This window comes from Metabacillus sp. GQ13 (assembly GCF_059758525.1).
Genome location: NZ_JCAXET010000009.1, coordinates 173014 through 230684, shown reverse-complemented (window position 1 = coordinate 230684; position 57671 = coordinate 173014). Strand labels below are relative to the sequence as shown.

51 protein-coding genes and 1 riboswitch (2 of these 52 only partly in view) are annotated in these 57671 nt (G+C 35.3%); of the genes, 8 read left to right on the top strand and 43 right to left on the bottom strand.

Going from position 1 to position 57671, the window contains the following annotated elements:
• Together AC6CHR_RS13465 and AC6CHR_RS13460 are read right to left on the bottom strand one after the other, a co-directional pair.
• On the bottom strand, positions 1 to 847 hold the 5' portion of the coding sequence (locus AC6CHR_RS13465) for a GmrSD restriction endonuclease domain-containing protein (protein WP_498249431.1). 935 nt of this gene lie to the left of the window's left edge; 847 of the gene's 1782 nt are visible here — the first part of the coding sequence; its start codon is at positions 845 to 847; its stop codon lies beyond the left edge, outside the window.
• 654 nt (positions 848 to 1501) lie between these two features.
• Positions 1502 to 2371, bottom strand: a complete 870-nt coding sequence (locus AC6CHR_RS13460) for a LysR family transcriptional regulator (protein WP_498249430.1) — start codon at positions 2369 to 2371, stop codon at positions 1502 to 1504.
• A gap of 134 nt (positions 2372 to 2505) precedes the next feature.
• Here AC6CHR_RS13460 and AC6CHR_RS13455 point away from each other — a divergent pair, with 134 nt between their 5' ends.
• The 3 genes from AC6CHR_RS13455 (at position 2506) to AC6CHR_RS13445 (ending at position 4101) form a co-directional block, all read left to right on the top strand.
• A complete protein-coding gene (locus AC6CHR_RS13455) occupies positions 2506 to 2655 on the top strand; it encodes a hypothetical protein (RefSeq protein WP_498249428.1) in 150 nt (49 codons plus the stop codon).
• A 9-nt stretch (positions 2656 to 2664) separates the two neighbouring features.
• Positions 2665 to 3036: a YbaK/EbsC family protein gene (locus tag AC6CHR_RS13450; protein ID WP_498249440.1), complete on the top strand. Its 372-nt coding sequence runs from the start codon at positions 2665 to 2667 to the stop codon at positions 3034 to 3036.
• A gap of 126 nt (positions 3037 to 3162) precedes the next feature.
• Positions 3163 to 4101, top strand: a complete 939-nt coding sequence (locus tag AC6CHR_RS13445; RefSeq protein ID WP_498249427.1) for a DMT family transporter — start codon at positions 3163 to 3165, stop codon at positions 4099 to 4101.
• Positions 4102 to 4402: 301 nt separating this feature from the next.
• Here AC6CHR_RS13445 and AC6CHR_RS13440 read toward each other — a convergent pair whose 3' ends face one another.
• A complete protein-coding gene (locus AC6CHR_RS13440; RefSeq protein ID WP_498249426.1) occupies positions 4403 to 5233 on the bottom strand; it encodes a hypothetical protein in 831 nt (276 codons plus the stop codon).
• 1225 nt (positions 5234 to 6458) lie between these two features.
• Between AC6CHR_RS13440 and AC6CHR_RS13435 the strand changes: the two genes are divergently transcribed.
• Positions 6459 to 6692 carry a hypothetical protein gene (locus tag AC6CHR_RS13435; RefSeq protein WP_498249425.1) on the top strand — a complete coding sequence of 78 codons (234 nt, stop codon included), beginning with the start codon at positions 6459 to 6461 and terminating at the stop codon, positions 6690 to 6692.
• 575 nt (positions 6693 to 7267) lie between these two features.
• Here AC6CHR_RS13435 and AC6CHR_RS13430 read toward each other — a convergent pair.
• From AC6CHR_RS13430 to AC6CHR_RS13400, 7 genes are all read right to left on the bottom strand, one after another.
• Entirely contained in the window at positions 7268 to 7399 is a 132-nt protein-coding gene (locus AC6CHR_RS13430) for a DUF6254 family protein (protein WP_498249424.1), read from the bottom strand.
• Between the two features lie 123 nt (positions 7400 to 7522).
• A complete protein-coding gene (locus AC6CHR_RS13425) occupies positions 7523 to 7705 on the bottom strand; it encodes a hypothetical protein (protein WP_498249423.1) in 183 nt (60 codons plus the stop codon).
• A 339-nt stretch (positions 7706 to 8044) separates the two neighbouring features.
• Positions 8045 to 8896: a LysM peptidoglycan-binding domain-containing protein gene (locus tag AC6CHR_RS13420; RefSeq protein ID WP_498249422.1), complete on the bottom strand. Its 852-nt coding sequence runs from the start codon at positions 8894 to 8896 to the stop codon at positions 8045 to 8047.
• 355 nt (positions 8897 to 9251) lie between these two features.
• Positions 9252 to 9857 (bottom strand): cell wall hydrolase, encoded by a 606-nt coding sequence (locus tag AC6CHR_RS13415; protein ID WP_498249420.1) that lies wholly within the window; start codon positions 9855 to 9857, stop codon positions 9252 to 9254.
• Positions 9858 to 10052: 195 nt separating this feature from the next.
• Positions 10053 to 11252 (bottom strand): phosphoglycerate dehydrogenase, encoded by a 1200-nt coding sequence (locus AC6CHR_RS13410; protein WP_498249419.1) that lies wholly within the window; start codon positions 11250 to 11252, stop codon positions 10053 to 10055.
• Between the two features lie 121 nt (positions 11253 to 11373).
• Positions 11374 to 11452, bottom strand: a riboswitch (ZMP/ZTP riboswitch).
• A gap of 370 nt (positions 11453 to 11822) precedes the next feature.
• Positions 11823 to 12839 carry a hypothetical protein gene (locus tag AC6CHR_RS13405; RefSeq protein WP_498249418.1) on the bottom strand — a complete coding sequence of 339 codons (1017 nt, stop codon included), beginning with the start codon at positions 12837 to 12839 and terminating at the stop codon, positions 11823 to 11825.
• Positions 12840 to 12891: 52 nt separating this feature from the next.
• A complete protein-coding gene (locus tag AC6CHR_RS13400; RefSeq protein ID WP_498249417.1) occupies positions 12892 to 13917 on the bottom strand; it encodes a hypothetical protein in 1026 nt (341 codons plus the stop codon).
• Positions 13918 to 14203: 286 nt separating this feature from the next.
• On the opposite strand from AC6CHR_RS13400, the gene AC6CHR_RS13395 reads away from it, so the two are divergent.
• The gene (locus tag AC6CHR_RS13395) at positions 14204 to 14767 is read left to right on the top strand and encodes a hypothetical protein (RefSeq protein WP_498249416.1); all 564 of its coding nucleotides are present in this window, start codon (positions 14204 to 14206) and stop codon (positions 14765 to 14767) included.
• Between the two features lie 588 nt (positions 14768 to 15355).
• On the opposite strand, the gene AC6CHR_RS13390 is transcribed toward AC6CHR_RS13395, so the two are convergent.
• The 7 genes from AC6CHR_RS13390 to AC6CHR_RS13360 all read right to left on the bottom strand — a co-directional run bounded on the left by AC6CHR_RS13390 (position 15356) and on the right by AC6CHR_RS13360 (position 24719).
• On the bottom strand, positions 15356 to 16432 hold the full coding sequence (locus tag AC6CHR_RS13390; protein WP_498249414.1) for an alanine/ornithine racemase family PLP-dependent enzyme: 1077 nt from the start codon (positions 16430 to 16432) through the stop codon (positions 15356 to 15358).
• The gene (locus AC6CHR_RS13385; RefSeq protein WP_498249413.1) at positions 16429 to 17517 is read right to left on the bottom strand and encodes an N-acetyltransferase DgcN family protein; all 1089 of its coding nucleotides are present in this window, start codon (positions 17515 to 17517) and stop codon (positions 16429 to 16431) included. The genes AC6CHR_RS13390 and AC6CHR_RS13385 overlap by 4 nt, the downstream gene beginning before the upstream one ends.
• Positions 17518 to 17959: 442 nt before the next feature.
• Positions 17960 to 18097 carry a hypothetical protein gene (locus tag AC6CHR_RS13380; protein ID WP_498249412.1) on the bottom strand — a complete coding sequence of 46 codons (138 nt, stop codon included), beginning with the start codon at positions 18095 to 18097 and terminating at the stop codon, positions 17960 to 17962.
• A gap of 177 nt (positions 18098 to 18274) precedes the next feature.
• Positions 18275 to 19993, bottom strand: coding sequence for an assimilatory sulfite reductase (NADPH) hemoprotein subunit (gene cysI / locus AC6CHR_RS13375; protein WP_498249411.1), 1719 nt, complete (start codon positions 19991 to 19993; stop codon positions 18275 to 18277).
• A gap of 28 nt (positions 19994 to 20021) precedes the next feature.
• On the bottom strand, positions 20022 to 21848 hold the full coding sequence (locus tag AC6CHR_RS13370) for an assimilatory sulfite reductase (NADPH) flavoprotein subunit (protein ID WP_498249410.1): 1827 nt from the start codon (positions 21846 to 21848) through the stop codon (positions 20022 to 20024).
• 495 nt (positions 21849 to 22343) lie between these two features.
• Positions 22344 to 23321 carry a ring-cleaving dioxygenase gene (locus tag AC6CHR_RS13365; protein WP_498249409.1) on the bottom strand — a complete coding sequence of 326 codons (978 nt, stop codon included), beginning with the start codon at positions 23319 to 23321 and terminating at the stop codon, positions 22344 to 22346.
• A 333-nt stretch (positions 23322 to 23654) separates the two neighbouring features.
• Complete coding sequence (locus AC6CHR_RS13360) at positions 23655 to 24719, bottom strand: permease (protein ID WP_498249407.1); 1065 nt, start codon at positions 24717 to 24719, stop codon at positions 23655 to 23657.
• Positions 24720 to 24919: 200 nt separating this feature from the next.
• On the opposite strand from AC6CHR_RS13360, the gene selD reads away from it, so the two are divergent.
• Positions 24920 to 25969, top strand: coding sequence for a selenide, water dikinase SelD (selD, locus tag AC6CHR_RS13355; RefSeq protein WP_498249406.1), 1050 nt, complete (start codon positions 24920 to 24922; stop codon positions 25967 to 25969).
• Positions 25970 to 26101: 132 nt separating this feature from the next.
• Positions 26102 to 27139 carry a tRNA 2-selenouridine(34) synthase MnmH gene (gene mnmH / locus AC6CHR_RS13350; RefSeq protein ID WP_498249405.1) on the top strand — a complete coding sequence of 346 codons (1038 nt, stop codon included), beginning with the start codon at positions 26102 to 26104 and terminating at the stop codon, positions 27137 to 27139.
• 264 nt (positions 27140 to 27403) lie between these two features.
• Here the strand turns inward: mnmH and AC6CHR_RS13345 are convergent, their stop codons facing one another.
• On the bottom strand, positions 27404 to 27868 hold the full coding sequence (locus AC6CHR_RS13345; protein ID WP_498249404.1) for a DinB family protein: 465 nt from the start codon (positions 27866 to 27868) through the stop codon (positions 27404 to 27406).
• A gap of 24 nt (positions 27869 to 27892) precedes the next feature.
• On the bottom strand, positions 27893 to 28447 hold the full coding sequence (locus tag AC6CHR_RS13340) for an HPP family protein (protein ID WP_498249403.1): 555 nt from the start codon (positions 28445 to 28447) through the stop codon (positions 27893 to 27895).
• A gap of 695 nt (positions 28448 to 29142) precedes the next feature.
• Between AC6CHR_RS13340 and AC6CHR_RS13335 the strand changes: the two genes are divergently transcribed.
• Positions 29143 to 29886, top strand: a complete 744-nt coding sequence (locus AC6CHR_RS13335; protein WP_498249402.1) for an SDR family NAD(P)-dependent oxidoreductase — start codon at positions 29143 to 29145, stop codon at positions 29884 to 29886.
• A gap of 511 nt (positions 29887 to 30397) precedes the next feature.
• Here AC6CHR_RS13335 and AC6CHR_RS13330 read toward each other — a convergent pair.
• The 24 genes from AC6CHR_RS13330 to AC6CHR_RS13215 form a co-directional block, all read right to left on the bottom strand.
• Positions 30398 to 30982 carry a CGNR zinc finger domain-containing protein gene (locus tag AC6CHR_RS13330; protein ID WP_498249401.1) on the bottom strand — a complete coding sequence of 195 codons (585 nt, stop codon included), beginning with the start codon at positions 30980 to 30982 and terminating at the stop codon, positions 30398 to 30400.
• Between the two features lie 365 nt (positions 30983 to 31347).
• Positions 31348 to 32004 carry a ThuA domain-containing protein gene (locus AC6CHR_RS13325; RefSeq protein WP_498249400.1) on the bottom strand — a complete coding sequence of 219 codons (657 nt, stop codon included), beginning with the start codon at positions 32002 to 32004 and terminating at the stop codon, positions 31348 to 31350.
• An 11-nt stretch (positions 32005 to 32015) separates the two neighbouring features.
• Positions 32016 to 32720, bottom strand: coding sequence for an SDR family oxidoreductase (locus AC6CHR_RS13320; RefSeq protein ID WP_498249399.1), 705 nt, complete (start codon positions 32718 to 32720; stop codon positions 32016 to 32018).
• A gap of 14 nt (positions 32721 to 32734) precedes the next feature.
• Entirely contained in the window at positions 32735 to 33190 is a 456-nt protein-coding gene (locus tag AC6CHR_RS13315) for a VOC family protein (protein ID WP_498249397.1), read from the bottom strand.
• Between the two features lie 97 nt (positions 33191 to 33287).
• Positions 33288 to 34166 carry a carbohydrate ABC transporter permease gene (locus tag AC6CHR_RS13310; RefSeq protein WP_498249395.1) on the bottom strand — a complete coding sequence of 293 codons (879 nt, stop codon included), beginning with the start codon at positions 34164 to 34166 and terminating at the stop codon, positions 33288 to 33290.
• Between the two features lie 12 nt (positions 34167 to 34178).
• Entirely contained in the window at positions 34179 to 35069 is an 891-nt protein-coding gene (locus tag AC6CHR_RS13305; RefSeq protein ID WP_498249393.1) for a carbohydrate ABC transporter permease, read from the bottom strand.
• A 100-nt stretch (positions 35070 to 35169) separates the two neighbouring features.
• Positions 35170 to 36498, bottom strand: a complete 1329-nt coding sequence (locus tag AC6CHR_RS13300) for an ABC transporter substrate-binding protein (RefSeq protein WP_498249392.1) — start codon at positions 36496 to 36498, stop codon at positions 35170 to 35172.
• Positions 36499 to 36595: 97 nt separating this feature from the next.
• Positions 36596 to 37636: a LacI family DNA-binding transcriptional regulator gene (locus tag AC6CHR_RS13295; RefSeq protein ID WP_498249390.1), complete on the bottom strand. Its 1041-nt coding sequence runs from the start codon at positions 37634 to 37636 to the stop codon at positions 36596 to 36598.
• A gap of 394 nt (positions 37637 to 38030) precedes the next feature.
• Positions 38031 to 38432, bottom strand: a complete 402-nt coding sequence (locus AC6CHR_RS13290; protein ID WP_498249389.1) for a VOC family protein — start codon at positions 38430 to 38432, stop codon at positions 38031 to 38033.
• A 39-nt stretch (positions 38433 to 38471) separates the two neighbouring features.
• Positions 38472 to 38909 (bottom strand): VOC family protein, encoded by a 438-nt coding sequence (locus AC6CHR_RS13285; RefSeq protein ID WP_498249387.1) that lies wholly within the window; start codon positions 38907 to 38909, stop codon positions 38472 to 38474.
• Between the two features lie 396 nt (positions 38910 to 39305).
• Positions 39306 to 39470: a hypothetical protein gene (locus AC6CHR_RS13280; protein WP_498249386.1), complete on the bottom strand. Its 165-nt coding sequence runs from the start codon at positions 39468 to 39470 to the stop codon at positions 39306 to 39308.
• A gap of 201 nt (positions 39471 to 39671) precedes the next feature.
• Positions 39672 to 41552, bottom strand: coding sequence for a molecular chaperone HtpG (htpG, locus tag AC6CHR_RS13275; protein WP_498249384.1), 1881 nt, complete (start codon positions 41550 to 41552; stop codon positions 39672 to 39674).
• Positions 41553 to 42004: 452 nt separating this feature from the next.
• The gene (locus AC6CHR_RS13270; RefSeq protein WP_498249382.1) at positions 42005 to 42973 is read right to left on the bottom strand and encodes a S8 family peptidase; all 969 of its coding nucleotides are present in this window, start codon (positions 42971 to 42973) and stop codon (positions 42005 to 42007) included.
• A gap of 711 nt (positions 42974 to 43684) precedes the next feature.
• Entirely contained in the window at positions 43685 to 44083 is a 399-nt protein-coding gene (locus AC6CHR_RS13265; RefSeq protein ID WP_498249380.1) for a hypothetical protein, read from the bottom strand.
• Positions 44084 to 44418: 335 nt separating this feature from the next.
• Entirely contained in the window at positions 44419 to 46113 is a 1695-nt protein-coding gene (locus tag AC6CHR_RS13260; RefSeq protein WP_498249378.1) for a glycoside hydrolase family 2 protein, read from the bottom strand.
• Between the two features lie 213 nt (positions 46114 to 46326).
• Complete coding sequence (locus AC6CHR_RS13255) at positions 46327 to 47217, bottom strand: carbohydrate ABC transporter permease (RefSeq protein WP_498249376.1); 891 nt, start codon at positions 47215 to 47217, stop codon at positions 46327 to 46329.
• Between the two features lie 17 nt (positions 47218 to 47234).
• Positions 47235 to 48125 carry an ABC transporter permease gene (locus AC6CHR_RS13250; protein ID WP_498249375.1) on the bottom strand — a complete coding sequence of 297 codons (891 nt, stop codon included), beginning with the start codon at positions 48123 to 48125 and terminating at the stop codon, positions 47235 to 47237.
• A 266-nt stretch (positions 48126 to 48391) separates the two neighbouring features.
• Complete coding sequence (locus AC6CHR_RS13245; RefSeq protein WP_498249374.1) at positions 48392 to 50080, bottom strand: extracellular solute-binding protein; 1689 nt, start codon at positions 50078 to 50080, stop codon at positions 48392 to 48394.
• 186 nt (positions 50081 to 50266) lie between these two features.
• A complete protein-coding gene (locus AC6CHR_RS13240) occupies positions 50267 to 51667 on the bottom strand; it encodes a response regulator transcription factor (protein WP_498249372.1) in 1401 nt (466 codons plus the stop codon).
• Positions 51645 to 53405 carry a sensor histidine kinase gene (locus AC6CHR_RS13235; RefSeq protein WP_498249370.1) on the bottom strand — a complete coding sequence of 587 codons (1761 nt, stop codon included), beginning with the start codon at positions 53403 to 53405 and terminating at the stop codon, positions 51645 to 51647. The genes AC6CHR_RS13240 and AC6CHR_RS13235 overlap by 23 nt, the downstream gene beginning before the upstream one ends.
• A 437-nt stretch (positions 53406 to 53842) precedes the next feature.
• Positions 53843 to 54910, bottom strand: a complete 1068-nt coding sequence (locus AC6CHR_RS13230) for a Gfo/Idh/MocA family protein (RefSeq protein ID WP_498249369.1) — start codon at positions 54908 to 54910, stop codon at positions 53843 to 53845.
• 144 nt (positions 54911 to 55054) lie between these two features.
• Positions 55055 to 55882 (bottom strand): carbohydrate ABC transporter permease, encoded by an 828-nt coding sequence (locus AC6CHR_RS13225; protein ID WP_498249368.1) that lies wholly within the window; start codon positions 55880 to 55882, stop codon positions 55055 to 55057.
• 11 nt (positions 55883 to 55893) lie between these two features.
• Entirely contained in the window at positions 55894 to 56832 is a 939-nt protein-coding gene (locus tag AC6CHR_RS13220) for a carbohydrate ABC transporter permease (protein ID WP_498249366.1), read from the bottom strand.
• Positions 56833 to 56939: 107 nt separating this feature from the next.
• Positions 56940 to 57671, bottom strand: the 3' portion of a protein-coding gene (locus tag AC6CHR_RS13215; protein ID WP_498249365.1) for an ABC transporter substrate-binding protein. It continues 528 nt past the right edge of the window; 732 of the gene's 1260 nt are visible here — the last part of the coding sequence; its start codon lies beyond the right edge, outside the window; its stop codon occupies positions 56940 to 56942.

The following is a 57671-nucleotide window of genomic DNA, read 5'->3' as shown; positions in this document are numbered from 1 at the left end:
AATTGGAGATTTTTTCATACAATTCACTATTTTCATCATATAGTTTATCAAAATTCTCTAAACTCTTAGCGAAAGGCTCCTTAAGTAAAATAGATGCAGCAATATCTGCAATCATTTCTTCATCTTCACTATCTTTGATTTCATTTTTACCTAAGACCCCTGTTTTACACCAAAAGATATCATCTGCCTTAATACTATAATTCATATTATTTCTATGATTATCTATACTTATTTCAGGCATCTCATATAATTTAAGTAAATTTTTAGATACATCTCCGCGAATCTCAAATGCTATTTTACGAACTAATTCACTAAGATTGTTTATTACCCCAGCTTGTCTTCTTTCTTGATTACTTAGCTGTCGTCCTTGCGAATTTATTCTCCCGAAAACATCTATCATTTCTTCTTCTTCCATAGCAGGATAAATAGTAATTGCCAGCTGATAGTCTAAAAACTTGGCACATTGATCTGGGGTCAAAAATTCGTTATCATCTCTAGAAACAACATTAAAAAGATTTGAAGATGCCACTGCTTTTGCTCTTGTAAACTCATCTACATCAAAATATTTACCCTCTATTTGAACACGATTTTCTATAAAATCAAATAACGCTGTCAATCTTTGAACGCCATCTAGTATTTCAAAACTATCGAACCCATGTAATTCCGGTCTTGAAGCAAATAAAATTAATGGAATGGGATAGCTGCACATTATACTATCTATTAGCTTCTCCTTTTCCAATTGAGTCCAGACAAGTTTTCTTTGATACTTTCGGTTAACGATTAAATTACCTTCACGAAATAACCTATATGCTTCTTGAATACTCATTCCTTTAGGTGTAATACTCATACACAAATTCCCCTTCAAACTAAATTTTCCTATCTACTTTTTGATTCATATTTTAAGACTAAATCAATTTCGTTATTAATAATTGTACTTTAATCTGTTAAAATTTTATATGGATTTCATCTAAAAACAGGTAAATTTGTATATTTTTTTATTTATCATTGGTATCAAAAAAGGAATCAATCAAATATAAGATGGTTAGATTGAGCAAACTCTTACCAATAGAAGGAATCCATATTACAGTTGAATAACAATGAAGTTTCAAACCTTATTCAACTAAAATGCACTATGTTCTTTCGCTAAGAAACTTGCTACACAGTAAATGAATATGATTTTGTTCTTAAACTAACCTGCCCGTTAGTTTAAGTGAAAACCTTCACAATACCAGAAATCTTCATACTAAAATCATACCAGAGAATAACAGATTACGGTTCTAATTCCCCCTATTCCAAGGGTTGTTGCGCACAGTATACGTCAAATACGAAAAGACGATCACTTAAATGTAACCGTCTCGTTTGAAAGGAAACTTTTCAACAGTCTCCTTGTACTACGTAGCAAATAGATCTGTTGTTTTTTCGGCTTGATTATTCAACATTTGCTTCTATTGCTGAATAGTTGAAAATGCGAAAAAACATCATTTTGATCCATCATACTTATTCACTCAATGTTCCTATATGATAAATATTCTAAAAATTCCTTGGACGCAAGGGAAAGTGATTTTTGTTCCCTTGTAGCTATACCAATATTTCTAAACGCAGGAATTTCAAGCTCTTTCGCTATAATCTTGTGAGGAATACGCTTCAAGATCAATTCTGGTAATATACTGATTCCTAGTCCGTTTTCCACCATAGACATAATGGCATAATCATCCCATGTTGTAAAATTAACTTGGGGTGAAATTTGGTGCATCTCAAAAATTTCAGAGATTTCTGCTTTTGCTCCCTTTTCCAGTAGCATAAACGGACTATTCAATAAGTCTATGATTGGAAACTTTTCACAATTAGCAAGAGGATGATTTAACGGCATCACGACCAGCAAACGGTCTTGCTCCACAAAGATAGTATCTAAATCTGGTTTTGATGGAAGTCGCACAAATCCAAAATCAACACGTCCATTTAGAATCCAACTTTCAATTTCTGTATAATCACCCAGCAGAAGTTCAAAATTGATTCTTGGGTAATCCTTCTTAAAAATTCTAATCATATTAGGGAGCCAATGAGTTGCTACGCTAGAAAATGTCCCAATACGAATCATCCCAGTCTTTATATCGTGTAAGTCTTCGATCTGAGTCATTAAGATTTTATGCTCATTACATATTCTCTTTAATTGGGGCAGTAACTTTAAGCCATCAGAGGTTAAATTAATACCGGCACGTCCTCTTTCAAAAAGAGAAACCCCCCATTCCGTTTCTAAATCGTTAATCATACGGCTGATCCCCGACTGTGTATAGTCCAAGCTTTGAGCAGCTTTAGTAAAGCTACCCAATTCTACTACTTTTACAAACGCCACATATTTTTGGATATTCATACTCGTTTCCCTTTCCATCTGTTTTTGTCATGCGTATCATGACCAAAATTCGTTTTTGTAATACATGTGAACATGATATGTTATTACTATCAAAAATTCAAATTAGGAAAGGCTAGGATATAAAGATGTTTTTTGTGAGTGATATTATGGAAAAAGCACCAGATAGCTATAAGTCTCCGCTACAAGAAATGGTCTACGAATCATTGACAAAGTTACCGATTTCATTTAAACGAGTGATTACAGATGAAGCCATATCAATGGAGGACTGTATAGAGATCAATTAAAAATTGGATATGAAAATGGTAAAAATGCTGTTGCTCTGCAATAGTAAAAAGACAAAGTTTTATTTATTTATAACCACCGCTGATAAGCCATTCAAATCAAAAGATTTTAGCAATGCACTCGACATTTCACGCGTATCCTTTGCTCCGGCGGAACTAATGGAAAGTATTCTTGGCGTAAAAATTGGTGCTGCTACTGTATTTGGTGTTTTAATGGACAAGGAAAATCTTGTGCAGGTTGTTTTTGATAGGGATGTGCTTTTGGAAGAGTGGTATGGATGTAGCGATGGAACGACAACCGGATATATGAAGGTCAAAACAAAGCTGATCGTCTATAACTTCCTAACCTATGCAAAGCACATTCCGACAGTAATCGGAATCTAAATTCGGAAAAAGAATGGCGATTCATTACTTTATTTTAATAACAGGTTAATTCTATGCGGAATATAAGCAGTTTCGAGATTATTAGGAGTAGAGGATGAAAACTAAAAGGTTCAAAGGAGGGAAGTTGTGGATCAAAAGCGATTATTACTAATCTATGGTTTAGTATTTTTTGTCACAGCTATTTGGGGACTTAATATGGTTTTAATTAAAGTATTGGTGGAACATTTACCTCCACAAACCATGACGGCATTTCGAATTATGATGGCTGGGATTACGGCATTGATCATAATTGTTTTTGGAAAATCATTTCGTCGTTTATCGAAAAGAGAATGGATTTATACACTACTCGGGTGTGTTTTTGGTGTCATTCTACATCACTCGCTTATAGCAATAGGCTTAACAATGATTGATGCTTCGAATGCTTCTTTAATTCTATCATTAGTACCACTTACAACAGCAATACTTGCCGTCCTCTTTTTAGGTGAACAATTAACAAAACTGCGAATCATAGGATTTATCCTCGCCTTAACTGGTGTCTTTTTTATTCAAGGTGGTTCATTCAGTAATATGCAATTGTCCCAAGGAGAATTGATTTTATTTATTGCTATGTTCGTCCAAGCCATTAGTTTTATTTTTGTTAAAAAGGCAACAGCAACTCTCGATTCCAAACAGGTAACAACAATAATGTATTTATTAGGTTCAATAGGTTTGTTGATTATTAGTTTTATAACTGAACCTAAAGGATTCAACGAAATGACTTCAGCCACTTTCTTTATTTACTTTTTATTTATTGTGTCAGGGGTAGTGGCAACAGGTGTGGGGTATATAGTTTTTTATGCAGCGATCCAGCAGATAGGAGCAGGAAAAACAGCCATATTTAATAACTTTGTTCCTTTTTTTGGTCTTGTATTCTCCGCACTTTTCTTAAATGAAACCATTACAGCTTCACAATTAATTGGATTTGTGTTTATTGTAGCTGGAGTTCTATTTGGAACAGGTTATATTGAAAAACTATGGGCGAAAAAGCATAATCGGATTAATAATACACAAAATAGTATAGAATAATATCCATTTTTTTCGGTATTAACAATTGGAGGTTCTTATCTCTTACCTTACGCAGATCAACTATCACTATAAGTAAAAGACGCAGCACTTCAAGCACATTCTTTTTAATAAAGAAAACTTTTGCGGAGCAGTAATTGTTAAAGAGACGATTACTTAATATAAATGATCGTCCCTTTTCATTTTTTCACAGTATATTTGTACTATGTAGCAAAATATTCACTTAAATCATCCTATTTCATTAACCTGCTCCATTAGTGAAAATTCTTGTTCCAAAATTTAATTTTATCTTTTAATATTCAATTTAATAACTGCTATAATTTTGCAGTTCAGGTTTGTTTATAGGAGTGAAGCTATAATTGAGGCTACCTTTATGATGTATAGTAAAGAACTGCTCATAGCTTCGCCCTTCAATATCTTCAAAAGATACGATGAATTTATAATCCCCTTCGGGCCAATCCTTATCAAAGAATATCGGTAGTTTGACACTCTCCATAGCAGCTAATAGAAATGGAGGATTAAGGTATATTCTTTTTTCCACTTGCTCTACAAACAAACAAACAGATAGCTGAATGTTTCTTGCAAGCGAAGGTGCTTTTTGCGTCATAATTAACCGTATAAAATTGTAATTTGCACGACGTAACGTAGTAACTCCATTACCAATTTCCTCCTCGACCCATCCCGCTTCAATAATTTGGTGATACTTACGGGGGAAATCAGAACTAAATCTTTTGGCATCATTGTTGTTTGTTAAGATTATAAAACCATTAGGAGGATGAAGTTTTGTTTTATGCAAACTCATATCTTCATCAAGAGATACCATTACTTCGATATAAGGCATAAGAGCTATCCTTGAGCGCTCTTCTTGAAAGGTTAAATTTACTTGATTCTGATTAACAATCTTTTCATTTTGTTTAATAACCTTCATATTTTGGCTTAATGTTAAGCACACTGCGATTAAGGTTGCTGCCCCTCCAAGATAGCTCCCCCAAAACGCCAACCATTCGACATTCCCTAAATCCTTACCCGTATTTAAATCACCATATATATAAAAGATATTTAGACCCACAGGGATTAATAAAATCAATGTTAAAATAGGAATAATCCACTTATTATCTTTGTAAAATTGTCTCATCTATTCTCCTCTTTAAAGTTTCATGACTTATTAATTATAGTCTTCAAGGTATATAATACCAAATAATAGTCCTTTTGTTTTCGAGTAAACAACATTCCACTAATTTATTTCCTACTACTTCAATATTCAAAGTAAAATGCTCCTTGTCAGGACTAACCTTATTCAAAGATCCGCTCCTTACTTTCAGTGAATATCTTCAAAAAGTCCTTAAAAACTGGAGTTGTTTATTACTCAGTAATAGTCTACTACGCAGTAAATAATGACTGTTTTTCTTATTAAAGATTACTGACCTTTAGTTCGACATCAATTTATCTATGTTTTCTTCCAATTTATTCACTAGAATCTCCTTATTTCCATTTATAATCCTTGTTTGACTTTTCCTGGTTGTTATTTCCATTAATACCCACCCCTTATGACTGTTTTTTTTATAACAAATTAGTTGGCATACTGTTACATCTCAAAATCCTACTTATTTTTGCATTAAATCAAGCGTATCTTCGACCAGATTATTGGTCACATCGTGGTCACACACTACTGAAAACTTTCGGAAACTAGAGTTCATTTGAATATTGAAAAACTCCTTAAAAGTGCAATATAAAGACAGTTTGGGCAACTCTCGTAAACTACCGGATATTCCATCCCCTACGCTGGCAGCGTAGAGGTCAGCGGTTCGATCCCGCTATGCTCCATCTAGATTGATATAACAACGTTTTGTAGCTTTTTAAGACCTATTTTGTGTAGTAGTCTTAAGCGCTATCTAAATCCAACTTTGCTAACCACTACTCTAAATTCTAATGAGGAGTGGTTTTTTATGTTAGTTAGATTATTAATGAAAGTGTTTTTTGCTGAGAAGGGGTCAGCAGCTTGTTTGTTCCACCCCTTGTTCATTCAAAATCCATTGAGATAGCTACCAAAAAGGAAAAAACCATTAAACAAAGCCCAGATAATACCTGTTCCCATGTAAAAACTAAATCCAGGTCCGTAACGTTTCCATACTGTTTAGGTAAAACAATTCTTTATTTATCTGCCGAATAATCTTTAAATATTGTGATCTTTAGTCAAATCCCCCCAGTTTAATTTACTCTAATCTTTATGTTTCTCTAAAGAGGTTTTTTAGTTTATTCACCTAAAATCAGGCTCGTTTTCTGGGTATAAGTCCATGTAATTTCATTATTTAAACATATAGTGTTGATGTATAGTGAACTTATAAAAAGGAGAGATTTTATTGAATTACCATAACCAATCCCAAATGAATCCTAACGAACTACAACAATTGTATTACCTTGATTCTTTAAATGGACAACAGCGTTTTGGGGAACCTACTGGACAGTCATATGGACAACCGCCTTATTCCCCTTACCCACCTCGACCACCACGCTGTCGTTGGGTTCGTGAATGTAGATGGGTACGTCGTTGTAGAGATGACTACTCTCCCTATGATTATAATTACGACTACTAATCTGAAATGACCTTTAATTAAAGGGTTGGAGATTTTCCCTCTAACTCTTTAATACTTTTAAATGTTTATTGTACCTGATTTACATCATCATAAACCTTATAACCTTACATTTAAATAAAGGGTAGCCTATCCATCCAGAATCAATCATGCGATTTCTTAAAACTTAATATGATAATGAAACCAATTATTGAACACGTAACAATGACAATTACCATTGACCAACCAAACTTAAACCCTATTCCGTTTATTTTTTTAAAAAAATAATATCAAATCCATTCTATTAATAATCAGAAAAGTAATTGGTTTTCTTTTAGAACTAAATTAACTTTGTTACTTGAATAATAAAGAGCAACACATTTTTTACTAGTTCCACTATAATGCCAACGAAGAATATAAAGCACATAAACGTCTAAAAGAGACCCATTTAGTATTGATTTTCAGATATATGTAAACCTAAAAGGTCATAATTATCACTCTCGATAATTATGACCTTTTTTAGGTAACGACAAAGGGAGTGAACTCACTATTATGTGGGCTCTGACACTTTGGGAATAGCCTCTCATTCTTAAGCAGGTTTACTTAGTTTCAGATTTATTTTCGCCCATATCTTCAGCTAATTGTTCAAATGATTTGACTTTACCATGTGGATTCTGCGATTGTTTACGTTCTTTCCATTGGCGTTCTTGTTGTTGCTTAGATTGAGTCATCTAAATAAGCTCCTTCACAATAAAGTTAAGTAGATCGTTTGAATCATGATAAGCGCCTCCATTCCACCCTTTGTACTCGGTGTAGGCATCACTTATCATGAGTTCGAGTCTGGCAAGTATTCATTAATGCATGCCTTTCCACTCACCTTGATTTTTAGATGCCTTTTCTTTTTTTGCTTTATTTTTATGTGCTTGATTAGCGTTAGCACTGCCAAATTCATGAGAGAATTCTGAATCGGTTTTGCTTGAATCAAATCCTTGTTTGTTCTTTTGATCTGCATCATTTTTCTTTGTTCGTTTTGCCATGGATAACCCCTCCTTCTTATTTTTAGTATGAGATCAGAAAGAAGAAATATACCCTGAATTAAAACCGATAGTAACATGAAGCTGTCATGTCATTTAGGTGAAAAACAAAGTAATAATAAGTTGCTGTTCGACTATTTTATCATTTATATACCTACAATGTTGCCGTTTTTATATGCGTTTCGAAGTCGGCTTCATTCATCAAGTCGGGCATTCATTGAACACCGCCTGGCAAAACTTTCAATTTACTTTCGATTCTTCCCAATCGTTTAAATATTCATTACTTCGCAAGTAGAGAGAAGACTCTCTCCCTACTAATTACCAATGCATAGTTAGTTCTTACTATTTTATTTCTCTTATTTTTCGCTCCACTAGTGGATAAAAATGCTTAATTGCACTGTTTGTAGAATTACCTCCGAAAAATCCAGTACCTGGACAGGTTTTTACATCATAGTTTGCAGCATTATCTAACACTCTTTCTCCTGTTTTCAAATTCCACCAATGATGATAGGTGATACTGTCTATAGAAGGAGTTAACCCAAATTTTATACACAACACCGCAGTTATATAAACAATCGATTCTTTTTGTTCCTCAGTCATTACATCCTTACCTATATCGAAGTTACCAACATTCTCAATGGCAATTCCAACCGAATTCGCCTTTGTTCCAATTGTTCCTTCTGGAGCTATGTTAAACGGCCTAGAAACTGCGATTTTCCCGTCAGGAAATGTCGTTATATTTTGAGCGATATTCTTCCAATGCATATTTTTAACATGATAATTCTCCATACCTTTCAACATGGTAAAATGATTGGAACCATTAAATTGCTTATATGAAGGTAACCATGTGTGATGTTGTTGGATGATGCTTATTTTTCTATTGATTTTTTTATTAAATAACCAATTCTTAAATTCTTCCTTTGTCATAAGTAAATACTGTCCTTGCATGGCATAACTTTTTGGAGGAATCTTTAATTTTTGTCCTATGTAAATTAAATCAGATGAAAGTCCGTTTGTAACTTTTAGGTCTTTTACAGAAATACCATATTCATTTGCAATTCTCCCTAAATAATCTCCAGATTTGACCACATGAATGTTGCTAAATGTATTTCCAGTTGCATGAGCAGGGGAGATATTCACTATCAATAACATAAACAATAACAAACTAACTCCAATCACAATTTTTTTGTTCATTTTTCAATCCTTTCATTGTGTTATCACGGAAACTGAAAATACCGGTAACACACGTATTCATTTTATTTGTTCTATAATAATAGTGTGGAAAACAGCCGTGTAATTATCCTGGTTATTTATTGTTAAATTAGTGTAGAGTGGTTTCTGCTTTACTTTTCATAGTGTTAGTTGGTGTTAATTCCTCAAGCTTGTTTTCTGTACAAAGCAATGTACACGTTTTTTAAGTAGATTTTCTTGCTCTTTTCACTAAGCAACAAACCTTTAGAAAAGAGCCTTCCTCAAACACAAAAAAGCACCTCCAATTGTGAAATGTGTCCAACAATTGCGGTGCAGTTTCTAAGCTATATACGCATTTTTAAATAGCGAATGAGTGATTACCGATTGTCTTAATCACTTCACGAGTAAAAATCCAATCACTTGTTGCCGTTTCAGGGTTATAGAAGTAGAGTAATTCATTATCTTTTTCTTGATTTGTCAGAGCTTCTTGAACAGCTTTAACGGCTTCCTTATTTGCCGAATCGTCAATTGAACCATTTTGCACGGGTTCAAAAGCATTCTCTTCGTAAATCACTTCCTTGACGGTATCAGGAAATTCTTTGTGTTCTACACGATTCAACACAACCGTTGCCACTGCTACTTTACCAACATATGGCTCACCTTTTGCTTCTGCGTGGACAAGACGAGCAATCAAATTCTCTTCTTTGTTTGAGATTGTTAGAGAATTATCTTTTTTTTCAATCATAGTCATTGGTGAATGTTCTATTTTTTCTTTATTAAAAAAACGACCATCTATAATTTCAGTTTCATTCTGGTTTAACTGATATTTTTCAAATAATATTTGTAAAGTGTCACCTGTTTGTATAGTGTCTTCTGCTTCAGCACTTATTTTAGATATAGGAAAAATACTAAATGAACCAATTACTAAGGTGATCGTAGTAAATAAGATTACTATCTTTTTCATTTTGTAAACCTCCTGTTTATTTTATTAGAATAAATTCAGGGCCATTTACAAGACTAACAGGTTTACAAGGGTAACACATTAGTGAATTAATGGAAGTTTTTCCATTTGTGTGAAATCACAAATGTGAAAAAAGTCTCAACTCCATAAAGGAATTGAGACTTAAATAACTATTATTCATTTGTTCCATTAACAGGTTTAAATAATCCTGGTTGTAACGACACCTTCAAAATGTTGAATTTTCCCTTCTAGAGCAGGAATGATATCAGCAGTCACTTCATTGTCAATGTCAATCATCGTATATGCATATTCTCCACGACTTCTGTTTACCATGTCAGCGATGTTCAAATTATAACCTGATACAGCTAGTGTGATTTGCCCAACCATGTTCGGAACGTTTTCATGGAAAGCAACCAAACGTCGTTTCCCCGTATAAGGTAGGGAAGCGTTTGGGAAATTCACTGAGTTTTTAATGTTTCCTGTTTCTAAAAATTCCTTTACTTGACGAGCAGCCATGATCGCACAGTTTTCCTCTGATTCTTGAGTAGAGGCACCAAGATGTGGAATTGGAACTGTGTTTTTCATTTTCAAGACATTTTCATTCGGGAAGTCTGTAATATACTTACCAACTTTTCCGCTTTCAAGTGCAGCTTCCATATCCGTTTCATTCACAAGTTCTCCTCGTGAAAAGTTAAAAATATGAACGCCTGGCTTCATGATATCAAAAGTTTCTTGGTTAAACATTCCTTTTGTTTCTTCAGTAAATGGAACATGTACAGTAATATAATCTGAATTAGCAAACAATTGCTCAATCGTCATAGCACGCTGTACGTTGCGTGATAAGTTCCAAGCTGTATTAACAGAAATGAACGGGTCAAAACCAATTACATCCATGTCCAAATCTAGTGCATCATTCGCAACTAGTGCACCAATTGCACCTAAACCAATTACACCTAGCGTTTTTCCTTTAATTTCTTTACCAACGAATTGTTTTTTACCTGCTTCTACAAGCTTCGGAATTTGTTCTCCTTGACCTTCTAACGTGTTTGTCCAAGCAACACCAGCAAAAAGATTACGAGATGAAGCAATTAATGTAGCAAGAATCATTTCTTTTACAGCATTGGCATTAGCACCAGGTGTATTAAAAACTACAATTCCTTGCTCTGTACATTTGTCAACTGGGATATTATTGACACCAGCACCAGCACGTGCGATCGCTTTTAAATCATTACCGAGTTCAAATGTGTGCATGTTAAAGCTACGAAGAACAATTGCATCAGGATTTTCACTGTCATTATCGATCTTAAATTTATCCTTAGTGAAAACATTTAGCCCGCTTTCTGCAATATTATTTAATGTTTTGATTGTGTTTATTCTTTCTGTAATTAATGTGCTCATGTTATTTGCTCCTCGTTATCTATATTTTTTACATTCCCTAAATTAATGAATTTCTTTATTAATTTAAAGACGTTATGACTTTCTATCCTAATAAACAGAAAGAGGTAAGGAATACTTCCCTTACCTCTGCCCAGGCGAACGGCTACGACACTATGTGCTCCCTCACGGTTATCCGCGTTTCGCCAGTTACACATAGTCATTAGATTGCTTTTATTTTATCAAATTATTAAGAAATCTTCAACATCAATTTTTAAGATTATACATATCCATTCATTTAAGATATCTATACCTTTAAATATCTTGTTTTAATCGTTTCATATTCTTAACAACCAGTTTGTAGTGCTAAACAATATATATAAGAAAGACTGTTCCCCTAAAAAATGTTATCTTGGTAATATGAACTTTTTTATGTACTTAGCTGCCCTTTTCGCATAATTAGCTTATAATTTCACCTAAAAAATACAACGATCGATTTTTTTAGCTTTGAAAGCAACATACTTTTGAAAAGCCATTAGAAAAAACCGATGGGACTCCCATCGGTTCTATTTCACACAAAACATTCTAATAAATCTATACTTCCACAACTTCCAAATCTTCACTAGTTTCTGTTGTTTCTTCTGTTGTTTCTTCTGTTGTTTCTTCGGTTGTTTCTTCGGTTGTTTCTTCGGTTGTTCCTTCGGTTGTTCCTTCTGTTGTTTCTTCTTCAACTGCTATCATTGCATGAACTGCAGAATTGACAGATGCATGTAATTTCGCTTTTTCACTTGCATTCTCATTCGCCTGTGAATTTTCTTTGTTTGTCACGGATTTACTTACTTTTACTGCTTCCTCAATAACTTCTGATAGCTCTTCTTCAATTGCTTCTGGTTTCACTTCTACAACAGGTTCAACTTTTACTTCTGATTGTCCTTCTTCTGTTGCTGCTTCTTCAACTACTACCTTTGCATGTATTGCAGAGTTGGCAGATGCATGTAACTTTGCTTTTTCATTAGAATTAACACTTGCATGTGAATTCACTTTGTTTGCTACAGATTTTTTTACTTCTATTACTTCTTCTATAACTTCTGTTTGCTTGTCTTCAACAGATTCTGATTTCACTTCTCTAACAGGCTCAACTTCTGCTTCTGTTGTTTCTTCATCAACTGCTATCGATGCATGTACTGCAGAGTTGGTAGATGCATGTAATTTCGCTTTTTCACTAGCATTTTCATTTGCTTGTGAATTTACTTTGTTTGCTACAGATTTTTTCACTTTTACTACTTCTTCTATAACTTCTGTTTGTTCTTCTTTAACTGGTTCTGGTTTCACTTCTACCTCAGGCTCAACTTCTGCTTTCGCTTGTACTGCAGAATTAATTGAAGCATTTGCTTTTGCACTCGCACTTGCATTTTCACTAGCATGAGCTTTTTCTTTATTTACTGATGTTTTTGTTTGTGCTGCAACTTTATTATTATCTGAGATTTTCACTGTATTAACTTCTTTTGGAGCACCTAGAGCTGCCTCACTTATATGCCCTCCTACAAAAACTCCAACTGAAATTACTCCTGCTAATACAAATGTTTTTACTGCAATCTTATTAATTTTCATTATATACCTCTCCTTTTTTAGTCGTTAGTACCATTTAATACTACATACACGTCTATAAAAAAGGAGTTGCTTGAGGTGGTTGCAAAGGAGGCGCATTAACCCATTGATTTCGATATGCAAATTCCCTAGAATCGAATGGTTGGAGTTGCTTTTGTTTCAAATAATTCTCCGCTTCTAGCAAATATTTATCAATGATGCTAGTTGTATTTTGCCCAAATCCTGTCCGATCCTTTGATGAACCTTCAGGAATTTTCGTGTTGTATGAGATGGGCACAACCATAATGTCACTTGGATATTTTCCCTTATTAGTAGGGATATCTTCTTTTTTCTCTACGATCTCAGGTTCTCCGTTCTGAGAATTCGATTCATTATTTGATGTCACGTTTTTATTATCTACTACCATTGCCTCAGAAGAATGAATCTCATTGTTATTAGGCTTTGTCTTCTGCTTTGAGAATTTTGGTTCTGGTACCTGACTTTTTTCAGGTAATACATTCTTAACAGCCTTGTTCTTCCCTACTTCATCTGATTTTTGTGCCTTTTCACTTGCTTGATCTGGTACCTTAACTGCCTTTTGTGCTTTTTCACTTGCTTGATCTGGTACCTTAACTGCCTTTTTGGCTTTTTCACTTGCTTGATCTGGTACCTTAACTGCCTTTTTGGCTTTTTCACTTGCTTGATCTGGTACCTTAACTGCCTTTTTGGCTTTTTCACTTGCTTGATCTGGTACCTTAACTACCTTTTTGGCTTTTTCACTTACTTGATCTGGTACCTTAACTGCCTTTTTGGCTTTTTCACTAACCAGTACTTGGATTGATTTCTCTATCTTTTTACTTGGCTGTGCTAAATTTTCTTTCTCAGTCTTTTTATTTGCATAATTTGAGACATTAATTTCTGACTTTGCTTTTGTAACTGGAGTAGAATTCTCGCTTTTCACAGATTTAACTATTTCAATTGCTTGACCATTTTGTGTACTTGGCTTTTGAGTTAATTCACTTTTCTCAGCGAATGCAGCAGTAGGGAACAAGATGACCGAACTTAAAATAACTCCTTTTAACAAGAGTCTCCATACGTGCATAATTTCACCACCTTTCTATGAAATAGTGCATGAATTATTTCGACTATACAATTCTTCATAATTCGACTTTTTGTGTCCGTATAGAGTAATAAGAGTATGAATCTTCTGTGATTATACCCATTTCTTATGACCTCACAAAAATTCATAGCAGTATAGAAGAAAAATGCTAGAAGTAGTATTAATAAGTGCTTGCCTATTTTCTCTAATAATCAGGTTGAGGTATAATCCTCACCTTTTTATACAAGCTAATTTAAAGAATGATTAAATAAGCAAAAGAAGGTGCCTTATGAAAAAACGTAGTTTTCAAATAATGATTATTTTAGCAATTTGCTTATCTGCTTGTTCCCAACAAAAAGAGGAACAAAAAAATATGACGATAGAAGAAACTAAAAAAGTAGATTTACAAAAAGGTGAGGAAATCGTGGGATATTTCAAAGAGACTAATCTCCCAATTACCGATACTAGAATGTATTCTGAAGAGGATGATCCAAATGAATTGTTAGGAAGACCAGGTGGGTACATAGGGAAAGTGGATTTCATAGATTCGAACGTCGTAAAAAAGATTGTAGATACTGAAACAAAAGAATACAGTTTATCGGAAGAGGAAATAAAAGAAACCATAAATAAAGAATTTGGTGTTGGAAATGGTGGTAGCTTTGAAGTTTTTAAAAATGAAGCTGATGCAAAAAAACGATTCGATTATGTTACGACAATTTCAAGTGAATTAGGTGGTGCTTTTGTTGAATATGGTTACCTAGAAAAGAATATATTTTTAAGGTTATCCAAAACTTTAACACCAACACAAGCGGCTGAATATGAAAAGGTTTTAAAGGAACTAGTAAAACAATAATAATTAGATACCCTTTACCTTTTGGATTATTTGTAAAGGAATGAATCCTAAAAAAGACCAACGTCAACTGAAAGCACGTTTGGTCTTTTACATAGTCCAAGAGCACGATGATAGGCTACATTCGAAAGATATACTTATGACGAAAACAGCTTTTACTTATTTACTGTCGGTTACTTATTAATCAGATATGCCTCTTGAATGGTTTCATTTAATTTCCTCTGAAATTTCTTCTAATGGACGATTACGATTGTTTAAGTACTGTAGTCAATTACTTTACCCTTTTTCCATATCTTTTGGATATGAGCCCTATATAAAACACGCTTCACAATAGTTTATTTATTAACATTACCAAATATATTATGTGATACCTCTAGAGCTGTAGTTGTTAGCCCCTATGCTAAATGTAAATGTACAGAAGCGTAGATGCCAATGCTGGAGCAATACCAAAAGCTTAAATTAGATGTATCTAAACACTGATCATTTCAGATCAACATTCTTATGAAAAATAAAAAAATCCAGCCATAAAAGACCGGAAACTAACTAGCTATCAATCACATTGTATAATTATTTACTTATTAATACTCTTGCTTAAATCACATCTTTATATTGTTTAAATACATAAGGCGAGGTCATAATCGAAAGAAGGGCACCATAATTTAAATTGAATGAAACCTCGTCTCCCACTATTAAATGATTCTTTTTCGCGTCAAGTACAGTATGATCACTACTTGATCCAATGATATCGATATCCAATAATGGGATCAGCCCAGAAACGAGTACGTCTTGACTCCCAACCCCAAGAATTACTCGACTCATTTGGCCACGGTCTTGAAATTGCGGAAAGACTCCAAAGGCATTCTGACCTATTTCCCCGTAGGGAATAGAAGGTTTGATTTTCGATTCGATTACCTCCGTGACAAAAGTAAAAGCATCTGTATATAATTCTGGAATCGCCACTCGATTTAAGGTTTCACGCCCTAAATAAATTGATTCTCCCAACCTTAAGTTGTTTACTCTACCTACACTATTAGTCTCCATAAACCAGTTATAATTCGCTGAATTACCACCTGATATATATGATAGTGGAAGTGAAAATTTCATTTCAACATCTCTGGCCAGAGTAGATAGAGCATTCATTTTTTGCTCATTTGGTTTCACGCCTCCAAAACAAGCAAAATTCACACCTAAACCTACAATTTCAATGCCTTTAAGTTTCAAGACGTCCTCAATAAAGGTATCTAGATTTGCGGGGATGATTCCTTCTCTTAAATCGCCCATTTCAATCATTAGGATAATTTTTTGTACTGTGTTTGCTCTCAGTGCTGCTTCGGATAATCTTTTGATAACAGACATCTCCGTATTCATACAAATGTCTGCATTTTTTATCACCGACTCAATCTCACTCAAAGCAGGTGACCTCAATAACACAAAATTCGCCTTGACTCCTGCTTCGCGCATTCTTTGTAGATTAACTAACTTTGAATCTGCGAGTATTTTGATCCCTTGATCTAGTAATATAGTTGCTATTTCTGGAGCTCCACAAACTGTTTTTGTAACGGCCATTAGTCCAATTTGTTTAGCACCATAAATACCAATTAGCTTCTTAGCATTATGGGCTATTTTAGCTAAGTTGATTTCGATCCGAGGTGTTATCTGCTGGGTCAAGTTAATAATACTTTAGTTTGTTTCGTTTTCAAGGTTGGATACGCATCGAAGATACTTTCGATTAGTTTGTCACACCCAAATTTTAATGCATCTGTTGTTGGAAGGTTTAGATCCTTTTCGTATTCTGAAATAGTGGTCACAAGCTCTTCATCAGTCATGTTTTCATGATTGATAGTAACCGCTATCACTTTTGATTTTGAGAAGCTTTCAATGAGGTCGATTTCACTTTTTACCGTTGGCATTTCCATATAACTGAAATCTCCTAAATGTTCTCGTTTTGGTGCATGTTGAATGATGACTGCTCCAGGTCTAGATCCCCTGATAATTCCACATGAACTTATATAGGCAGGATGGCTCAATGCTCCTTGCCCCTCAACGATAATAATATCAGGATTATCATTTTCATAAGCCTTCATGATTTGGTTTTCGATTTCTCCTGTCATAAATTGCGATGGAATTGCATCAATAGCTACCCCGTATTTTGCCCCCTGTATTAACCCTGTTTGGCCAGTTGCAATAAAAGCGACATTTAAGCCCTTTTCTAGTAATGCATCTTCAAGTAAAACTGAAGTTGTTCGTTTACCAATTGCACTATCAGTACCAAGTACTGCTACAACTGGTGTATCGATACTTAGAATACGACCCGAGAATAAATGCATATCTTTTTTATTTGCAGGCTTTCTTATATCAGTAATCGTTACCTTATTTTGTTTAGCATGTTTGGTAAATTCTTCATCATCTGTAAAGAATTCGTGAAGAGGATTAACAATACTCATCCCATGTTCCATCGCTTTAAATAAGAGATTTCGTTCATCCTCTTTTAGGAATGCCTCAGATGGAGCTATTCCATAAATGAATTGATCAGGAGTACTTGTTAACGACTCTAATGCATGATTGAGGTTTCTGAATATAGGTATACTATTTTTCACTCCTGAAAGATGTTCACCAGCATCCATCCCAACCTTTGTACTATCTATCACTCCGACAATTTCAAATTTTCTAGAGCTTCTAACCAGCCCATTAGCTGTCTTTCCATCCATCGTTCCAAAATTATTCTCACAATACACAAGTGCTTTTTCTTTCATAAGGCTTTTCCTCCCAAAATCTATTTTCATTACCCGTATCTCTGAGTAAAAGAGATTCACATTTTGGTCAAGGAAATAGACACCTGCCCATATAGAAAGAAGCCTATAAGTCATTCAATGTAATTTTATTAGAATAAACGAAATATTCGTACGTACTTCCTAGTATAGCACAGTATAGGAAATTCTATGACAAAGCCCGATATAAGAATCGAGAATCAGGTGAAATTGTAAAGGATAATGAACCAAAAGCAGCCTTCTACTTTAGCAAAAATAAATGATTTATTCTCTTGTTGTTTACGGTTTGGTTGTTGTTTTTCGAACTTACAAGACTAATAGAAACAAGCGTTTTAAAACATTTATAAGATAGGTCTTCAAGGCCAGTGAGCCTTGAAGTACCTCTTCATTAAATGAACGACCATTACAAACATTGAAAAGAAACAATCTAAAAGAAATTCTTAACGTTCTCTACAGTTTCATTGCATTCTGTACAATGAGTAAAAACAGACAGTATATCCTCTGTAATAAGATGGTCTGTTTCCTTTTTGCACCGATCACAATACTGTATTTCATGAACTTCCATCAAATCACTCCATTCTTTATTAGTGTGAATGACCTTTTATTACCATACCCACATCTTTATAAAATAAGTAAAGAAAAACATCGAGTGTTTTTCTCAATACTAAAATTTTATTATTTCTTAACGACAAAAAGGAGAGACAAGGAAACGATCCCTTATTCTCTCCAGTCCACCAATCAATTATTCATGAAAATTCATACCATCCGTCGTTGCATTTATTACTCCTGCTCGTATGACGAAATCACCAAAGTGTTCGCCTTCTTGACGTTCCTTAGCATAGCGTGAAAGAAGGATACTTAATTCGTTTAAAATTTCTTCTTCACCAATGTTTTCGCGGAACATTTTGTTTAGGCGACTGCCGTCAAATGCTGCGCCAAGATACATATTGTATTTACCAACAGCTTTTCCGATAAAGGCGATTTCACCAAGTGCCGGACGAGCACAACCGTTAGGACAGCCTGTCATACGAATCGTGATCTCTTCATCTCGTAGGCCATTTTCATCGATAATGGTTTCGATCTTACCAAGCAGTTCAGGCAAATAGCGTTCTGCTTCTGCCATAGCCAATCCACATGTAGGAAGAGCAACACATGTCATTGAACTACGGCGGAGTGCTGAATAATGCTCGCCATCTGTAAGTCCGTACTGTTCAATTAGTTCAATGATTTTTTTCTTTTTATTCGCAGATACGTTAGCAATGATGATATTTTGGTTTGCAGTAAGACGAATATCTCCAGTGTGAACCTTAGCGATTTCACGCAAGCCAGTCATCAGCTTATAGTCATCAAAATCGGCAATCCGTCCGTTTTGGACAAACATTGTAAAATGCCATCTACCTTTAACGCCTTTTTCCCAACCGTAGCGGTCGCCATTATGATCAAAATGGTATGGCTTTGCTTCCTCAAGATTCCAGCCGAGACGATCTTCTAGCTCTGCCTTGACCGTTTCTAATCCTAAGCGGTCAACTGTGTACTTAAACCGTGCATTTTTACGAGCAGAACGGTTACCGTAGTCACGTTGAATTGTAATGACCTTTTCAGCTACATCATAAATTTGTTCTGGTTTACAGAAGCCGATTACTTTAGCAAGCTGTGGATATGTTGCTTTGTCACCGTGAGACATCCCCATACCACCACCAATTGCTACGTTAAAACCGATAAGCTTATCTTCTTCAATAACCGCAATTAGGCCAAGGTCCTGAGAAAAAACGTCAATGTCATTTGAAGGTGGAACCGCAATCCCAATCTTGAATTTCCGCGGCAAGTAAAGCGGACCATACATTGGTTCAACTTCTTCCACTTCAGGTGATCCGATCACTTTTTCTTCATCTAACCAAAGTTCATGGTACGCTCTTGTACGTGGTAATAAATCATCACTCAAGCGTTTCGACCATTCATATACTTCAGCATGGATCTCAGATTGATATGGATTTGGATTACACATCACATTACGATTCACATCACCACAAGCAGCAATTGTATCCAATAAAGATGCATGAATTTCTTGAATTGTTTTTTTCATATTCCACTTTAAAATACCGTGCATTTGAAATGTCTGACGTGTCGTCAGTTTTAAGGTGCCATTTCCATATTTATGGGCTAGCTCATCCAGAGCTAACCATTGATCTGGTGTAGCTACACCACCAGGCATACGAACTCGCAGCATGAATTGATACGCTGGTTCAAGTTTTTGTTTTTGGCGCTCATTACGGAGATCACGATCATCCTGTAGGTAGCTACCATGAAATTTCATCAGACGATTATCATCATCAGAAATTCCTGAACTGATTGGCTCAAGCATTGATTCCGCCAGTGTTCCACGCAATAATTTACTTTCTTCTTTAATGCGTTCCACATCGCTTGGTTTGCCGTCTGGCGCTTTTAATAATTGGTTCACCATGTTTTTAAAAACTCCTTTCATTCAAAAATCAGTATACATCTCGTTGATAACGCTTTTGCTGTTGCATGTCTGCAAGATAGTCTTTCGCATCTTCAGTAGTCATATTTCCTTCTTTTTCAATAATGGATAATAATGTATGATGGACATCATGTGCCATGTTTTTCTCGTCCCCACATATATAAACAACTGCACCTTTTTGAAGCCATTCAAACAATTCCTTACTATGCTCGAGCATACGGTTTTGAACATACACTTTTTGCTCAGTATCACGTGAAAATGCAACATCCATTTTTGTAAGCTCGCCATCTTTTATAAACTTTTGCCATTCTGTTTGGTAAAGGAAATCCGTCATGAAGTGCTGATCACCAAAGAACAACCATGATTTCCCTTCTGCGCCTAGTTCCTCTCGTTCCTGGATAAACGATCTAAAAGGTGCTATTCCTGTCCCTGGTCCAACCATAATGATTGGAGTATCTGGGTTCTGTGGTAATTTAAAGTTTTGATTATGTTGAATATAAACTGGCAATGTATCACCAGGTTGTAGACGCTCCGCACATAAAATCGAGCATACACCATTCCGCTTACGGCCATGTGTTTCGTAACGAACAGCACCAATTGTTAAATGCACCTCATCCGGATTAGCTGATAGGCTACTCGCAATTGAGTAGAGACGAGCTGGCATTTTTCGAAGAATGCTGATAAATTCTTGCACTGATACTCCCCACGGTCCAAAGTCATGAACCAAATCAAGCAAATCATGTCCATCAAGATAAGCCTTGAGTTTATCTTCATGACCTGGTGATAAAAGCTCACGTAGCTCATCATTGGTTGAAAGCTGTCCTGCTTTCTCAAGAAGTGGTTTTGTTAAAACGGTAATTTCAAAGTGAGTGCTGAGCGCTTCCTTAAGCGTCCGAACATCTCCCTGTTTATTAATTGTTACAATTTCTTCTGGGTCCCATTTCATTTCCTCAAGTAGCATATCAACAAGGGTTGGGTCGTTTTCTGGATAGATACCAAGACTGTCACCTGGTTCATATGTAATTCCAGAACCTTCTAGTGATATCTCAAGGTGACGTGTTTCTTTATTTGAGCCACGACCATTTAAATTTAAGTTCTCAAGTACTTCTGCTTGAAAAGGATTTGTTCTAGAATAGGTACTCACACCAGCCTGAGTTGCTGCTGGGGTAGATACTGAACTTGCAGCATCTGTTCCTTGTGCTTCAGTTAAGCCACTAAGAACTCCTTCAAGCCATTCAGCTGCTGGCTCATCAAAGTCAAGATCGCAGTCGACACGAGCATTAATTCGTGTTCCGCCAAGCTCTTCAAGGCGTTGGTCAAATTCTTTACCTGTCTGACAGAAAAATTCATACGAACTGTCTCCAAGTGATAAAACGGAAAACTGGAAATTCTCAAGCTTTGGAGCACGTCTGCCATGAAGAAACTCATGAAATGACAAGGCATTATCCGGAGGATCTCCTTCTCCATGTGTACTTACAATAATGAGCAGATTTTGAATCTTCTTCAAATTATTTGGTTTAAAATCATTCATCGACGAAACGGTTACGTTAAAACCGCTTCCCTCTAATGTTTTTCCTGCATTGTCAGCAAGACTCTGTGCGTTACCTGTCTGAGATCCATAAAGAATCGTCACATCTTTTGAAATGACTTGCTCGATGCTCCCGACAGCGTCTGCTACAGGTGCTTCTAATGTTGCTGCTACAGATGTAGACTGGGATGTAGCGGCTAAATAACCACTAAGCCAGACTTTTTGTGCTTCTGTTAAGGTTGGCAAAAGACGGTTTAGGAGCTCTGCCTGCTCCTGATTAAACGGACTGTTCATTACCTGAAGTTGCAACTAATATCCACCTCACAAAGGAATATAAACTAATCGTACGTCATTTTATTTATTATGACTAGTTTCAACAATTCTTGCATTCACCTTTCAGTGAAAAAAATGATTAATATAATCATAGTTTCACTATTCCTATAAGTCAAGTGGGTTTTAAGATATCTCCCCTGAGTATAGCTTGTTTTTTAACCTGATTTAATGGTATGAATAGTTTATTTTATCTATCGTAAAACACATTGCATATCTTCAATTGTTATTTTGTGTTCATTCCAAAACTAAATTAAAATTAAAATTGATACAATGCAGGCGCCTTCCTATCATAAGAAGGCGCCTGCATTGTATCGTATAGATTTTGGATATTTAAGAAAAGCTCAAGCGCCTAGGGTTGCCCCGACACGCATAAGCCAGTAATGGGTTTGCTTTTCCCCTAGAGAGGCTAAGCGCTCGAGCTAGACACAAAACTAAGTACAAACCTTTCATACCTCTCAAAAATACCCTTCCCTATTCTTTACTAAATTCTATTGTGCTTCTCACTGTATTAATTGGGCGCACTAACTTTTCAATTTGTTCCCTTTTTGGTTCTAAGAAAGGCGGTAAGGATAATTTTTCTCCTAGTGTCTCATATGGTTCATCACCCATAAAACCTGGACCATCTGTTGCAAATTCAAATAAAATCTGTGGGGCAACATTTGAATATAAAGATTCAAAGAAATGCCGATCCACATAACCAGATGTTGGGAATTGGAATTTTTGCAAACGTTCGATCCACTCCTCTAAAACAGCACGATTCTCTACACGGAATGCAGCATGATGAACCGTTCCAAAACCTTGACGAGCTTGCGGAAGTACCACATTATGTTCAACAACGATCTGCGCACCATTTCCTCCTTCTCCAACTTCGAAAAGATGAAATGAACCCTCACTGTCTATTTCTTTAAATAATAAAACCTTTTCCAGCATCTCTTTAAAATAATCAAAATTTGCAATTCGAACAAATATTGGACCTAAACCAGTAATCGCAAATTCAAGAGGGACAGGTCCTTTTTTCCAAGGTGTACCAGCATCAACCCCAACGTTTCCTTGATCTGATATCAGTTGATATGCTTGGTCGTCAAAATCAACAAAAGACAATGACTTTTTGCCAAATTGTTCTTTGATTCCAGTATGACTGATCTTTAGGCGCTCAAAACGTTTGACCCAATAATCAAGTGCTGCATCAGTAGGCACACGAAAAGATGTTTTTGAGATTTCATTTGTGCCATGCTCGCCTTTTGGTATGTTTGGAAAATCAAAGAAAGTCATATCTGTCCCTGCATTTCCTATGTCATCAGCAAAGAATAAGTGATAGGTTTGAATATCATCCTGGTTAACCGTTTTTTTCACTAATCGCATACCTAATACATATGTGAAAAATTGATAGTTTTTTTCTGCACTACTAGTGATAGCTGTTACATGGTGTATTCCTTTTAATTCATTCACTTCTATTCCTCCATTTAAAACATATTTGTTACTTACTATGTTCTATTTAACTATTTTCAATAAACAGGTTTATGTGATTTTTGTATTTAATAGTTCATTATAGTCTTAATTAAAGTATCTTTAATTCAAGATATCATATTAAAAAAATTGTGTCAATCATCGTCGCATACTTATTCTACTTTCTCTTTTCTTTTATTCTACACACAATACAATTAAGTCTTTCTACTATATCGGTGTCACTAAACTCCCCTACAGTTATGATCATTTTCAACAAAAAAAACAAAAAACTCAAAGCGCTAGAGATAAGGCGCTTTGAGTAAATGTTTTTTTATATTAGAGGATCAGCATTCCAACCAATCCACTTGCAATTCCGAGAACAATGACCGATGCTACAACAAAAGTGAGAACCCTCTTAGGAAATGATTTAGAAACCATTAATAATGAAGGCAAACTAATAGCAGGTAATGTAATTAAAAGTGCTGCAGCAGGTCCACCACCAAGTCCTAACATCATAAATGTTTGGATAATTGGAATCTCAGCAGCAGTAGGAATAACAAAGAGCATCCCCGCAATTGCGAATAAGATGATCACCAGCAAACTATTTGCTTGAGCGTCACTTATCTGTGGAAATAACCAGACACGCCCAGCTCCTAATAGCAGAACTGATAGAACGTATGCGGGAACAATATAAAGCAACATATTCAAAATACTTTTTAACCATCTTGAAGCTAAGCTTCCAGTTGGTTCAACTTTCTCAACAATCTGATCAATATCAATGGGTTTTACATCTTTGACAAAGCGATTAGCCAGATAACTAACACCAAATGTTAAAATTAGTCCAAAGACAAGACGGATCAATGTAAATTCCCATGATAAAACAAACGTCATAAACACAAGTGTTGCCGGATTAATTGTTGGATTACCAATCCAAAATGCTAATGCTGCTCCGACGTTGACATTTTTTTTACGAAGTCCAACAGCCATTGGTGCTGCACAACAGGTACACATCATTCCTGGTACAGAAGCCAAACCAGCGATAGCTGTACTTCCAAATGATGATTTTCCAAATATTTTAAGAAGCCATTGTGTTGGCAATAATACTTGTATTAAAGAACCTAGAAGAATACCTAAGATTGCGGCTTTCCAAATAGATAAAAAGTAAACCTCTGCATACTCCAATGCAGCTTTCCATGACGGTGTTCCAGTGATTGCTTGATCTCCTAATATGGAAGAGCCAATTGAATGTGTATTTGCAGCAGCTATAACTTTATGAAAATAAGGCCACCATTTCACATAAAGTAAACCAGCCGCAGCTATAAAAAGAAAGGTAGCAATGAGCCAGATTGTTTTTCGATTTATTGTATGTTTATGATCAATTGTTGTATTTAATTGTGCCATGGTAACCTCCTGTCTAATCATTTGTTTTTTATGATGACAAAATATTATATCACACAAAATGAATTAAATAGGAAATCCCCTAGTCTAAATTAGCATATAGTTACTAGTTTTTCCAAAACCTTTGAATCCGTGAATAAGCTTTTATTGACATGGTGATTTATAATAAAACTATTCTATAAAAATAGGAAGGTTGTTTTCTAATGACTGATATAAATACTGTGAAACTTACATCATTATCTTCAAAGGGTGGCTGCGGTTGTAAAATTGGCCCAGCAGACTTAAAACAGGTTTTACAAAACCTTCCTGCTGCCATTCCAAATCCTAGCCTGCTTGTCGGTCTAGATACTAGTGACGATGCTGGTGTTTATCGTTTAAATGATGAATTGGCCCTGGTTCAAACTGTTGATTTCTTCACTCCGATTGTAGATGATCCCTATTCTTTTGGACAAGTTGCCGCGGCAAATGCGATTAGTGATATTTATGCGATGGGTGGTAAACCTTTAACAGCACTAAATATTGTTGCCTTCCCGATTTCTACTTTGGATAAGCAAATTTTAACAGATATTTTACGCGGTGCAGGTGATAAACTGAAAGAGGCTGGTGCAACTCTTGTTGGAGGTCATTCCATTGAGGATAAAGAGCCAAAGTTCGGACTTGCCGTTACTGGGCTCGTACACCCTGACAAAGTACGTACCAATGCTGGAGCAAAACCAGGTGATAAACTAATTTTAACGAAACCAATCGGAGTAGGTATCTCAACAACCTCCATTAAACGTGATTTATTATCACCTGAGGAAATTGCTCGCGTGACAAATGTTATGGCCACATTAAATAAAACTGCAGCCGAAAAAATGGAACCTTATGCTGTCCATGCTTGTACAGATGTTACTGGTTTCGGATTACTTGGTCACGCCTCAGAAATGGCTAAAGGCAGTAATACAGGATTGAATATTTTTAAAGATCAAGTTCCAACGTTACCAAGAGTCAGAGAGTTAGCTGAAGCAGGTGCTGTACCTGGTGGAACAAAGAATAATTTTGCTCACCTTCAAGGAGATGTTACATTCCAAGAAGATATGGATCAAATCGATCAATGGATTTTGTGTGATGCCGTTACTTCTGGTGGATTACTAATTTCTCTAGCTAGTGAAGAAGCAAATGCATTGCTTTCTGAACTGTTAGAAGCTGGAGTGGAAGCAGCGATCATTGGAGAAGTAACACAAGAAAACCCAGGACATATCGTTGTACGATAGGTCTCATTATCATATCGGGTAGATGGTACAACCTCTACCCTTCTTATCCATTTAACAACTTTTTTTACAACATCCACTTACTCTATTTCAAACTACATCAACATTTTTTACATGCAGAAAGGTGGAAACATTGTGTTCCAGGATATATCAGTTGAAGATCTACTTTCACTAAAAGAAAAAGGTGAGCTAAAGGTCATTGATGTGCGCTCACCATCCGAGTTTAAAGAAGCCACCATTCCTGGGAGTATGAACATTCCATTTTTCAATGATGAAGAACGTGCAGAAGTCGGAACAATTTATAAACAAGTTAGTGCTGAAGCTGCGAAGGAACGTGGGCTTGAAATTGTTTCTGCTAAATTACCGGCTTTCATCAAGGGATTTTCCAAGATCGAGGGGGAAAAAGCCGTTTTTTGCTGGCGCGGAGGAATGCGTAGTCGAACATCAGCTACCGTTCTTTCATTAATGGGAATTAAAGCGTTTCGGTTAGATGGCGGCTACCGTTCATATCGTAATTGGGTAGTAGACGAACTAAATACAATTGATTTAAAACCAGAAGTTCTTGTTTTGAATGGATACACAGGATCTGGGAAAACCACAATCCTCCGCCAACTAGATGAAGAGGGACTATCTGTAATTGATCTCGAAGGATTGGCTAATCATAGAGGTTCGATCTTTGGACAAATTGGCTTGGAGCCTAATAACCAAAAGAAGTTTGATGCTTTGCTCGTTGAAAGCATTAAGCGTATCCAGCATTCACCCTATGTCCTACTTGAAGGTGAGAGCAAAAGAATTGGAAAGGTTACTATCCCTGATTTCGTTCTCGAAAAAAAGGGGCAAGGACGACAATTATTTATTGAAATGCCAATCGAAGAAAGAATTAAGCATATTTTAGAAGATTACCAGCCATGGGATCACGAAGAAGAATGTCAATTAGCATTCTCAAGAATAAAGAGACGGATCCATACACCGATTGCCAATCAAATCGAGGCTGATTTAGAATCCGGAAACTATACCTCTGCAATAGGCTTACTGCTTGAATATTATTACGATCCATTATATGACCATACAGCAGACCAATATACTGAAGATCAGAAGATTTTAATAAAAGTAAATAATACTAGTGAAGCAGTTGAATTCATTCGTAATCATCTTAATATTAAGCAAATGTAGGATTAGATAACCAGAGTTTCCTTAAAATGAGGAGATTTCTGGGTTTTTTAGGTTGAGGAATAATCCCATCAACTTTAGCAGCAATTGATCTCTAATAGACTAGTTAGTAATCCACCCTCATAATAAAGGGCTGCTTTCTCACATTGATTGTTGCATGTCAAACATAGTTCTATTCCAATTTAAACTATGAAAAAAACTCACTACAAAAAGCACCCCTAAGGATGCTTTTGCCTATATGATTACTAGTTATTTGCATGATAAACCTTACAATACACGTTCGATTGATTTAATCGCATCGAAATGCATACCTTCATGATATAAACAAAAGCTTAGAAATTCTTCAACTGTTGATAATGTTAGCCCCTTAGACGTTGTATATGGTTGTTCCACTGTTTCTTTGATTCGAGCTCCCAACACATCTTCAATCCTTGTCGTCTGATTTTCGAGCAAATGAATTAACTCATCGACCGATGGTACGTTTTCTCCCCAATCCTCTGGCTTCGATCCAGGACTAAATAATTCGATAAAATGATCAGGAATCTTTATTTCTTCTCCAATGAAAGAAAAGGCGAACTTCTCTTGAACGACATATATATGCCCTAAATTCCATTTAATATTGTTATTGAATCCCCTTAGTATATATTGTGACTTTTCATCATTAATTCCTTTCACATGGTTAATTGTATTATCACGAACAAATCTTAATTGTTTAAACAGAAAATTGCCCATATTATTTCTCCTCCTAATTGTTTTTCATACCCAAAATGTAGGGTATTTTCGTTTACTACGCAAATTATTAATAATCAACGCTAAAATAACTATGATGACTGAGCCAATTAGAACTGGCGTTACTAAGTAGCTCCAACTGTACGCGCCAAACATAATAACAATTGGATCCGCCCCTGCTGGTGGATGAGTTGTTTTTGTGATCATCATACATGCAATCGCTAAGCCGACTGCTATCCCAATAGCCCAAGGTGCATCACCAACTAATTGAAATGTAGCTAATCCAATAAATGTAGAAACAAAATGCCCACCAATAATATTCCTCGGTTGTGATAAAGGTGCGTTCCATGCACCAAATACCAAAACACAACTTGCACCAAAAGGAGCCATTAACCACGCAGCTTCTGTCATATTCGTTAAAAATACTAAAGCAAAAATTGTTAAAGATCCTCCAATAAACGCAGTTAGCATATCCTTTACATTTATTTGAAGTGGACTTCTCCCATCTCCTTTCATTTTAGATAAAAATTGAAGGTATCCTAAATTTGTTACCACTTTTTTTGCCTTTGCAATACGATCCATTATTTACCTCCTTATACGTTACTTTACATCAAATGAACTAACCTGTAAATATAATATTAAAGGGTTAGTTTTAAAATTCATAAAATAGACCTCAATGCAATTTGTATTAACAATGTGACGCTACTGATATCTTGCCAAATGGTGTAGAGCATGTTTATTCAATTAGAATTTTTCTTTAAGGCTCTTTTCTAAAAGTTTGTTGCTCTAGTACGAATAAAAATCGGCTTTTGGATTTTTATTATCTAAATTGAAGCGATCTCCAGTGGGATATCAGTGTCATTTAACGAAAAGAGCACGAAGATAGGCTGAATACGTAAAGATTTACTTATTACGAAAAACAACAATCTTTGCGAAAATAGCCCTCTTTTAAAAAGGAATATTGCAATATCGAAGTGGAGGTTTATATAAAAATAGATGGAGAGAAAGACTGTTATGTTTCAGTTTGAACTATCTAGTGCTATATAGTTATTTGAAGTTATATTTATGCTTCATGATTTTGAAGAGATTTAAACAAAAGTATCCATTATACAATAATAAAATCATTTGGACCTTGTGATATTTATCATGGGGTTTTTTTCTTTTCAAAATTGAACATACTTCTTAAAGAGGTTAATTGACAATCAAAAAATGGGACTAAAACGTAATAGATCCATCGTTTTCATATGTTTCTGTCTTTAAGAGGAGGAATTTAATTGATGAGTAATTTAAACGGTAAAGTGTCGATCGTAACGGGTGGTGCTTCTGGAATCGGATTGGCGACTGTGAAAGCATTTCTTGAAAAAGGCGTTAAAGTTGTTATTGCTGATTTTAATGAGCAAGCCGGCAGAGAAGTTGAGAAGGAGTTGAAGGCGAAAAACAAGGATGTACTATTTGTTAAGGTAGATGTAGCAAATGAACAGTCAGTTGAGAGCCTAGTTGCCGAGACGGTTAATGTGTTTGGTAAAGTAGACATACTAATTAACAATGCTGGGGTTGGAGTCCTTGCATCAACTCACGAACTTTCTTTTGAAGATTATAATAGAGTGATTTCTATTAACCAAAACGGTGTATTTTTTGGAGCTAAATATGCGATTCGCGAATTTTTAAGGAATGGTGGCGGGTCTATCGTAAACACCGCTTCAATCCTAGGACATGTCGGAGAGGCTGGCGCTTTTGCATACAACGCAAGCAAGGGAGCTGTGAATATTTTGACGAAATCGTTGGCACTTGAGTATGCTAATAAGAATATTAGAGTAAATGCAGTTTGCCCTGGCTATGTAGAATCAGGAATGGTTAATAAAGAAGCGTTAGGAGAGTTTTATGAGGGATTAGTTGCAAGACATCCTATTGGTAGACTTGGAAAAGCGGACGAAATAGCTCATGCGATTGTCTTCTTAAGTGAAAATGAATTTGTTACTGGAAGCTCACTATTGATTGATGGTGGGTATACTGCCCAATAATAAATATACACTACCAAGGTATTCTAACGTGTTCGGTTTTGAAGGACAAAGTGTCAATTAGTATCAGAACTCACAATACAATTAGGTAATTAAAAATGCTCAGAGATTTAATGGTTTGAGCATTTTTTAATATATTGGCTCGGTAATCTAAAGCACCCGTTCTTACTAATATAAGGTTAGCCAGATATTTCTGGTTGACCTTTTCTATATGGTCTTATTATAACGATAGTCGGTGTAAAATGTTGCACCCGGAGGGATCCAATTCCATTAGCTATACTATTTACCCCCTCTTATTTGTATAAACATGTTTCAGGCTGGTTGGGATAAAAAGAACCCGTTTAACAGCGAATCTATGACATTCCAAGGAGCCTTAAGGGATACCTACTAATAGTTGATTTTTTGGAGGCGATAAATGTAATAATATAGTAAATGCCCTGGACATATCTTGCGCTTTTTTGTTTGTTTGTTGAAAGTCAGTTTATAATGAGGTGTTATTTGTTGGTTAGTTTCCTTATGCCTCATCAGATGAACGTTTTTGAAAACGAGCTACCTTTTTTCGATTCCCGCATATTTTCATGGAACACCACTTTCGTCTTCCACTTTGATCTATAAATAATAGGACACAGTCAAGATTTGAACATCGTTTGAGGTGGGCCATCTTATTTTCTCCAATTAATGTTATCGCGTTAAAAGCAATCAACGAAATAAGCATATCTTCTATTTCACCAACAGGAATCGAAATTAATGTTTGATTGATTATTTTATAAGTAAAAGGTGCCTTTGCGATCTTTTCTTCTAAGAAAGCGATAAACAGATCTGGGATTGGCTTACCTTCAGCTACTAATTCAAAATTAGTTCTTAAAACATAACGTAGATCAAGTATTGACGTTACTACTCGCTCGATTCTTTCTTCTGCCTTTAACAATAATAAATCATTCCAAAGAGTATTTTCCTCTTTGACAACATGAAGCCAGTCCAGCACATCCTTTTCTGAAAGTAACAAATTCTCACGCTGCCCTCGTCTTACTAGCTCTGTATTCACTAAATCAAGCGAGAGATTACCTGATACCAGTGGAAATTTATTCGTTTCATTCATAAATGATGTCTCCATTTCGTTATTAATTTCTAACCGTTTATTTTCTATTTTAAGGTTATCTAATTATTATACCTTAATGATAAATTCTAGCTATCCTACCATCTGAAAATTCCTTTAAACGAATTTCTTTTTATTATAAAAAAGTCATCATCAAATAGAGAAAAGCACCCTCTAAGGATGCTTTTCCTATAAACTTATATATATTTTTACACATCTGGACGAGTTCAAATTATGACTGAATAAGTTCTTATGCTTCAATTAATTCAACAACTCTCAAGTAGCTTAATGGAAATTTCTTCATTTATCGCCCATGAAACAAATCAGGGTTAGCACATTTTTACTAGGATCAAAATCAAACTCTTTCTTTAACATGGATGCTTCAGGTTACATCCTAGTTTTATACTAGTAACTAGTAACTTTATAAGTGATGGATGCAATAGTCCTTCTTTAAGATGCGCTGGAGTAAGACAAATGACTCTACCTTTGCCGAATGTGTGCTCCCAGCCAGCAGTTGACGAACCAGCTACTGATTCGGATCGTAAAAAAACATTGGTATTTTCTTCATCACACGAAACAAAATAATGTTCATCCAGGAATTCAAACTTCTCATTTGAATGAATTATACTTGAACCAGATGCTGAGTATGTAACTACTCGATGTTCAACAGGGTGATGCTCGAAATATCCATGAAGCATAGCGGTATAATCTGTAAACTTCTCGTATGATGCGAGTCCAGAATGCCATGCAAGCCAACCGCCACCATCGTTTACATAGTCTCGAATTGCTTTGACAGCATGACCATCCATCCACGTACTCACTTTAGCATCCTCTGGATTAAGTCGGTTTTCTGCAAAAAGAACGACTAAATCTGGTTTAGATTTTAAGCTTTCTACTAGATGACTTACAGTTGTATATTCCAAATCAACCCGATCTATCTCCTGAATCGCCAATTCAAAAGATTGTTTGGCAAGCGCTTCATCATGATAAAAATCTCCTAAAATAGCTAAAACTTTTTTTGTCATTTTTTTCACCTCTAGATAATCATTGGTTTGCCTTTATGATCAATAAAGACATATTTACTAGTCACTTCAACTTTCCGTTCTATGATCTTAAATATGTTGCTTGCCGTATCGCTAGGATCTGTCGGTGCCTTTTCTCCACCCATATCCGTTTTCATCCAACCAGGATGAATCGCAAAGACATTAATATCTTTTTCCTTTAAATAAACATTCAGTTTCTCTGAAAGCATATTTAGGGCAACCTTTGACATACCATAAGGATAGTCAGGATTATATGCATTCGTAATGCTACCTGCTTCAGATGAAATATTAATGATAGACTGATTCTCACCTTGCATTAATAGTGGCAAAAAGTGCTTAATGATTCGAATTGGTCCTAATGTGTTAATATCAAACGATCTCATGACTTCATCAAGATCAAGGTCCTCAATGTTCTTGTCTCTTTGCAAAAGAATTCCTGCATTATTAATGATGACATCTACTTTTTCATCTTTTTCCTTTAAAAATTGGACTGCACCACTAATTGTACTTTCTTCTGCAACATCTATTTCTATCATTGAAAGTTTATCTTGATATTCTTCCTTAAGCATAAGTAGTGACTGAGTCGTTTCAGGTGTTTTATCCCTAACACCTGCAAACATCTTATGCCCCTTCTCTAGTCCTATTTTCGTTAAATAATAACCTAAGCCTCTATTTGCACCTGTAAGTAAGATATTCATAGATCCACTCCTCTTTACTTGTCATTTTCCAATAACTCGAATATAACTTTTAAATCTTTAAATGTATCTAAATAGGCATATCTTCCACCTGTATACTCACCTTTTTGAACCAATGGCATGCCCCCGGCTTCCATCACTTTCACCTTTTCTTTTAATCCATCTACTACAAAGGCAATGTGCTGAACACCTTCTCCGTTTTCTTCCAAAAATTCTCTCCACGTACTAGGATTTTCATCCGGCTGAATCAGTTCTAGTTGCAGTGAACCCATATCAAAAAATGCTAGTTTTGCCCTTGCCTCTGAAGATTCTCCCCTGAATTCAGTTTGAGCTACTTCTAAACCATCAGTCCATGAAGCTTGTGGCTTTTCAATACCAAAAAAGTCTGCATACGCTTGTGATGTTTTTTCAATATCTCTAACAATAATTCCAATTTGAGTAATTACATTTGTTCCCAATACATTCTTTATCATGATTACATCTCCTTTTAAAAAATCGTATTATTTTAGTATCAAATATTCATCTTACTAATGATTTCACCACTTGATTAAAACGCTTACTTTTCTAAAGTTAATTTTCAAAACCCCATTTTTTGGATAGCTTAAAGAAAAACGCTGTAATGGTTAGTGCGATTACTAATAAGACCCAGGCCATTGCAGAAGCATAACCCATTTTGAAGTATTGGAATGCATTTTGGTATAAATATAAAGCGTAGAAGGTCGTTGAACCATCAGGCCCTCCATTTGTTATGATGAATGCTTCAGCAAAGGACTGGAAAACACCAATTGTTCCAGTAATCACATTAAACAAGATCGCTGGTCGAAGCATTGGTAGCGTAATATGAATGACCTTTTGAAAAGGACCAGCTCCGTCAATTGATGCAGCTTCATATAAGGATTGAGGGATATCACTTAATCCAGCTAAGTAAATGAGGATCATATTTCCAGACATCCAGGTGGCCATTAGAACGAACGCTGGCTTCGACCAAGTAGGACTAGCAAACCAGCCAGGCCCTTCAATACCCACTAATCCTAAAATTGAGTTCACCACACCAGAGTCTGGTTGCAAAATCCAAACCCATAGAATCGATAAAACAACAAATGGTACCAGTGTTGGGATGAAAAAGACAATTCGAAAGAAAGACATGCCTTTTATATTTTTATTGTTTAACATGATTGAGATAAAGATAGCTACAATGGTTGTAAATGTTAAACCAATAAAGATCATAAACAAAGTGTTTGACAATACCTTATAAAAAAGATTATCTTCGAAAAAAAGTTTCTTGTAGTTATCTAATCCAACAAAATTTGGTTCAGCAATTAAATTATAATCTGTTAAAGAATAGTAGAAAGAACTTATAAGCGGAAATGCGGTAAACAAGATAAAACCAACAATCCATGGCGAGATGAAAAGTAATCCATTCCTTAAATTTCTTTTTTTAGTATTCATACAAATTCTCCTTTATCCTTTTGATCCTGTAAAGGTAATTCCTTGAATGAAGTACTTTTGTAGCATAAAGAAGATAATAATAACTGGTAATGTCATTGCTACTCCAACAGCCATTAATAGTGGCCAACGTGGATCATTCTCAGACATAATTTGTTGAATCCCCAAAGAAAGCGTATACAAATTATTATCACTTAAAAAGACTAGAGGTCCTATAAAATCACCCCACGCTTGAATAAATGAAAAGATGACAACAGTAGTTAAAATCGGCTTCGATAACGGTAAAATAATCTTCCAATAGATAAAGAATTCACTTGCCCCATCTATCTTTGCTGATTCGGATAATTCCTTTGGAATCCCAAGAAAGAATTGTCTAAGGAGAAATATGAAAAATGGGTTACCGAAAAATGCAGGTATAATTAAAGGTAAGAACGTACCAATCCAGCCTAGATTTTTGAATAAGATAAATAGCGGTATCATTAAAACTTGAAATGGCAGCATTAATGTAGCCAATACCAGAATAAAAACGGCATCTCTTCCTTTCCATTCAATCCGAGAAAAACCATACGCAATTAGTGAATTTGAAATAACTGCCCCAATTATTGTCGAGAAAGTGATAATTAAGGTGTTTTTTAAGTACAATAAAAATGGAAATTCACTAAATGCTGTTGTAAAGTTAGACCATTGTAGCTTTTCGGGAATCCAAATCGGCGGATTCGCAAATAGTTCTGAGGTACTTTTTAATGATCCTGATAATAACCATATAAATGGTATGATATAGAGTAGAGCAAATATGATGAGAATAATGTATACAATACCTGTTTCTACCCTCTTCGTACCCTTTGCCGATTTCGTACTAGTTAGGATCGGCTGATCTACTTTTTCAACTTTTGGGGTTCCACTCATTATTATCGCCTCATTTTATTAGTGTTTAATGATTTAGAATGACTCAAAAGATTTTGACCTTAATGAGCCATCCCATCGTAATCCAAGCACTACTCAGCCATTACTTAAGTTCCATTTGCAGTTTCTTTTCAGCTTCTTCTAAAAGAGGTCCAGGATCATTATTATTGTATATAACACTATCTCTAAGTAAGGTTAATTCATTCTTTAATTGTCCTGCGATAGATGTAAGTGCTGGATGACCTGTATTTGGTGACGCTGCAACATCTAACACCGTATCGTAGACTTGATCTCCATCCCATTTAATAGCATCCCCCGGTTCTTTATAGATCGAGATCGCTCTCCAGACATTAATGTTATCTGCCAATATTTCAGGTTGACCACCAAACATCATGAACTTAATGGCCGCTTCCGGGTTTTTAGCCCCCTTTGGAATCATAAATACATTTGTCCCTAGAGTTGTCGCCTTTTCTCTACCACCTTCTGGATTAGGAATTGCTGCTACACGGTATTCTGTATCAGGAGAATAGATACTTAATGCATTGGCAAACCAGTTACCATTAACCGTCATTGCCACTTTACCTGAGAAGAAAGGATGGTCAGGCGAAAAAGCACCTCCAAAACCAGATGTAAATGACTTGATTGTTTCAGGATTATACTTTTGTGCATAACTGTTCATCCATTTATATGCATCTTGAAGAGATTTTTCATTCAACTGAATTTCATTTTTATCTGCATTAAAGAAATTTGCTCCAAACACCCATCCCCATAATAGAGCTTCATCACCAGCGTCAATCCAAGGAATGAATCCTAATCGATCAATTCCACCATCAGAGTTAACCTTTGTTAACTTTTCAGCATATTCATCTAGCTCCTCAATCGTTGTTGGTGGTTTATTTGGGTCTAATCCCGCTTCCTCAAACATTTTCACATTATAATATAGTAGATTTACATTTGAATCTTGTGGAAATAAATAGGTTTCCCCATCATATTTCATCACATCAAGGAAAGAATCCAACACTCCCGACTCATCAAAGCCTTCTTTTTCTAGGTATTTATCTATAGGTTCAAGTGCACCCTGAGCAGCTAGTGCATAAGCAGCTGCGTAATCATTACTAATCACAACATCAGGAGGATTGCCACCACTTATTGCTGCTAGCAATTTCCCATTTGCAAGACCACCATCTGGTGGAGCATAAACAGCGTTTATCTTATTATCTGGGTTAACCTTAGAAAATTCCTCCATTCTCCATTTATCCCAAGTTTCTGAATCTCCTCCCCAAGGATACCAATAAGTAAATCCACCTGTGCCATCACTACCTCCTGCTTTTGAATCTTTGTCATCTGAAGTAGTAGAACTACTTGAACACCCGATTAATACTGAACCAAAGCATAGCAAGACGATCGACAGTAAAAGTAACAATTTCTTCATTTATAATCCCCCTTGAGTAAATTGTCCTAGAAAAAAACCTTAACCCCTTTGAACCTTAATAAATTTTCAATTAAAAGTATGAGATTCATCCCTCCCTTCACTGCTTTGTTAGATATTTACAGGATTCTCTAATCATTAATTTTGTACCAACTTTAAAATAGTGAGAATCAATTGTTCGTCCCTCTATTACACTGACTACATTTGTTGTTAACTTTTGCATCATCTCATCAAAATCAACCCGTAATGTCGTAAGTGGTGGGTTTGAATGTTCGCTCAACATATGATCATCAAAGCCAATAATGGAAATATCCTCGGGTACTCGAATGGAATACTCCTTAAATGCTTGAATTGCTCCAAAAGCAGTACTATCATTTACAGCGAAAAAAGCAGTTGGACGTTCAATTCCACTTTCCATCAACTTTTTTACAGCATCATAACCACTTTGCTTACTAAAGTCTCCTTCTAATACCCATTCTTCATAAATCGGAAGATCATGCTTCTTTAATGCTTTTATAAATCCCTGGTATTTTTGTGGTCCAGCAATTCTATTCATGCTCCCATTGATAATCCCAATTTTTTTGTGTCCTAAACGAACGAGATAATCAATTGCTTTTAACGCCCCAAGTTCATTATCAAAATTAGAAACGATTCGATTCGGTTCAAAAACACCTGGTAGTAATTGATCAACAATTCCTATTACAAACCCATCTTTAATTAGTTGCTCGATCATAGGTTCATAATTGTTTGCACCAATAAAAATTCCACCGTCTACTCTTCTTTGAAAGAAAACTTCCTTTATATTTTCAATCGTTTTATGCTTATTCGTATCACGAATAATATTTGTTAACACATAATATCCAAGTGAAGAGGCCTGTTCAATGATACTAGTAATTAAAAAATTTGATAAACTATCTACAGAAACTTGTCTTCTCCCAATAATAAATAACCCTATAGTAGAAGTTTTTTTACCTGCTAAAACCTGTGCAGATAAATTCGGATAATAATTTTTTTCTTGGATGACTTCCATTACCTTTTTACGGGTAGTTTCCGGTACATTTGTGTAATTATTGATAACTCTACTAACAGTGCTTCTTGATACACCAGCTAATCTTGCAATTTCAGTACTGTTAACATCCATCTCATGTTCCTCTCCCTAACGACTTACGATAATTGTTTTGAATTATATCTCTATAAACACGTGTTTATTATAGTCATACTGAAATAACGTAATATATGGTTCTTTTGAGTTTTAACGTTTTCAAAGATTACATTAATAGAGTATTAATAAACACGTGTTTATAGTCCTTTAAAAAAAGATACTCCTCTTTTTCTTAAAAATACAGTTAAAGAAATTACTATAGAAAACTCAAGCATATAAACAATAACATGATCAGTCTTATTGCAAATCAAGTATCATTTCTTATCAGGAAATTACATAATCCAACAAACGAAAGATGCTCACAAAGGGAGAAAAGCTTATATGAATCAACTCATTAAACAGTTAGGTAATCTATTAATGTAGCATCCATTCTTTAGCAGTTTACTTGTGGAGATCTAGGATCAATCTGCATAAATTCTATGCGGTTTCCATCAGGATCCTTTGCCCAGCATTGATAGTTAAAATCCTTTCCTTGGCTCGGCTTCACATCTAGAACACCATGTTTTTCAAGGTGAACAGCGATCTCATTTATATCTTCTACCTCAAAACAAAAGTGCTCAAAACCAGCTGCCTTACGATTTGTGTACTGTCTATTGCCACCATAGAATAATTCAATAAATTGCCGATCTCTAACCTTTAAATAAATTAACCAAGGATTAGCATCTTCATCATTTAAATCAAATGTTCTTTCAAACCCTAATATATCAGAATAAAAATGCAATGACTTTTCCATATCTTCCACTACAAACGCCATGTGAGCCAAACCCTTTAACATAGTATTCCTCCTATTCTTACAACCTACTACCTATGCATCTCAATTTGTGTTAATTTGTTGTTTATTGCTTTTGATATGTGGAGAATTTGGATGATATTGAACAAATTCAACTGCGTTACCATCTGGATCGTGCACCCAAATATTTGTATTATAATCTCTACCTTGTGAAGGCTTTGCCTCCTCCATTAGACCACCATACTTCATCCTTTCCGCCATTTCCTGAATATTATCAACTTCTAAACAGAAATGGTGGTACCCAATCAAGTCAGGTGCATAACGTGTATTAGGATCCTTAACCCCATCATAAAATAATTCAATAAATTCACCATCACAAATTTTCAAATAAACAATCCAAGGCTTATCATTATCATCATGGATCTCAAATGCCTTTTCTAGCCCTGCAATATCACAGTAGAAATGTAACGATTGCTCCATGTCTGAAACCTTAATAGCATTATGTGCAATTCCTTTAATCATGTTGACATCCTCCCATTCTATTATGCAGTTATTATATAAGTATGGTTAATACTAATAATAAGACTAGTGCTTAGTTTAACTAAAAACTTACTATCTGGAGTTACATTTTAAACATAATTGGTCACCCTCAAGTTAATAAACACGTGTTTATTCCTTCTAAAAAAATATAGAGAATATGAACGCGCTTTCAAATTGTAGTCGATATAATCTAACTGCTTTTCTTTAATCACATACTATCACCAGCTGATATAGATAGTCAATCATTTAATTTCATAATTTTCACTTTATTTGAAAATTTAGTATATTAATATATCTAAAATAGACTATTATACTAAACTAAATTCTTCTTGTAATTCTATTGGCTGTTACAAAGTGATTAAATACGTGGTGAAATAATTATTTTCTAATCCAACCATAGTAAAAAATGGTCTTTTTCAAATCTATGTCATTTAGAAACTGATATGTCATGTTTTTATGATAGTTACCTGTTAATAATCCAAAAGCAATAGGAAATAGAGAATAAAGGAAATGTTTTGTTGTAAGAATGAGATCTTGTCCCATTCCTTTCTCTTTGATCACTTCACCTACTAATTCTTAAACCACTAACAATGCCTGACTCCATTAAAGTCAGACCCATTCTTTTTATTAGCTGATCCCGTTTGAAATTGTAAGATATCTTTTACTTAATAAAAAAGTCAACAACAGCTTATGACTGTTGTTGACTACTAGTAATATTAAATTTTAAAAGTTACTCAATGAGTGTTAAACCATTATTTTACACATATCATTTGTAAACTCTACTGGATCAATGATAGGTAAGCCTTCAATTAGAAGTGCTTGGTTGTACAATAAATTTGTATATAGATTTAGCTTATCTTGATCTTTTTCATATGCTTCTTTTAATGATTGGAACACTTCATGGTTTGTGTTAATCTCGAGAACCTTATCTGCTTTTACATTTTGGTTATCTGGCATCGCGCTGAGGATTTTCTCCATTTCAATCGTTACTTCTCCATCAGTTGATAAACATACAGGATGAGTTTTCAAACGTTTTGATACCCTTACATCCTTTACTTTGTCAGATAAAATGGTTTTCATATGGTCAAAGAGATCCTTATTTTCTGTCTCTTCAGCGTCTGTATTGTCTTTGTTATCGTCGGATTCAATTCCTAAGTCACCACTTGAAACAGATTTGAATTCCTTTTCTTTATACGACATGATCATCTTCACTGCAAATTCATCGATGTCTTCTGTAAAGTATAAAATTTCATAGCCTTTATCTGATACCATCTCTGTTTGAGGAAGTTTTTCAATTCTCTCATACGATTCACCAGAAGCATAATAAATATATTTTTGATCTTCTGGCATTCTAGACACATACTCATCAAGCGTGACCAATTTCTTCTCTTTAGATGAATAGAACATCAGTAAATCTTGTAATACTTCTTTATTGCTACCATAATCACTATAAACCCCATACTTTAATTGTCGACCAAATGAATTGTAGAATTCTACGTACTTTTCTCTTTCATCTTTTAGGAGACTTTGCAGTTGGCTCTTTATTTTTTTATTAATATTTTTAGCGATTAATTTTAATTGGCGATCATGCTGTAACATCTCTCTTGAAATATTAAGCGATAAATCCTCTGAATCAACCATTCCTTTAACAAAGCTAAAATAATCAGGAAGTAGATCTGCGCATTTATTCATGATCAGAACACCGTTAGAATAGAGCTCTAAACCTTTTTCGTATTCCTTTGAGTAAAAATCAAACGGTGTTTTTTCTGGAATATACAAAATAGCATTATATCTTATCGTGCCATCAACACTGATATGAATGTGTTTAATTGGTTTATCAAATCCGTAATGCTTTTCGTTATAAAAATTCTCGTAATCTTCGTCTGTAAGTTCCTTTTTATTCTTTCTCCAAATTGGAACCATACTATTGATCGTTTGTTCTTCTTGATATTCCTCTAATTCACTTTCGCTGTCCTCTTTTGGTCTTTGACCAGTTACATCCATTTTAATTGGGTAGCGAATAAAGTCAGAGTATTTCTTAATGATGGTTTTTAGTTGGTACTCATCTAAAAATTCATCATATTGCTCATCTTCTGTACTCTCTTTTATTTTCAGCGTGATTTCTGTACCTACTGATTCCTTTTCGGTTGGCTCAATCGTGTATCCATCTGCACCCATAGACTCCCATTTGTAAGCTTCTTCACTACCTAGTGCCTTACTTGTCACTGTAACAACATCAGCTACCATAAAGGCTGCATAGAAGCCAACCCCGAACTGGCCAATGATGTCATGACCATCCTTTGCCTCATTTTCACTTTTGAAGGCAAGCGATCCACTTTTAGCAATTATGCCAAGGTTGTTTTCTAAATCTTCCTTCGCCATCCCAATTCCAGTATCTGTGATCGTTAACGTTCTATTTTCTTTGTTAGCCGTAACCTTTATGTAGTAACTGTCTTTTTCGAAACTTAATGAATCGTCTGTTAGTGCCTTGTAATAAATTTTATCAATGGCGTCACTTGCATTCGAAATTAACTCTCGTAAAAAAACCTCTCTCTGAGAATAAATAGAGTTAATCATCATTTCCAATAAACGTTTAGATTCTGCTTTGAACTGCTTTTGTTCCATAATACCTCTCCTTTCAAAATTAAAACGATTTAATTATTTTTATGTAGTGAATATAGGATACGTTGATCTTCTACCAGACAGATCATGAATTAGCACTCTACTAACCCAAGTGCCAATCTATAAATTAAATACCATATACTCAGTTTTGTGTCAATATATTAGCTAGAATTCTATGTACACAATATAATTGTAACAAATAATGATACATATTACATGATCTAGTAATAATGATTTTATTATCTATTTACCAAAAGCATTGATCTTACCCTGTTTTCCCATTATTATACAGTCAAATCAATCTTTTTTTGATCCATTCATTAGAGAAGGTAGAAAAAATTACGTTTTGATATGAAGCAAATTTACAAGACTCATCTCAGTAGGTTAAAACAATTTAATAAAAGCACTATCCGCATATGGATAGTGCTCGTTTTTCATTGTATAGGTCGGCAAATTTATTCTGCAATTGGTAACGGTATATTCTCTGATGTAGATCGTAAACCTGAGGCTAAATTCAGTAGTCCATTCCCTTGAAAACGGCGACTATATTCCAATGTCATGGTTCTTTTGATGAGTTGTGCATAGATTTCAGATTCTGTTAGTGGGCGTTCGAATTCCTTCTCACATTGTTCAATAATGAGCGCTGCCCCTGCTGAAATATGGGGAGTTGCCATTGAGGTTCCTGATAAAACAGCAAATTCATTGTTTAGATAGGTGGAAAGAATCTCTTCACCGGGGGCCACCAGATCGATGACCCTATTCGTATTACTGAAGTTGGAGATTTCTTTTTGTAAATTAACTGAGCCAACTTGGACAACTTCAGGGTATGCTCCCGGAAACGAGTATTCATCCGTTTCATTATTACCATCACCTTCATTACCTGCAGCACAAACGACCAATACGTTCTTACTGATCGCTTCTTTAATAGCTTTATGAAGGTCAGCGTTATCGTCTTTTCCACCTAACGACATCGATATGACTCGTACTCGTTCTCCATTTGGCCCTCTCCATTTTGTAGCGTAGCGGACGCCTTCTGTTACCCACTCAGTCTCTCCATGGCCTTGACCTGCTAACACTTTTATCACAAGGACCTTTGCCTTTGGTGCGACACCAACTACACCTTTGTCGTTCTCTTTAGCACAAATGGTTCCACAAACATGTGTGCCATGACCATTATAATCCATAAAGTTTTCTGGGTCTCCCTTGTCATCTGTTGTAAAATTAATACCATCGATAATTTGCTCTTTCAGTTCAAAATGATTAGAATCACACCCCGTATCAAGAACAGCTATCACAATTCCATTTCCAGAATACCCTTGCTCCCAAGCAGAAGGTGCATTGATTAATTCAATTCCCGGTGGAATAACTTTTGCGTCTTTACATACAGTTTGAATTGTAAATGGGATTAAACCTACATTACTCATCGTGATTCCTCCTCAATTTATAGTGAAAGCGACATTATTCCAAATTATCCTTAGTACCAGTAGCATTTATAAACAATGCATAATAATTTAAAATTTTTTCGTACTATTTGATCAATTTCGTATTATAATTTATTCGTAGGCAAAAATTTTCATTTGGCGGTTCCTTATAGTGAGTGTGCAACCTCTTATAGGAATCGTCTCTTCTTTTTAGATTTTCTTTTTAGTTCAGTTATGTTTTTAATTCCTAGTGTGAGGGAAGAGAAGACTGTAGCAGCAGCGACAATGAACTTGAGAAGTAGCTCTATCCACTCCAACACAATTACCACCCCTTTTTTTAGACAAAACTAGCCCTACACAGTGACATCATGACTGGTAAGGCTAGTAAGAATATAGGCAAGAACCCGAAGGTACTATTAGGATAATTATGGAATATATGTCATTATGATTGTACCATGTCTTTTGGGTTAATACATCAATATTTCTTAATTTCGTTCATTTATACTGGTTTATCGGTCTTTGGGAAAGCGTTTTCTTTTACTATATGCCTATTTCCCATTTTTAGATATTAGAAAAATAAGGAAATTATAACTGGTTGCATCCTGAGACATTTATCCTTATGTATATCCACTTAAAACAACAGCCTACTTGTATGTATGGCTGTTGTTAAACTGTTCCTCATGTTTCGTCTTTCATTTGTTGACTTTACTTGAGTTATTTCGTGTCAACCTGTTTAACATAGATGGCTTGTGAGATATTCGTAAGGACACAGCCCTCCAAATCCTTGTCCTTTAATAAACCGAGATGAATAGCTGATTTAATTTTTACATCATCCGGTTTTTTCTGAATTAATTCATTCAAATTCAGTTCTTCTAATTTCTTAACTGTTGCTTCTTGTTCGTATTTCTCGATTTTTCTTATTTGTCTCTGTAGTTTATACTCACTTATTGTTAGTTCACCTTTCATGTCTTTACCAACGTAATCATCAAAATATGAATTAAAATCCTTTTTTAATGTATCTAATTGCGTTTCAATTTCTCGCTTTTTTCTAAGCAGTACTGTGTAGTACGCTAATTTTTCCCTGGTTATCGCGTTACCTTCATTTACTTTCATGTCTATCCCCTCATTTCACCGTAGATAGTTCATCATATTGGGTAGCGAGAGAGGATATTCCATTATTTATTTTATAGGCTCTTTTTTAAAAGTTTGTTGCAATAGACCTATAAATCACTCTTTGGATGTTTTTCGTATAATTAGAAGTTATTTTAAGAGAAAAATAGCAGGTCTATTTACGAAAATAGCATAAAAACAGATTAATTACGTAAAGAAGTACTATTACGAAGAGCGACAATCTTTGCGAAAACAGCCACTTTATAAAATCACGTTCTATTTTTACTGAAAAATCTTTCTGTCGTACACTTTAAATACTAGTGTTACTCATTATCAAATCACAACAAATTAGACCCACTATATAATTGTTTTACACGTTCATAAGCAAGTTTTGGTCTTCGGTACGCGTCTACAATTCCTTTGCTATTCTGTGTGCCTGCCCTAGTAAGAAGCCAATCAGTTCCCTCAGATACCCGACAATCACAAAATTGCCAAATATACATACCAGAAATGAAATCCTTTGATAGATACGTAGCTAGATTTTTCTCAATAATATCCGCTTGTCGCTCTTCTGTTCCTTTTACACGACTAGGGTTTCGATACCCATAATATCCGTCACCACCAAATTCACTCATGATAATCGGTTTTCCCTTTCCACCTAGTTGTTCAGCCCATTTTTTGGCCTGTTCTACTAGCTCTTCCGGTTCCTCTTCTGTATACCACTGTGGATATAAATTAAAAGAGATAATATCGGCTAAATCAAAGCATAATTCTGATTCCCGATGATGAGAGGCGAATGTTAATGGTCTACTTTTATCCATTATTCTAATTTGTTCTAGCTGTTTTTTATATTCTTGTCTTCCTTCTTCCGTATTACTCGCGCATTCATTTAATATCGCCCAAATAATGATACTAGGATGATTATAGTGATTTTCAACCATTTCTTGGTTAACAGTTTCACATTGAGCGGAAAAATAGCGATTTTTCATTTGTTCTAAACTTAAACCTCGTGCATGATTTTCCTCCCATACAAATATTCCATGTTCATCACATAAATCTAAAAAGATTTCATCATTTGGATAATGACTTGTACGTACACTATTAGCTCCCATATCAATCATCAATGTTAAATCCTGTACCATTAGCTGATAGGGAATGGCCGCTCCAACAATTGGATGGTCCTCATGACGATTAAATCCTTTTAATAGAAGATCCTGTCCATTCACTTGAATTTTTCCATTCATTGTTGTTACAGTCCTAAATCCCACCCGTTCTATTAAATCATCCGATGGAATCCTTTCATTATTTAAGAATAGTTGTATATCTAGTAAATATAAGGCGGGTTCCTCATTGGACCATTCTTTGATAGCAGGAAACTCTAGTACGCTAGTTATCACTTTTGTATCCAAAGCAGATAGGGTTGTTTTACCTAGATTAATCGAATAGTTCCCTAATGTGCCTTCCAAAGTGCACTCCATTTCCTGATCAAAACTATTCCTTACACTAATACTTATTTCTGCATTCCATATTTCGGCTTTTTTAAAAGGTGTAAACTGTATTCGGTCTATAAAAACGTCTGCTACCTCTTCAATTACTACGGGTCTGATAATCCCCCCATATGTATAATAGTCATTAGGAATATGTAAGGCTGATTGTTCTGAAAAGGAATTATCGACAATAATTTTTAATTCATGCTCTCCAGCTTCTACATGATTCAACAAAAATGAGAACGGCGTGTATGCATTATAATGCTCACCTATTTTCACTCCATCAAAATAGAAAATTCCCGTGTGACTAACGCCTTTACAGACTAATCGAATTGACGTTCTTTGACTAATTTCAATTGTTCTTTTGTACACACCTTTCCCACGATAGGTTAGGAAATCCGGATGCATCTCCCAACAACCAGGAACTGGCATCTTATAGTCGTAAAAATTTATCGCTTCCTTCCCATCTTCTACCTTGGCAAAATCCCAATTCCCATCCAACTCTACTACTTTTCTAATCTTATTCGTTTGAAATAATCGAATCATGTTTAATCCCCTTTACTAGTTTATTATGAATACTTGATATCGATAATAATACTTTCGTTGTTCACTAAACCTTTCCTTCCACTAATAGAACATTTCGCTGGATTGAACTATATTAGATCATTGAACCTGTCCCCCAACCGCCATAAGGTTTTATTCCGGTTCTATAAAAAAATGCCGAATCTAATCGGCATTTCCCAATCATTATTATTATCGTTATTCCTTCACCGAACCAAGCGTAATCCCATGTATGAAGAATCGTTGTAAGAACGGATAGACAACTAATACTGGGAGCATCGCTATGAAAATCTTCGCCGCATTTAATGTTCGATTTGATAGTTCACTCATCCGTTTGTACTGGTCTTCGGTCATACTCGCCGGGTCAAGGACGACTGTCAATTGCTGAATATATGTTTGCAAGGGATAGAACTCTTCTCTTGTCATAAAGATTAGGCCATATAGAAACTCGTTCCAATGATAAACAATACTAAATAGAGAAATCGTAGCAAGCATCGGTAACGATAACGGAACATATAGTTTAAACAAGATATACCAAGGTCCTGCGCCATCGACAAGGGCAGCTTCTTCCAATTCCTTTGGTAAATTCCTGAAAAAATTTATGGCAAGAATGATATTAAACACTATTGTTTGTGCTCCACCAACTAGAACAAGAGCCCAAATACTATTAAGTAGGTTATATTCCTTAATTGTTAAATACATTGGAATAAGACCACCATTAAAAAGCATTGTGAAAATTAAAAACCACATGATCACATTTCGCAACTTAAAGTCTTTTACACTTTTAGAGAGTGGATAGGCCATTAATGGAACGATGAGAAAATTTAAGCCAGCCCCCAAAACAACTCGTTGGATTGAGATCCAAAAAGATTGAAAAAATTGTGCATCACCTAAAAGTTGCTTATACGAATTAATGTTAAACCCTATTGGCCAAAATGTAACCTCACCGGCACTTGCAGCTGCTTTCGAGCTAAACGAAAGCGCTAATGTGTACCATAGAGGAAGGATACAAGTTATCGCGATCGCGACTAGCGTTATAATTAGAAAAAGATCGAATGCCCTTGAACCAGCCGTTTTATCTTTGACCATCTAAATCACTCCAATCATTAAAAGATCCGATATCTTGTTGTCTTATAGGCTAAGTAATAAGAAACACTGATGAGAATAAATCCAGCAACCGATTTTAATAAGCCAACAGCTGTAGCTAGTTCATACTGTAGGTTTAACAGTCCTGTACGATATACCCAGGTGTCAATAATATCTCCTGTTGAATAAACAAGTGGATTATACAGGTTGAAAATTTGGTCAAAACCTGCATTCAATACATTACCTAAACTTAATACCGCTAGTAAAATTGCAGTTGTTCGAATTCCAGGTAATGTGACATGCCATAAACTTTGAAACCGTGTTGCCCCATCAATAGCTGCCGCCTCATAGGAAGCAGGATTAATACCAGTTAAAGCTGCTAAGTAAATAATTGTATTAAATCCAAATTCCTTCCACACATCACTGCCGACAACTAAGAAGGGAAACAAATCAGCTCTACCAAAAAATAAAATGGGCTCTATTCCAAACAGTGAGGTAATTTGATTGACAGGGCCAACGTAGGCAAAGATATCTAAAAGAATGCCTCCTAAGATAACCCATGATAGAAAATGAGGTAAATAGACAATTGTTTGAATCCACCTTTTTAAGACCATTACTCGTAATTCATTAAGCATTAAAGCAAAAATTAGTGGAATAATTAAGTTACCAATTATTTTCATCACTGCAATATAAATAGTATTAAAGAAAATATCCATCGTATCATTTAGGGTGAACATATATTTGAAATGTTCGAGGCCAACCCACTCGGAACCGAGTACTCCCTTGACTGGGTTGTAGTCTTGGAATGCAATCGCAATCCCAAACATAGGAACTATACTGAATAAAAATAGCCAAATAAATCCTGGTAGGAGCATAAGGTAGTAATGCTTTGTAAAACTTTTGTTCTTCATTTGCAATTTCCCTCCCAACTTTTAAACAATAATCGTTTAATAGAAAGGCTGTTTTCGCAAAGATTGTTGTTTTTCGTAATAAGTAAATCTTTACGAATTCAGCCTATCTTCGTGCTCTTTTCGTTAAATTACTCTGATATCCCTAAAAAGGGTTGCCCCCTCAATAACACCAATACATTGAACACTTCTCTTAGTAAAGGTTCTGGTATTTTTAGTCAGAGGGAACTAACCCTTCACTTTTTAGTCAACTTACTATGAAAATTCACTTACTTAGCAACCTCTGCAACTTCCTCTATAATCGTGTCACCACCTTGTTTTTTCCAATCTTCAACAAACTTATCGAACTCATCGAGTGGTGCTGCACCCATTACTATTTTCAAGAAGATTTCATCTTCCATTTTTTTAAGGTTAACCCATCTACTTTCCATCGTTTTTGTTTGTCCATAGGTTTGACTATATACACCATTCATTTCTTGATCTACAAGTGGTGAACCTCCAACCATTAATGCATAGGCACGTGTCCATGCACCTAAATCTGCATTAGGATCCCAATTCTTAATGTTCATGTCATCATAAGGCTCTTTTTTTACAGTCTTTATTTTTTCTGCATCCGAAACTAATAGTTTATATTCAGGCTTATCTTTAAAATCTTCGGCTGTCTTCGTACCTGCTAATACCTCTCTAAGTGATTCAACACTATACTCTGTCTCATCAGAAGGAGCAAAGACGAGTCTCAATGGATAAAATCCTGGCCCACCTTTACTAGGATCATAGTTTGCTTCGTTTGCTAGTAAGTTATTTAACATCTTCATCGCAGCTTCAGGATGTTTATAGTCTTTCTTTACAACTACAAAGCGACTTGAAGGTGTACTTAAGTGTGGACTATATTCGCCATCTGCATCAAGCGGTAGGGCATACGCTTGCCAATTGGCTTCAGGATTATTAGTGATCGCATCTGTTAATGGACCGTATGGCATCCACCAAGGGGCAAAGAACATTCCCGATTGCCCACTTATCACGGATTCACCTGAATCCTCGCGAACGCCCATTTCTTGATCAATCAATCCTTTTGCATATAAATCTCTTAGTTTAGCAAGAGCTTCTTTTGTCTCTGGTAAAGTGGATCCGTAAACTGGTTTACCATCCTCACTTTCAAGCCAATATCCAGGGTATGCATTATAGGCAGAGAAGATCCCATCAAATCCATATAAGTTATTTGTTGATTCTAGAAAATTCGCATATAATTTATTATTCGTGTCAGGACCTGAAAGGCCGATCGTATCCTTTTTTCCATTACCATCTGGATCCCCTTCAACAAAGGCCTTAGCAACCTTTTCAAGATCCTCTACTGTTTTCGGTGGTTCTAGACCTAATTTGTCGAGCCAATCTTGGCGAATCCACATAAGATGAACTCCATCTGCTTGTAATTGCACACTTGGGATTGCCACCATTTTTCCATCAAAGGTTACACTCTCTTTGGCTAGACCATCTGTACTTTCTAGAATTCGTTTAATCGCAGGTGATGCATAATGTTCGTAAACCTCTGTTAAATCTGCAAGCTGGCCTGCTTCGTACATTTGTCTTAATTCCACAGGTCCAACGATCATCGCATCAGGTAAGTCATTACTAGCAATCGCTAAACTAACCTTTTGATCATAATTAGAAGGTGATGCTGTAAAATAATGCTCGACATCAATATTCAGATTTTCCTTAACACTTCGAGTATATTGATTGTCTAGTGGTGAATCTGTAGACGGTAAACTCTTATCACTTGGATCTACTTCTTGACCGATTTTGATGGTCACCGCTTCTTCGTATTTCCCGAATGGATCTGGTGGATTTTCTGGATCAATTTCCAAAGTTTGAGTCGTTTCCTCTGATGAATTGTTACAAGCAGTTACGAATAAGAGCAGAACTGAAAACAATACCATAAGTGTCTTTTTAGTATGACGCATGACTTATCCCCCTTTATTTTTTAATCTCATGTTTCACGTTTACTATAACATGAATGAAACCGCTTACAGGATAGAAGGCGGTTTCGAATGTAGGTTGAGAAATGACCGAAGATTCGCTCTCTAACAACCCGTATTTACTTATTTTGGTAGCTTCCACACATTTATCTACCCTAAATAGGACATTTGTCATCCGTTTTGATTTTGTTTGCGGTATTCGCTAGGTAACACCCCTGTTTTTTTACGAAAAATTCGGCTGAAGTATTTTTCATCTGCATAACCTGTATTCTCAGCAATCCATGAGATCGTTTTATTTGTATGAACTAAATATTGCTTTGCCTTTTCCATCCGCACATGGCGTACGTATTCATTAAATGTCATGCCAACTACATCCTTAAAACATTGGCTAAAATAACTACGGCTCATGTTAACCCTTATTGCCATATCAGAGGCATGTACAGGAAGAGCCAATTCTTCATGTATACATCTAACTGCTTTTGCTATACTTTCTTGGACACCACTTGAATATAACTTGTTGCCCATTGATGATTCATTAATCATTGTTCTAATCGCGTATAGCCATTCTTCTATTTCATACCAACTATTGAACTCATCAGGTATGTCTATTTTTGGAATGACAGGGCTATAGATTTGCATCCATTCGTTTGCAAACGAATATAATACATTTACTAATTTTGCAGACGGCAAATAAAGTGTCTTTAACTCTTGCAGAAGGTTTTCAAACACGGTCATTTGTTGAATCCACTTTAAAGACAACCACTGTTCCTTTAAAGATAATAATTCCGTTTGAGCAGAATCCGAAGTCACTGCTACCTTTATATCATCTATTGATTGCTGAATAACTTTGCGCTCTGGATGAAAATCATAAAAGAATTGTTTTTCCTTATATTTTATTAACAACTCTTTAAGTTCCTCGATTTGTTTCCCTTTCATTCCCTTAAGCGTGATAATCGTCCAATCTTGAATCGAACATTCATTTCCTTCGCGGAGCGTAACACCGATATTTTTGCCTTCCTCATCACTACTTGGAAGCCATAGCCATAATCCTGATCCAATCATAGTTGAGTGACTTTCGAAATAAGACCCTTCGATTATAGGTCCTTTATCAGCTATATTTTCAAGTGAAATCAAGACATATCCTTCATCAATGTCTATCCGTTTACTATCCTGTTGTTTCCTTTTCCCTTGGTCTTCGATCATTCGCTTAGAAACTCTTTCTAAAACCTCCCCAAAACTTTCAACCTCCATTTGGACTTTGGCAATATAATCAATGGCTCCTAGTCTTAGCGCTCCTTGAATATATTCAAAATCCTGATGCATTGTTAAAACAACAATGAAAACATGAGCGTATTCCTTATTAACAATTTTCATTAATTCAAGACCTGACATCACTGGCATTGATAAATCAGTGAGCATTAAATCTACTTCATTTGACGCCAAAAACTCTAAAGCCTTTTCACCATTTTTCGCTTCACCTACCACTTCCATCTGATAATCCTTCCAAGGCATTGTTAGTATGAGGCCTTTCCTTACTAATTTGTCATCATCAACGATTAGAACCTTTATCATCTACATCCACCTCCATTACTGGTAAAGTTAAAAAGATACTTGTACCCTTTCCTACTACACTATTAATTTCTAGTTTCGCTCTACCTCCATAATGATTTTCTAGCATCCGCTTCACATAATTAATACCAATTCCCATACCGGCTTTTTGTTGTTCGATTTGATTTTGTGTTAACAATTCTTTGATTGTTTCTATTGGTATTCCTGACCCATTATCATGAATAATAATTTGTACCTGATCTTCATAATTCTTCACTTCGACTCGTATATATCCGTCATCGCTCAGACCATGGTAAATTGCATTTTCTACAAGCGGTTGTAGAATAAAGCGAGGGACAGGACTGTTTATTTTATCTTTATCTGCATCTATGTGGACTTCAAAATCAACATCATAGCGAAATTTTTGGATCGCAAGATATTGTTTTAAAATTTCTATTTCTTCAACAATTGTGGATGTTTGTCCTACCTTTCCTAGATTATAATAAAGTAGCTTATTGAGGGATGAAACAAGCTCACTTATATCCTTTTGATCGTTCATTACCGCGAGCCAATTAGCTGTGTCTAAAGTATTCATGAGAAAGTGAGGGTTTATTTGATATAACAGTTTCTCTACTTCTAGATCTGCTCTCCGCTTTTCCTTTAGCTCGACTTCTTTAAATAAGTCAGTGATTTGGCTTTTCATCTTGCGAAATTGCCTTAGTAAATAATCAAATTCAGGAATACGTGTCCGTACCGTCTCAGATTGAAAATCGTTTTGTAGCATCCAATTGATTTCTTTATCAAATTTCTGTAAGGGTCGATACACCATTTTCCATAGTAACCAAGCAATTGATAGACTTAATACACCAAATAGGATTGCTAAATAGATCATTTGAACAACCCAATCATTCTTTTCTTCATTATATTCATCCTTGGATATGAGAGAAATAATACTCCAGCCTTGATTACTAGTTTCTTTAAACCAATAATAATCATTGAGTAAACCTGAAGTGTTTTTAGAATCAAATTCTTCAAAATAATCATTTTCTCGGAAGATCTGATCACTTTCACTATAAGCAATCTTCCCTTCGCTATCTACAATCAAGTAGTAAAACTGCTTTTTTGTTTGGCTATTCTGTAACATATGTTCAGTTAGTTCTAAGGCTGATTCAATATAAACATAGACATCCTCCCGAGCAGGTAGGTCTACTCTCCTTAATACGGATAACACGTAGTTGTTATTATGCAGTTGATTGCTAATATGAGGACCATGATTCGATATTTTATAGTGACTGACTAACAGAGGCAACTGGTCCATTGAAAAATCATTCTTTACACCAGCTGTGTTAAAGAGGCTTTTTCCTTCTTGAAGAGAATAATACATTGTTAATCCTATGCCAGGATTGGTAAATGTCATTTCATTCAATTCTGTTTTAATGTCGTCGTACAACTTTGCACGTTCATAAGGTTGATCTGAATGCAAATAAGAATCTAATTTCACTCCGACACTCCCAGGGATGGCAAGCTGTTGGGAAACGTGATTCAAATTGTTGATCGTATTTTCAAGTGAATACTGAACATTTTTCACATTACTTCTTACTCCAGAGTCCAATTTACTACTTAGAATAGAAGTCATGGCGTTATAGGAGAGGAGTGCCGTACAAAGAAACGGAATGAGCGTACCAATGGCAAAAATAAACACAATTCTTTTCTTCAATGTTAGCCTTCCTAAAAGTGAGAATGCCTTTCTGATGAATTCCATTTAGCAACATCCTTGTCTATAATTCTAGCTATAAATCTATTTCGCTAAATTTATTTTACTTATGCTTAAGTTACTATTTAACACGAACAGCCCTTCACTCTTTTTAACTAGTGTAGGGCTGCTCGATTTCCTGCAGTTAAGTAAAATGAAATCGATTACATTTTACTAGTGAAAAATATAGGACATAGTTTCAATTTAGATCATAAAAAACCTAAAGTCTATTTTTATAAGTACTAGAGCAATAAACTTTTAGAAAAGATCCTTTATTAATAATGATTCTACATTCATACTAACAGATAATTTCATTATTTCAATATCTAGTAAAGAATTTTTGCGTAAGAAAAGAAAGATAGATATGTCAGAACAAATCCACCTTTCCTATTGTTTTAGTATAATTATAACAACAATTTAATAACCTTAATTTACCTCTCAATTCTTTAGTCAAACGAGATTTCTATTCCTTTTTCACTAGATTCATAAATTCCGCATAATATTTTCATCATTTCAACTCCATCCCCTACTGGGCTCAATGTTTCTGTTTCCCCAATACAGCTTAATACAAAATGATCAATTTCATTTTGGAAACCTTGTTCAAAGTCAAATGTTAGTGAATCAATTTGGGGTGTAGCATTCAAAATTGTGTTGTACTTTTCAGTTATGATTGATAACTCTGGTTCAATCTCTACTCCACCTTTATCTCCATAAAGTTTTACAGCAATTTCATCCTTCTTAGCATGTAGAGTAAAGCTTACATCCACTATTAATGAAGCACCATTCTCAAAACGAATCAACGCATTAGCCATGTCTTCAACAGTGTTTTTATCAGGATCATAGTCAGCTGCTTTGTAGAATGACAAATTTTTAATATTGGAGCGATTCCCTAACTTGGAATAAGTATTACTGGAGATCGTTTTTACTTTCGGCTTCCCCATTAAGTACCAACAAATATCAATTACATGTACACCTATGTCAATAAGTGGTCCCCCACCCGATCTTTCTTTATCCGAGAACCAGCCTCCTGGATTTCCTAATCTTCTTATACATGAGGCTTTTGCATAATAGATTGCTCCAATTTCCTTTGCATCAATAAACTCCTTTACTAGTAATGTATTTGACGCATATCTTCTTACAAAACCAACTTGTAGTATTTTTCCCGTCTTTTTTACTGTTTCCTCTATTTTCTTAGCCTCTTCAACAGATGTACATAATGGTTTTTCTACTAAAACATGTTTACCCGCTTTTAATGCAGCTATTGATATTTCGGCATGTGAGTGATTCCATGTACATATACTTACAGCATCAATTTCTTTATCCTCCAGTAATGCTATGTAACAATCATAATGCTTAGCAATCCCATAACGAATTGCTTTTTCTTCTGCTCTATCCCTATTCAGATCACAAATTGCCTTTAATTCCACACCCTGATTTTTTTCATACGATTGCAGATGCATATCCGAGATTGAACCAGCACCAATTACCCCAATTTTAATTTTTTGTTTACTCATACTCCTACCTCCTTCTTTTAAATTTGCTCCCAAATTCTACGAACATTTTCTAAGCTTATTTTTGAGCCTTGTATACAATAACGTTCATGCATTTTTAATAGCCGTGATTAGTAACTATCTAAAATCAGTAATCATAATCGATCACTATCCCTTAACACCACTTAGTGCAATTCCTTCAATAAAGTACTTCTGCAAGAATAAGAAAATGAGAATCATTGGTGCAGTTGCCATTAATGCACCTGCCATTAATAACGGATACTCAGTTGCATATTGTCCTTGGAATGTAGCAATCCCAATAGAAAGTACTCTCATTTCATCTGAGTTTGTTACAATTAGTGGCCATAAGAAATCATTCCAAGCAGCTAAAATGGTAAATATAGAAAGAGATACAAGCGCTGGTCTGGACAATGGTAGTATAATTCGCCAATAAATCCCAAAGAAAGAACAACCATCTATTTTTGCTGCTTCATCTAATTCTTTAGGAATTGCCATGAAAAATTGTCTTAATAAAAAGGTCCCAAATGCACTAAAAATACCAGGTACAATTATCGCGTAAAATGTATCAATCCAACCTAGTTCTCTCATAATGACAAAACTTGGAATCATCACTATCTGTGAAGGAACCATAAGCACTGATAAAATAGTAATAAAGATAATATTTTTGCCTGGAAATCTCATTCTAGCAAAAGCATATGCAGCTAATGAACATAAAAGTAGCTGAAAAGCTGTTCGAACCACAGTGATAATAATTGTATTTAAATAATATTTTGCGAAATTTATTTTTTCAAAGACTTCTAAGTAGTTTTGGAATTTGATTTCTTTAGGAAAGATCGTAGGTGGGACTTGCATTGACTCTGGGAATGATTTAAAGGAAGTTGAAACCATCCATAAAAAGGGCATAATCATAATAATAGAACCTAGTATAAGAAAAACATGGGATACTACTTTTTTTCTTTTGTCAGTATGAACCATTTCTATCCCTCCTATTGATAATGTACCCATTTCTTCTGAAGTACCATCTGAACAATTGTTATAATGAGGATTACTATGAATAAGATTAAGGCTTGTGCTGAGGCATATCCCATATTGAAATATTTAAATCCATTTTCCCAAACACTATAAACAACCGTCCTTGTTGGATCTAATAGAGAAGCATTATCTCCTATCATGACAAATATCAAATCGAACACTTGGAGAGAATTTATCATTGACATGACCAATACAAAAAATAAACTAGGCGTTAATAATGGCACAGTTATCTTTAAAAATTTCTGAAATTCATTAGCACCATCTAAATTTGCAGCCTCATAATAGGAAGAGGCAATCCCTTGAAGACCCGCTAGTAAAATTACAGCATTATAGCCAACACTCATCCAGACACTTACAAGAATTATAGAAAGTAGAGCAAAACGTTCATCAAACAGCCAGCTTGGCTCTGGGAGATGGAACATACCTAATAGATAATTGATCAATCCAAATTCTGAATTGTATAACCACCGCCAAACCATCCCAATCGCTATTGGCATCGTTACAACTGGTATAAAAAATAGCGTTCGATATATCAAAATACCTTTTATTTTTTGATTAAGTAAAACTGCAATAATCATGGCACATATAATTGAAATGGGGACTGATATAATTGTAAAGACAACCGTATTAATCATTGATTGAACAAACGTTTCCTCTTGAAATAGCTCTGTGAAATTATTTAATCCGATAAATACAGGTGATGTTATTCCATCCCATTTTGTAAAAGCTAAAAAGAAAGAGGAAACTGCAGGTGCTATATAAAATATTGTTAATCCTATCACTACGGGGGCTATAAAGATATATCCCCATAAGGCTTCAATCAAGTCCATTTTCGATCTTCTTTTTCGCCTTTTTAATTTAATTCCTAAATGGCTGATCGTTTTTACTTCCATATTAACAACACCCCTTTCTTTTTGGTTAGAAGGTCAACTTGTAGTGGCTAACCTGATACATTAAATGGGCTTGACACATATGGGTCAACCTTCTAATTTTTACATTTTTATTCCTCGGCTAATATTTCATTCATTTTAGTAGCTATGTTTTCTGTGGCTTCTTCAATTGAACTTTTGCCCAACAAGGCATCTTGTATCTCCTTACTCTCAACATCTTGCCATTCTGTCGTATTTTTTGATACTGGATAGGCAACCCCAAACTTAAGGCTATCTACAAAAACCTTTAAGTCTAATGTAGGTATTGAATTCACCCAGGCCCCTTCAGTTCCTTTGTAGGCAGGGATACTAAATCCGGATTCTGCCAATGATTTACCAGCTTCTTCGCCTGCTAACACTTTTTGTAATTCCCACGCTAATTTCTCATGCTTTGTCTTGTTGTTCATAACCCAACTTAATCCATGAATAATACTCGCTTGTTGTTTTCCTTTAGGTAGGACCGCAACACCTAAGTCATCTCCTAGCATTTCATATAAAGTTGGTGCATTTACTGAGATATTAGGAAGCATTGCTGCCTTCCCTGAACCAAAGATCTGATTAACCTTTGTTTCAATTTGTGCCTGAGCAGAGGGAGAAATCCCCTTGTCCATTAAATCCTTTGTCCATTGCAACGCACTTTGTGCTTCAGTGGAATTAAATCCGGATTTTGTTTTGTCTTCACTAATGACAAAACCTCCAGATTGATGAATTAAGTTGTAATAACCAGCTTGATTAGCAGCAGATGCAATATATCCATAAATTCCTTTCTCTTTATTAGTTAATTTCGTACCAACTTCCTCTAT

What these genes read in the sequence shown, in the direction of transcription:
- AC6CHR_RS13460 (WP_498249430.1), bottom strand. Translation starts at nt 2,371, where the DNA reads ATGAATATCCAAAAATATGTGGCGTTTGTAAAAGTAGTAGAATTGGGT.
- AC6CHR_RS13450 (WP_498249440.1), top strand. Translation starts at nt 2,665, where the DNA reads ATGAAAATGGTAAAAATGCTGTTGCTCTGCAATAGTAAAAAGACAAAG.
- AC6CHR_RS13440 (WP_498249426.1), bottom strand. Translation starts at nt 5,233, where the DNA reads ATGAGACAATTTTACAAAGATAATAAGTGGATTATTCCTATTTTAACA.
- AC6CHR_RS13430 (WP_498249424.1), bottom strand. Translation starts at nt 7,399, where the DNA reads ATGACTCAATCTAAGCAACAACAAGAACGCCAATGGAAAGAACGTAAA.
- AC6CHR_RS13425 (WP_498249423.1), bottom strand. Translation starts at nt 7,705, where the DNA reads ATGGCAAAACGAACAAAGAAAAATGATGCAGATCAAAAGAACAAACAA.
- AC6CHR_RS13420 (WP_498249422.1), bottom strand. Translation starts at nt 8,896, where the DNA reads ATGAACAAAAAAATTGTGATTGGAGTTAGTTTGTTATTGTTTATGTTA.
- AC6CHR_RS13415 (WP_498249420.1), bottom strand. Translation starts at nt 9,857, where the DNA reads ATGAAAAAGATAGTAATCTTATTTACTACGATCACCTTAGTAATTGGT.
- AC6CHR_RS13410 (WP_498249419.1), bottom strand. Translation starts at nt 11,252, where the DNA reads ATGAGCACATTAATTACAGAAAGAATAAACACAATCAAAACATTAAAT.
- AC6CHR_RS13405 (WP_498249418.1), bottom strand. Translation starts at nt 12,839, where the DNA reads ATGAAAATTAATAAGATTGCAGTAAAAACATTTGTATTAGCAGGAGTA.
- AC6CHR_RS13400 (WP_498249417.1), bottom strand. Translation starts at nt 13,917, where the DNA reads ATGCACGTATGGAGACTCTTGTTAAAAGGAGTTATTTTAAGTTCGGTC.
- AC6CHR_RS13395 (WP_498249416.1), top strand. Translation starts at nt 14,204, where the DNA reads ATGAAAAAACGTAGTTTTCAAATAATGATTATTTTAGCAATTTGCTTA.
- AC6CHR_RS13385 (WP_498249413.1), bottom strand. Translation starts at nt 17,517, where the DNA reads ATGAAAGAAAAAGCACTTGTGTATTGTGAGAATAATTTTGGAACGATG.
- AC6CHR_RS13380 (WP_498249412.1), bottom strand. Translation starts at nt 18,097, where the DNA reads ATGGAAGTTCATGAAATACAGTATTGTGATCGGTGCAAAAAGGAAACA.
- cysI (WP_498249411.1), bottom strand. Translation starts at nt 19,993, where the DNA reads ATGGTGAACCAATTATTAAAAGCGCCAGACGGCAAACCAAGCGATGTG.
- AC6CHR_RS13360 (WP_498249407.1), bottom strand. Translation starts at nt 24,719, where the DNA reads ATGGCACAATTAAATACAACAATTGATCATAAACATACAATAAATCGA.
- selD (WP_498249406.1), top strand. Translation starts at nt 24,920, where the DNA reads ATGACTGATATAAATACTGTGAAACTTACATCATTATCTTCAAAGGGT.
- AC6CHR_RS13345 (WP_498249404.1), bottom strand. Translation starts at nt 27,868, where the DNA reads ATGGGCAATTTTCTGTTTAAACAATTAAGATTTGTTCGTGATAATACA.
- AC6CHR_RS13340 (WP_498249403.1), bottom strand. Translation starts at nt 28,447, where the DNA reads ATGGATCGTATTGCAAAGGCAAAAAAAGTGGTAACAAATTTAGGATAC.
- AC6CHR_RS13335 (WP_498249402.1), top strand. Translation starts at nt 29,143, where the DNA reads ATGAGTAATTTAAACGGTAAAGTGTCGATCGTAACGGGTGGTGCTTCT.
- AC6CHR_RS13330 (WP_498249401.1), bottom strand. Translation starts at nt 30,982, where the DNA reads ATGAATGAAACGAATAAATTTCCACTGGTATCAGGTAATCTCTCGCTT.
- AC6CHR_RS13325 (WP_498249400.1), bottom strand. Translation starts at nt 32,004, where the DNA reads ATGACAAAAAAAGTTTTAGCTATTTTAGGAGATTTTTATCATGATGAA.
- AC6CHR_RS13320 (WP_498249399.1), bottom strand. Translation starts at nt 32,720, where the DNA reads ATGAATATCTTACTTACAGGTGCAAATAGAGGCTTAGGTTATTATTTA.
- AC6CHR_RS13315 (WP_498249397.1), bottom strand. Translation starts at nt 33,190, where the DNA reads ATGATAAAGAATGTATTGGGAACAAATGTAATTACTCAAATTGGAATT.
- AC6CHR_RS13310 (WP_498249395.1), bottom strand. Translation starts at nt 34,166, where the DNA reads ATGAATACTAAAAAAAGAAATTTAAGGAATGGATTACTTTTCATCTCG.
- AC6CHR_RS13305 (WP_498249393.1), bottom strand. Translation starts at nt 35,069, where the DNA reads ATGAGTGGAACCCCAAAAGTTGAAAAAGTAGATCAGCCGATCCTAACT.
- AC6CHR_RS13300 (WP_498249392.1), bottom strand. Translation starts at nt 36,498, where the DNA reads ATGAAGAAATTGTTACTTTTACTGTCGATCGTCTTGCTATGCTTTGGT.
- AC6CHR_RS13295 (WP_498249390.1), bottom strand. Translation starts at nt 37,636, where the DNA reads ATGGATGTTAACAGTACTGAAATTGCAAGATTAGCTGGTGTATCAAGA.
- AC6CHR_RS13290 (WP_498249389.1), bottom strand. Translation starts at nt 38,432, where the DNA reads ATGTTAAAGGGTTTGGCTCACATGGCGTTTGTAGTGGAAGATATGGAA.
- AC6CHR_RS13285 (WP_498249387.1), bottom strand. Translation starts at nt 38,909, where the DNA reads ATGATTAAAGGAATTGCACATAATGCTATTAAGGTTTCAGACATGGAG.
- AC6CHR_RS13280 (WP_498249386.1), bottom strand. Translation starts at nt 39,470, where the DNA reads ATGGGACAAGATCTCATTCTTACAACAAAACATTTCCTTTATTCTCTA.
- htpG (WP_498249384.1), bottom strand. Translation starts at nt 41,552, where the DNA reads ATGGAACAAAAGCAGTTCAAAGCAGAATCTAAACGTTTATTGGAAATG.
- AC6CHR_RS13270 (WP_498249382.1), bottom strand. Translation starts at nt 42,973, where the DNA reads ATGAGTAATGTAGGTTTAATCCCATTTACAATTCAAACTGTATGTAAA.
- AC6CHR_RS13265 (WP_498249380.1), bottom strand. Translation starts at nt 44,083, where the DNA reads ATGAAAGTAAATGAAGGTAACGCGATAACCAGGGAAAAATTAGCGTAC.
- AC6CHR_RS13260 (WP_498249378.1), bottom strand. Translation starts at nt 46,113, where the DNA reads ATGATTCGATTATTTCAAACGAATAAGATTAGAAAAGTAGTAGAGTTG.
- AC6CHR_RS13255 (WP_498249376.1), bottom strand. Translation starts at nt 47,217, where the DNA reads ATGGTCAAAGATAAAACGGCTGGTTCAAGGGCATTCGATCTTTTTCTA.
- AC6CHR_RS13250 (WP_498249375.1), bottom strand. Translation starts at nt 48,125, where the DNA reads ATGAAGAACAAAAGTTTTACAAAGCATTACTACCTTATGCTCCTACCA.
- AC6CHR_RS13245 (WP_498249374.1), bottom strand. Translation starts at nt 50,080, where the DNA reads ATGCGTCATACTAAAAAGACACTTATGGTATTGTTTTCAGTTCTGCTC.
- AC6CHR_RS13240 (WP_498249372.1), bottom strand. Translation starts at nt 51,667, where the DNA reads ATGATAAAGGTTCTAATCGTTGATGATGACAAATTAGTAAGGAAAGGC.
- AC6CHR_RS13235 (WP_498249370.1), bottom strand. Translation starts at nt 53,405, where the DNA reads ATGGAATTCATCAGAAAGGCATTCTCACTTTTAGGAAGGCTAACATTG.
- AC6CHR_RS13230 (WP_498249369.1), bottom strand. Translation starts at nt 54,910, where the DNA reads ATGAGTAAACAAAAAATTAAAATTGGGGTAATTGGTGCTGGTTCAATC.
- AC6CHR_RS13225 (WP_498249368.1), bottom strand. Translation starts at nt 55,882, where the DNA reads ATGGTTCATACTGACAAAAGAAAAAAAGTAGTATCCCATGTTTTTCTT.
- AC6CHR_RS13220 (WP_498249366.1), bottom strand. Translation starts at nt 56,832, where the DNA reads ATGGAAGTAAAAACGATCAGCCATTTAGGAATTAAATTAAAAAGGCGA.